This window comes from Klebsiella sp. H-Nf2, assembly GCF_002806645.1.
In the GTDB taxonomy this organism is placed as follows: Bacteria; Pseudomonadota; Gammaproteobacteria; order Enterobacterales; family Enterobacteriaceae; genus Klebsiella; species Klebsiella variicola.
Genome location: NZ_PIBL01000015.1, coordinates 57,672 through 106,539 on the forward strand (window position 1 = coordinate 57,672; position 48,868 = coordinate 106,539).

Sequence of the window (48,868 nt, forward strand, 5' to 3'; positions counted from 1 at the left end):
GTGGTCATGCGCAAAGCTCCTTGGTCTGTTGTGGCTGAAACTGCGCCACGAAACGGGCAATTTCACTATCAGGATTGGGGGTAAAAGCGGTGAGCGCCGCGTTGCCGCGCACCACCTGACGAAACTCATCGACATTGGCCAGTTCGTCGAGGGTCATTAACTGGATGCCGATATTGCCGAGGGTGGAGGCCTCCACCGGGCCGGCCACGACGGCGATCCCGCAGGCGTCAGCGCACAGCTGGTTAAGCAGCGCGTTCTGGCAGCCGCCGCCGACGATATGCAGCTGGCTGAAGGGCTGGCCGCGCAGCGCCGCCAGCTCGTTAAGCACCCGGGCGTAGAGCAGCGCCAGGCTGTCGAAAATGCAGCGCGCCAGCTCGGCATCGCTTTCAGGAATGGGCTGCCCGGCGTCGCGACAGGCGGCCTGGATCTCGGCGCTCATACTGGCCGGATTGATAAAGCGGTCATCGTTGCAGTCAATCATGAAGCGGCACGCCGGTAGCGCGGCGGTGCGGGCGATCAGCCCCTGCAGGTCGCTGACGTTTTGTTCTTTCAGCACCCGCTGGAGCAGCCACAGGCCCATGATATTTTTCAGCACCCGGTAGCGGCCTTCGGCTCCGCCTTCGTTGGTGATATTGGCCTGCAGCGCCGCGTCGCAGGTGTATGGGGTCAGGCTTTCAAACCCCATCAGCGACCAGGTGCCGGAGGAGAGATAGGCGGCATGGCGGTCGGCCAGCGGGGAGGCGATCACCGCGCTGGCGGTGTCGTGGCTGGCGACAGCGACCACCGGAATACGGTTGCCCTGCGGGCAGATCCAGTGACCAATCACATTGCCGGGGTGGGTCGGCTTTCCGAACCACGCCAACGGCGCGCCGGTCCAGTTCAGCAGCGTCTCATCCCAGCTATCGCTATTGATGTTAACCAGCTGGGTGGTCGTGGCGTTGGTATATTCCCAGTTCAGATTGCCGGTCAGGCGGAAGCTGAAATAGTCGGGGATCAGCAGGGCATGCGCGGCCTGACTGACCAGCTCCGGCTGCTGCTCCACCAGGGCGCGCAGCTGGTAAAGGGTGTTAAACGGCAGAAATTGAATGCCGCTGCGGCGATAGATCTCCGCCCGGCCCAGCTGTTCTTCAGCGTGACGTAGCAGGCCCTGGGTGCGGTCGTCACGATAGGAGATCGGCAGTCCGACGCGCTGGCCCTGCTTATCCAGCAGGACATAATCCACCCCCCAGGTATCGATGCCGATACTGTCGATCAGGATGCCCTGCTCACACACTTTCTCCAGCCCGCGACGGATCTCGCCTTCCAGGCTATCCACATCCCAGCAGTCGAAGCCATCCACCTTCTGCAGGCTGTTGGTGAAGCGGTGCATTTCGCGCAGGGTCAGGGCACGCGGCCCGGACTGATAGCTGGCGAGCATCACCCGCCCGCTGGAGGCACCTAAATCGACGGCGACACAATGACGAATACTCATGGAAAGACCCTTCTTAAAATCATTGTCCGCAGTCTAAAAAAGGCCGCTCACTGACACCTTCTCGCTACGGACAGTCAAAACTGGCCGCTGGCAAGAAAGCAAAGGTGACCGTGAGGGAAATCACAATTTGTGGTTTTAGGGGGTGGCGAGGGGGATGTGATGGCGTCCGCAGTTCCGTATCTTTCCGGCTGATTCTTGAAAAAGCGGCAGGATTTACGAATTTCATGGTCAAAAATTGAAGGCCGGATAGCCAACCCTTCATTACTATCAGCCGGTGACTGATAATTTTTCTCATTACGAGGGTGGCATCATGACCATATTGCACAGTACGGATTTCTTTAAGGCCGGGATCTCGACGGTGGCTATTGAACCCCGCCTCCCTCAGTCGGCCTTTCCGGAACATCACCATGATTTCCATGAAATTGTCATCGTGGAGCAGGGCACGGGTATTCACGTCTTCAATGGTCAGCCCTATACCATCGGCGGCGGCTCAGTCTGCTTTATCCGCGATCATGACCGGCATCTTTACGAGCATACGGACAATCTGTGTCTGACCAATGTGCTCTATCGCGCGCCGGATGCGTTTCGTTTTCTCGCCGGGGTCAACCAGCTGCTGCCCCAGGAGCAGGAGGGGAACTACCCGTCGCACTGGCGGGTGAACCAGACGGTCCTGCAGCAGGTTCGGCATATCGTGGCGCAGATGGAGGCCATGGGGAGCGAAACGGATACCCATGCCGTCGCCAGCCGTGAGATCCTGTTTATGCAGCTGCTGGTGCTGTTACGTAAAAGCAGTCTTGCGGAAGAGGCTACCAACAATGATGCGCGGCTGAATCAGCTGCTGGCCTGGCTGGAAGATCATTTTGCCCAGGAGATCTGCTGGGAGGAGGTGGCGGCGCAGTTTTCGCTGTCGCTGCGTACCCTGCACCGCCAGCTGAAGCAGCAGACTGGCCTGACGCCGCAGCGCTATCTTAATCGGGTGCGCCTGATGAAGGCCCGGCACCTGCTGCGCCACAGCGATGAAAGTGTGACTGATATCGCTTTTCGCTGCGGCTTCGGCGACAGTAACCACTTTTCGACGCTTTTTCGCCGCGAATTTGACTGGTCGCCGCGCGATATCCGCCAGGGCCGCGACGCCATTCTTCAGTAACGCGAGAAGAGTCAACGTATTGCGGGTTAAAAACGCGAATAATGCGCCGTTATCCGCGTTTGGAGTGTGAGCCGTGGCCGGTCTGATTCTACGTAAAGAGGAGTTTTTCCCTTCCGCCACACAGGCAGTGGCAGTGGCCGACCGCTACCCGCAAAACGTTTTTGCCGAACATACCCATGAGTTCTGCGAGCTGGTGCTGGTGTGGCGGGGCAACGGGCTGCACGTCCTTAACGATCGCCCCTGGCGCATTACCCGCGGCGATCTGTTCTATATTCGCGCCGAAGATAAACACTCCTATGCTTCGGTCAATGATTTAGTTCTGCAGAACATCATCTATTGCCCGGAGCGGCTGCAACTTAATTTTGACTGGGCGGGAGCGATCCCTGGCCTCTTTGGCACGCCGTGGAAGCCCCACTGGCGCATGGGTAGCACAGGTATGGCTCAGGCGCGCCAGGTGATTAGCCAGCTTGAGCATGAGTGCGCCCGGCGCGACGCGCAGGGAAATGCGATGGCCGAACTGCTGTTTGCCCAGCTGGCGCTGACGTTGCAGCGCCATCGCTACGCGACGGATGATCCCGCGGCGACGCAGCGCGAAGCGCTGCTGGACAAACTGCTGGCCGCGTTGGCGGCCAGCCTCAGCCGCCCCTTTGTTCTGGAGCGTTTCTGCGAGCAGGAGGGCGGCAGCGAGCGGGCGCTACGCCAGCAGTTTCGCCAGCAAACCGGGATGACCATCAATCACTATTTACGCCAGCTGCGGATCTGCCACGCGCAGTACCTGCTGCAGCATACCGAGCGCTTAATCGGCGATATCGCCATGCAGTGCGGCTTTGAGGACAGTAACTACTTTTCGGTGGTTTTTAGCCGGGAAATCGGCATGTCGCCGGGGCAATGGCGGCAGCGCAGTCGCGCCGCCGCCTGAAAACAGTCGTTGTCTGGCTGATGAGCCGGTGGTTAACTGGCCATCCCCAGACCGACGATATTGGCGGCGATGATGATCACCACGCAGCCGAGGCTCAGGACGCTCACCGGACGACGGCCGGCGTTGTTCCACTCCTTCAGCACCAGACCCACCAGACCGCCACACAGCACGTAGAAACTCATGTGCAGCATCCAGCTCATATAGTCATACTGCGCCGGAATGCTGGCATGGCCCCAGGCATAGAAGAAGAACTGGAGATACCACATCAGGCCGCCGAGGGCGGAGAGCAACAGGTTGCTGATGATGAGCGGTTTAGCCAGCGAAAAATCGGCTTTGACTGACAGACTCTTCACTTTCGCCAGACGAATAAAGCAGAAGCCGAGATTGACCAGCGCCCCGCCGCCCATAATGACTACGTAGCTTGGCAGCGCCGCGTACAGCGGGTCGACGCCGAGCGCCGCGGCAGCGTCATGCATCGGTTTGGCGGCGTTCATCGCGAACGACATCCCTGCCGAGAAGATGCCGCACATCACCGCCAGCAGAAGCCCTTTCTTCAGATTGAACTCTTCGGCTTTGATGCCCATTTTGCGCTCTTTCAGCTGGCCCGCGCGGGTGACGATACTGACGCCAACCACCGCCACCAGCACGCCAAGCAGCGTCATTTGACCGCCCTGGGTGTGCATCAGCACCGAAAACTGACCATTAATAATCGGCGTCATCAGCGTGCCGACAATCAGCGTGATGCCAATGGCGATGCCTATTCCCATCGACATGCCGAGATAGCGCATGGTCAAGCCATAGTTGATATTACCGATACCCCACATGGCGCCGAACAGAAAGACCGGCAGCAGCGTGGAGGCGTTAAAGGAGCGGTAGTAGGCCCAGAAATCGGGTAACAGCGTGGCGCTGATGGCCCAGGGCAGGATCAGCCAGGAGACGATCCCCCCAACCGACCACATGGTTTCCCACGACCAGTGTTTTACTTTTTTGAACGGGGCATAGAAACAGGCGGCACTGGCGGCCCCTATCAAATGCCAAAAAATACCCATCGTAATCGCGTGGTTCATTGATTTTATCCTCATCTTTTTTTATCGGAGACGGCGGCTTCCGATGTGATGAGTGTAAAAATTAGCCGCTTTGGCCGCCTTCAAGCCGTTGCCACAGGATGGCGAACCCTGGCAACCATGGGCTTAATTAGTTGTTCTACATCACAAAATGACGGGTATTTCTTCTGGTTATATCCATATGAAAAATACGGCATTGATAAGCATTTTCAATACCATTTAATTAACTATAATGGACAAACTGCTTACGCGGCGTTAACACTTGAGCCGCTCGACAATAATGGAGATGATTATGAGCTATACCCTGCCATCCCTGCCGTACGCTTACGATGCTCTGGAACCGCACTTCGACAAGCAGACGATGGAGATCCATCACACTAAACACCATCAGACATACGTGAACAATGCTAACGCCGCGCTGGAAAGCCTGCCGGAGTTCGCTAACCTGTCCGCTGAAGAGCTGATCACCAAGCTGGATCAACTGCCGGCTGACAAAAAAACCGTACTGCGTAACAACGCGGGCGGCCACGCTAACCACAGCCTGTTCTGGAAAGGCCTGAAAACCGGCACCACCCTGCAGGGCGACCTGAAAGCGGCGATCGAGCGCGATTTCGGCTCTGTAGACAATTTCAAAGCGGAATTCGAAAAAGCCGCTGCGACCCGTTTCGGCTCCGGCTGGGCGTGGCTGGTACTGAAAGGTGACAAACTGGCCGTTGTCTCCACCGCCAACCAGGATTCCCCGCTGATGGGCGAAGCCATTTCCGGCGCTTCCGGCTTCCCGATCCTGGGTCTGGACGTGTGGGAACACGCTTACTACCTGAAATTCCAGAACCGTCGCCCGGACTACATCAAAGCCTTCTGGGACGTAGTGAACTGGGACGAAGCTGCAGCGCGTTTTGCCGCTAAAAAATAAGGTTGCATTGCGCTAAGAGAGAAGCGAGTCTGATGACTCGCTTTTTTTATATCTGTAGCAAGGAGAGCAGCCATGCATTATCCGGTGAATGTCTTTGTCGGCAAAATCAGGGACTACGCGGGCAGTCGCCCCAGCGCGATCGGCAAAATCCAGGTTGATGGCGAATTGCAGCTCGGCGATATCGGCCTCGATGGGGACGAGCAGGCGGAGAAGAAAATTCACGGCGGGCCGGACCGCGCGCTGTGCCACTATCCGCGCGAACACTATGCCGACTGGATCCGTGAATTCCCCCAGCAGGCCGAGCGGTTCTGCGCTCCGGCGTTCGGCGAAAACCTCTCCACCACCGGGCTCACCGAGCAAAATGTTTATATCGGCGATATCTTTCGCTGGGGCGAGGCGCTGATCCAGGTCACCCAGCCGCGATCGCCGTGCTTCAAGCTCAATTTTCATTTTGCGATCGGCGATATGGCGCAACTGGTGCAAAACAGCGGGAAGACCGGCTGGTTGTACCGGGTGATTGCCGGGGGGCAAGTCTCCAGCGATGCGCCGCTCGAGCTGGTTTCCCGGCTGAGCGATATCAGCGTCCATGAGGCCGGGGCGATTGCCTGGCAGATGCCGTTTGATGATGATCAGTACCACCGCTTATTGTCGGCTGCAGGCCTGTCGGTGAGCTGGAGCCGAACGATGCAGAAGCGGCGTTTAAGCGGCAAGATCGAGGATAGTTCGCGGAGATTGTGGGGGAACTAATCCCCCCTATTGAGTATTTCCGGGGATGCTCCCGGCTTAGCGCAGCGCAAGCCGGGATAGCATCAGGTGCGTTTATACAGCGGTAGCCAAAGGGTTAAGCGCAAACCACCCAGCGGGCTGTCGTCGGCCTTCACCCAGCCGCGGTGCTGCTGAATAGCGGTTTCGACAATCGCCAGACCCAGGCCGGTGCCGCCGGACTCGCGGTCGCGCGCCTCGTCGGTCCGGTAGAATGGCCGGAAAATCTGTTCGCGATCTTCCGGGCTGACGCCCGGGCCGTCGTCGTCGACGTTAACCGTAATCCCGTCTTTATCCACCGAGAAGCTGACGGAAATCTTCGTGTGCGAGTAGCGCAGAGCGTTGCGGACGATATTCTCCAGCGCGCTTTCCAGCGCATTGGGGTTACCGTACAGCGGCCACGGGCCCGGCGGATACTCAACGGTGAAAGATTTACCCATCTGCTCGGCTTCAAACGCCGCGTTGTCCAGCACTTCGCCCCACAGCTGATTGGCTTTCACCGTCTCGCTGACCAGGGCATTTTTTGCCTGATTACGCGACATCACCAGCAGGTCGTTGATCATGCTGTCCAGCCGGTGCGCCTCGGTTTCGATACGCTCCAGCTCCTTGCTCTCACCGCTGCGGCGACGCAGCAGGGCGGTACCCAGCTGCAGGCGCGTGAGCGGCGTGCGCAGCTCGTGCGAGATATCAGACAGCAACCGCTGTTGGCTGGTCATCATCCGCTCCAGCGCGGTGACCATCTGGTTAAAGCTGGCGCCAGCGGCTAAGAACTCCTGCGGCCCGGCTTCCAGTTCCGGATGCTGACGCAGGTTGCCCTGGGCGACTTCGTCGGCGGCGTTTTTCAGCTTACGCGCCGGTTTCGCCAGGCTCCACGCCAGCCACAGCAGCAGCGGAGCGCTGACCAGCATCGTGACGATCAGTAGCAGCAGGGGGCGGTCAAACAGCAGGTTGATAAAGTCAGATTGTGAGGTGCTGGCGGGACGAATGAGATAGAGCTGATAGTTATCCTCCCCGTCCCTGACGGAAAACGGCCCCACCATTTCCAGGCGGCCATAGCGTTTTTTCTGCGGATGATCGGCATTATCGGCCTGGCCGATAAAGTTACGAATGATCTGCATCTCGTTGCGTTCTGCGCCGATCACGCGGCCTTCGCTGGTCACCAGCAGCAGGCGTTGTCCCGGAGGCGCCCATTTATCGATGGCGCGAAACAGACGACGCCACCACATCAGATCGTTTGGCGGGTCGGTCGCCAGCTCGGCCTCGACGTGCTGTTCGATCATAATGCCCTGACGCTGCTCGCTTTCCAGCAGCTCGGTCATCTGCCGGGAGTCCAGTTTGGGCAACATCAGCACTAGCATCAACACCAGCGCCAGCGTGAGCCAGAAGATGGCGAAGATGCGTGCAGTCAAACTTCCTATCATGAAGCGGAAACCATCAGATACCCGCGACCACGCAGCGTTTTAAACCATGGATGACCATCTTTGCGCTCCGGCAGCTTACGCCGCAGGTTGGAAATATGCATATCGATGGCGCGGTCGAACGGCGTCAGGCGCTTGCCTAACACTTCCTGGCTTAAATGTTCACGCGACACTACCTGGCCGAGATGCTGCGCTAACAGATAGAGCAGGGTGAACTCGGTACCGGTGAGCTCCAGCGTCTGACCATCGAAATTGGCTTCCTGGCGGCCCGGATTCAGGCTTAAGGCATCCACTTCCAGCGTTGGCGATCCGGCTTCGGTCGTCTGCTGCTGCTCGCTCCAGTGGGAACGGCGCAGAATCGCGCGTATACGGGCCACCAGTTCGCGATCGTTGAACGGCTTAGGCAAATAGTCATCCGCGCCCAGCTCAAGGCCGAGAACGCGATCCAGCTCGCTCCCGCGCGCTGTTAGCATGATAACCGGGGTCTGGTGTGTCTGACGCAGCTCTTTCAGCGTATCGATACCGTTTTTCTTCGGCATCATCACGTCGAGCAGCAATAAATCAACGCTGTCGTCCAGAAGGGCCAGCGCCTGTTCCCCATCATGGGCCACCAGCACGTTAAAACCTTCCATATCGAGCAGCTCTTTTAACAGGGAGGTGAGCTCCCGGTCATCATCAACTAACAGGATTTTATTCATCTTTTAAATACCTCCGAGGCAGAAATTACGTCATCAAGGCCCGCTAATCCATGACTTTACGTTGTTTTACACCCCCTGACGCATGTTTGCAGCCTGAATCGTAGACTGTCTCTCGTTGAATCGCGACACAAACGTTTTGGGAGTATGTGATGCGCAATGTTATCGCTGCCGTCATGGCCTCAACGCTGGCGCTAAGTGCATATAGCCAGGCCGCTGAAGTCGTTACCAGCGTTAACTGGCTCCCCGGAGACGAAGGGGGACAGCGCGGTAGCCAGAGCCATATGTTTGACGGCATAAGTTTAACCGAGCAGCAACGTCAGCAGTTACGGGATCTTATGCAACGGGCACGCCATGATAGGCTCCCCGTTAATGTTAGCGAAATGGAGACAATGCATCGCCTTGTCACCGCAGAAAATTTTGATGAAAACGCTGTGCGCGCTCAGGCAGAAAAGATGGCGCAGGAACAGGTTGCTCGCCAGGTTGAAATGGCTAAGGTCCGCAACCAGATGTACCACCTGCTTACGCCAGAGCAGCAAGCGGTTTTAAATGCTAAGCACCAGCAACGTATGGATCAGTTGCGTGAGGTTGCAAGGATGCAGAAAGGCTCAGCAATGATGCTTTCGAGTAGTAGCAACACCCTGCAACCCCAGTAACAAACCCTGTTTTCCTTGCCATAGACACCATCCCTGTCTTCCCCCACATGATGTGGGGGTTTTTTTTGCCCTTTTTTCGGCAAATCAACTTCTTCGCGTATCCCGTGAGCGTCACAAGTTCAGGTTATACTAAGCGCATTGCAGGAGAAGGAGCCTATATGAATCAATCTTATGGCCGGTTGGTCAGCCGCGCCGCTATCGCCGCGACGGCCATGGCCTCCGCGTTACTTTTGATCAAAATTTTTGCGTGGTGGTATACCGGTTCAGTCAGTATTCTGGCTGCGCTGGTGGATTCACTGGTGGATATTGCCGCCTCGCTGACCAACCTGCTGGTGGTTCGCTATTCGCTGCAACCTGCTGATGAAGAACATACCTTTGGCCACGGCAAAGCGGAATCGCTGGCGGCGCTGGCGCAAAGCATGTTTATCTCCGGCTCGGCGCTGTTTCTGTTTCTCACCGGCATTCAGCACCTGGTGCGTCCGGAGCCGCTGCAGGCCGCCGGCGTCGGGGTCGTCGTCACGTTGATCGCCTTGTTCAGCACGCTGGCGCTGGTGACCTTCCAGCGTTGGGTGGTGCGAAAAACCCAGAGCCAGGCGGTGCGGGCAGATATGCTTCATTATCAGTCTGATGTTATGATGAACGGCGCTATTCTGGTGGCGCTGGGCCTTTCCTGGTATGGCTGGCATCGCGCCGATGCGTTGTTTGCATTAGGAATTGGCATCTATATTTTATATAGCGCGCTGCGGATGGGCTATGAGGCGGTTCAGTCACTACTCGACCGCGCCTTGCCTGACGAGGAGCGTCAGGACATTATCACCATCGTGACCGCATGGCCCGGCATCCGCGGGGCGCACGATCTACGAACGCGGCAGTCAGGGCCGACCCGCTTTATTCAGATTCATTTGGAAATGGAAGATAACCTCCCGCTGGTGCAAGCCCACGTGATTGCAGACCAGGTGGAGCAGGCGATTCTGCGCCGTTTCCCGGGTTCCGATGTCATTATCCATCAGGATCCCAGTTCTGTAGTGCCAGCGGCGCAGCAGGGCTTTTTTGAGCGTTAGGTTATAGTCTGTAAACTCGATGTAAAAATGTGGGGCAGATCGGCATTTTTTGTATAAATTACCGCCGTTTGGTCTGACCTGAATCAATTCAGCTTGAGGCGTTTGATATACTATTGTCATTAGCGTCGTGCACTCCTGGTGAGGGAGCGCTTCAGGCAACAGAATTATTTTTTGCTTCCTAAGTTCAGAGGTAGTCATGATTAAGAAAATCGGTGTGTTGACAAGTGGCGGTGATGCGCCGGGCATGAACGCAGCAATTCGTGGCGTTGTGCGCGCGGCATTAACGGAAGGTCTGGAAGTTTTTGGAATCTATGACGGTTACCTCGGATTGTATGAAGACCGTATGGTTCAGCTCGACCGTTACAGCGTTTCCGACATGATCAACCGCGGCGGCACCTTCCTGGGCTCCGCTCGCTTCCCGGAATTCCGCGAAGAACACATTCGCGCTGTGGCTATCGAAAACATGAAGAAGCGCGGCCTGGACGCGCTGGTGGTTATCGGTGGTGACGGGTCCTATATGGGCGCAATGCGCCTGACCGAGATGGGCTTCCCGTGCATCGGCCTGCCTGGCACCATCGACAACGATATCAAAGGCACTGACTACACCATCGGCTTTTTCACCGCCCTGAGCACCGTGGTGGAAGCGATTGACCGTCTGCGCGACACCTCTTCTTCACACCAGCGTATCTCCGTGGTGGAAGTGATGGGCCGTTACTGCGGCGACCTGACCCTGGCGGCGGCGATTGCCGGCGGCTGTGAGTTCATCATGGTGCCGGAAGTGGAATACACCCGTGACGATCTGGTCGCTGAAATCAAAGCCGGTATCGCGAAAGGGAAAAAACACGCTATCGTGGCGATTACCGAGCACATGTGCGACGTTGACGAGCTGGCAAGCTACATCGAGAAAGAAACCGGCCGTGAAACTCGCGCTACCGTTCTTGGCCACATTCAGCGTGGCGGTTCCCCGGTTCCTTACGACCGTATCCTGGCTTCCCGTATGGGCGCTTATGCGATTGAACTGCTGCTGCAGGGACAAGGCGGTCGTTGCGTCGGCATCCAGAACGAGAAGCTGGTGCACCACGATATTATCGATGCCATCGAGAACATGAAGCGTCCGTTCAAGAACGACTGGCTGGATTGCGCGAAGAAACTGTACTAAGTTGCGCGTCGGATAAACAAAAGGCCTTCTCATGGAGAAGGCCTTTTTTATGGCGGAGGGTTTATTCGATATCCAGCGGGTCTTCCGACAGGATCATCCCGGTGTTATCGGCATACAGATGGTCGCCGGAGAAGAAGGTCACCCCGCCGAAATTGACGCGCACGTCGCTTTCGCCGATGCCTTCGCCAGCTGCGCCGACCGGAATTGCCGCCAGCGCCTGGATGCCGATGTCCAGTTCCTCAAGGTCGTCCACCTGGCGCACCGCGCCATAGACCACTAACCCTTCCCATTCATTCTGTACGGCGAGACGCGCCAGGTCGGCGTCAATTAACGCGCGTCGTACTGAGCCGCCGCCGTCGATCAGGAGAATATGACCACGGCCATTCTGCTCGAGCAGATCATAGAGCAACCCGTTATCCTCGAAACATTTTACCGTAATGATTTGTCCACCAAACGACGACCGTCCTCCAAAGTTAGAGAACAGCGGTTCCACGACGTTGACATCTTCCTGGTAGATGTCACAAAGCTCGGAAGTATCGTATTTCATAGGCTTAACGTTCAGTTGCTGCGAGAGTTTTTAGTATATCCCGCGAATCCCATTGTTGGCAAAATCATCAATTGTTAATTGATATTTGTCAGTTAAGCCATCAGCTTACTGGCAATAATTCCGATGACAAACAGCAGGTTGGTCAGTAAGGCCCCTTTAACCGTCTTTTCGAGCATCGGCCGCATCGCTACCGGATCAGGTTCGCGCAGGACGTAGCGCGCCTGTTTGACCAGCAGCGGCGTGGCGAGAATAAACAGCCAGCCCCACACAGAATGCAGCGCCAGCAGATTAAACAGCGCCAGGCACAGCAGGGAGCCGAACAGCAGGCAAGCATGATAGCGACGGGCATTGACCGGCCCCAGGCGCACGGCGAGGGTGTTTTTTCCGTTCTGGCGATCGCTATCAATATCCCGCAGATTATTGATGTTCAGCACGGCAGTCGCCAGCAAACCGCAGGCCGTCGCCGGCAGAAAAATGGCGGCTTCCACATTGTGCGCTTGCAGATACCAGCTGCCGAGGACGCTCAACCAGCCGAAGAAAATGAGTACCGAGATATCACCCAGGCCAATATATCCATACGGGCGGGTGCCCACCGTGTAGGTGATGGCGGCCACGATGGACAGGCCACCCAGCACAAGGAAGCCGATAAAATCGCCGACGCTCTGCCAGGCGGCGCACAGCAGCGCCAGACCAAACAGACAGATGAGTGCGACGGTGACGATGAGGGCGCGCTTCATCTGCTGGGGGGTAATCACCCCTTTCTGCATGCCGCGCAGCGGCCCGATGCGATCGGGTTTATCACTGCCCTTGACCGCGTCGCCGTAGTCATTGGCCAGATTAGAAAGAATTTGCAGCAAGCCGGCGGTGATCAGCGCCAGCAGAGCAACCCAGGGATCAAAATGGCCCTGCTGCCAGGCAAGGGTGGTGCCAACAATAATCGCGGCAAACGCCAGCGGTAACGTTTTAGGACGCAGGCTTTCCAGCCACGCCTGAGAACGGCTGATATCAGTCATAGTTATTTTAGCCAATAAAAATGGGGGCTATAGCCCCCATCAACAGTGATGAAAATGCATTGCACCGGATTATAGGATAAAACGGCTCAGATCTTCATCTGCCACCAGAACATCCAGGTGTTTACTCACATATTCGGCATCGATAATGACGGTCTGGCCGTTCATCTCGCTGGCATCATAGGAAATATCTTCCACCAGACGCTCCAGCACGGTGTGCAGGCGACGCGCACCGATGTTCTCGGTGGTTTCGTTTACCTGCCACGCGGCCTGGGCGATACGCTTGATACCGTCTTCGGTGAAATCGATGCTCACCCCTTCGGTCGCCATCAGCGCTTTGTACTGCACGGTGATGGAGGCGTTCGGCTCGGTCAGGATGCGCTCGAAGTCATGGGTGGTCAGCGCCTTCAGCTCAACGCGGATCGGCAGACGCCCCTGCAGCTCAGGGATCAGATCGGACGGACTGGCCACCTGGAACGCACCGGAGGCGATAAACAGGATGTGGTCGGTCTTAACCATCCCGTGTTTGGTGGAGACGGTGCAGCCTTCAACCAGCGGCAGCAGATCGCGCTGTACGCCTTCACGAGACACGTCCGGGCCGGAGGAGTTGCCGCCGCGCTTACAGATTTTGTCGATTTCGTCGATAAAGACGATACCGTGCTGCTCTACAGCGTCGATGGCTTCCTGCTTCAGCTCTTCCGGGTTGACCAGCTTGGCCGCTTCTTCTTCAATCAGCAGCTTCATCGCGTCTTTGATTTTCAGCTTACGCGGTTTCTGCTTCTGGCCGCCGAGGTTCTGGAACATGGACTGCAGCTGGCTGGTCATCTCTTCCATGCCCGGAGGGGACATGATTTCAACGCCCATCGGCGCCGCAGCGAGATCGATTTCAATCTCTTTATCGTCCAGCTGGCCTTCACGCAGTTTCTTGCGGAACGCCTGGCGCGCAGCAGAGGGTTCCTGCGGCTGTTCAGCCTGGCCCCAGTTGTTTTTCGCCGGTGGGATCAGCACGTCAAGTACGCGCTCTTCCGCCAGCTCTTCCGCGCGGTAACGGTTCTTATCGATGGACTGCATGCGAACCATTTTGATCGCCGCATCGGTCAGATCGCGGATGATCGAGTCCACTTCTTTACCAACATAGCCTACTTCGGTGAACTTGGTCGCTTCAACTTTAATGAACGGCGCGTTGGCCAGTTTCGCCAGACGACGGGCGATCTCGGTTTTACCGACGCCGGTTGGGCCGATCATCAGAATGTTTTTCGGCGTGACTTCATGACGCAGCTCTTCGTTAAGCTGCATCCGGCGCCAGCGGTTACGCAGGGCGATAGCAACAGAACGCTTGGCGGCGTCCTGGCCGATAATGTGTTTGTCCAGTTCGCTGACAATTTCGCGTGGGGTCATTTCAGACATGGGAGATCCTTACGCTTTAGAAGGTAATTCTTCGATGGTGTGGAAATGGTTGGTATAGATGCAGATATCACCTGCAATATCCAACGCTTTCTCGGCGATGTCGCGCGCGCCCATATCGGTGTTTTCCAACAGCGCGCGGGCCGCGGCCTGGGCGTAAGGACCGCCGGAGCCGATAGCAATCAAATCGTTTTCTGGCTGTACCACGTCGCCGTTACCGGTGATGATAAGCGACGCGTTTTCGTCCGCGACGGCCAGCAGCGCTTCCAGCTTGCGCAACATCCGATCGGTTCGCCAGTCTTTGGCCAGCTCAACGGCGGCCTTCACCAGATGGCCCTGGTGCATTTCCAGTTTACGTTCAAACAGTTCGAACAGCGTGAAGGCGTCAGCGGTGCCGCCAGCAAAACCGGCAATCACTTTGTCGTTATACAGACGACGCACTTTCTTCACGTTGCCCTTCATCACGGTGTTGCCCAGCGTGGCCTGGCCATCACCGGCAATAACAACATGGCCGTTACGGCGAACACTTACAATTGTAGTCACGAGCAGACCCCTTGGTTGCAAAAGCGGAACAGGGGCCCCGCGCTGTCCGCGGGGCCGAATGCAATTATAGATGGGGGGGATTTTGAGGGTTTCAACCCCTGGCGGCGAGACGAATGCAGTTCGCGTGTCCGGCCATCTTCAGACGGGTGATCATCTCGTTGGCGCTTTCTTTGCCTTTCAGCGGACCAATGACTACGCGGTTCCAGCCGTTATTAGTGGTGATGTGCGAAGCGAACCCTTCGAAAGCCAACTGAGCGCGGACGGTTTCGGCCTGCTCGGCACCTTTAAAGGAGCCGCACTGGATCATCCAGCTACGATCGTCTTTCTTCTCGGCGGCTGCGGCTTTCGGCGCTTCCTCCACGCGGGTCACCGGCGCAGCGGCCTGCGTACGTGGCTGCGTGGTATTGGTATGCGCCGGCGTCTGCAACAGATCCTGGTACGGCTGCTGGTTCGACGCGGTCTGCTTCGGCTGTTGCTGCTGCACTGGCTTCGGCTGCTGGACGCGCGGCTGCTGCTGCACGGTCTGCGGCTGAGTTTGCGCCCACTGCTGCTGCTGTGCCTGCTGCTGTTGCTGTTGCTGTGCTAAACGCTGACGCTGCAGCGTCTGCTGGCGCTGCGCCGGGGTTTGTTCGTTCCACGGCACTTCGGTCAGCTGGGTTGGCTGCTGGCGCATATCGGCCTGCATCTGAGCGAGCAGCTGGCGCTGCTCGTCGGTCAGCTGTTCCGGTTTCATCACCTCGCCACCGGCAGTCGGTTCGGTCGGCGCGCGAACGCCAGGCTGGCGACTTTCCAGCTCTTTGATATAGCGCCAGCGCTCTTCCGGTTTTGGCGGCAAGCCGTTACCGGCGGCCTGGCGATTTTGCATCGCTTCCGCTTCTTCTTTCTTATGGTGCGTAATGAAATAAAGTCCACCGATAAAGGCCACCAGCACAGCCGCCGCGATCGCCACCATAGCCGGTGAAATCGCCGGAAGGCTGCTTTGCTTATTCCTTGAGCTTCGGGTCGTGCTCTTTTTGCGCCGCGAAGAAGCCGGTTGGCTGCGGCGTACATAATCTCGTTGTGCCACTATCGTTTCGCTGTCTTATATTCGTTCGTCAGCCCGCCATGTTACTTAAGCGGCGGGCCTTTGACCAGAAGAGCAGGCCCGAAAGCCTGATGGTTATCGTCTGATTTTTTGCGTACTGCCGCGAACAATCAGTTCGCAGTCGAGCAGACGCGAGCCGCTGTTCACGTTATGACCCTGCATTTGCTCAAGTAATAGCAGCATTCCTTCACGGCCGATATCAAAACGCGGCTGTGAAACGGTGGTCAACGGCGGATCGCAAAATTCAGACAACGCGATGTTATCGAAGCCGACAATCGACAGGTCGTCCGGCACCTTCAGGCCGCGGCGTTTCGCCAGCGACAAGGCGCCCAGCGCCATCACATCACTATGGCAGAAGACCGCGGTGGGCGGTATCGGCTGTGACAGCAGCTGCTCCAGCGCATTGGCGCCGGCTTCGAAGGTAAAGTTGCCGCGAGCGATATAGTGCGGATCGACGGTGATACCGCTGCGGCGCAGCGCCTGCACATAACCCTGCAGGCGATAATGGCACAGCGGCATATCTTCCGGGCCGGCGATACAGCCGATACGCTGGTGTCCCAGCTCGTGGAGATAGTTCACCGCGTTAAAGGCCGCCGTCAGGTTATCGATATGGACGGTGGGCAGTTCCAGCTCCGGCGCGAATTCGTTCGACATAACCATCGGCGGCAAATTGCGCTGCTCTTCCACGCTGGCGTCGAACGGCAGGCGCGAGCTGAGCAGCACCATGCCGTCGATCTGCTTGGTGATGATAAGGTCGATAAAGGTTTTTTCTTTCTGGTTCTGGTGGGCGCAATCGCCGATTAACACCAGATAACCGTGCTCGGCGGCAGTGACTTCAATTCCGCGGATGACTTCACTAAAAAAGGGATCGCAGATATCCGGCACGATCACGAGGATCGTCCGCGATTCGTTGCGCTTCATATTTCGCCCGAGCGACTGCGGTAAATAGCCGACTTCCAGCGCCGCCTGTTCGACCCGGCTACGGGTGGCTTGCGACACCTTATCAGGGTTCATCAACGCTCGGGACACGGTTGCCGTGGAAACGTTTGCTTTGAGAGCGACGTCTTTCATGGTGGCGGCAACCACTTGTTTTTTGGGCTTCACCTGGTTTCTCCTCGCTGAATGGCGCTGACATTTCCCTTGCGCGCTAACTGCTGCATCATTTTTATCAGATAGTCGCGGCAGTGAGTTACAGAATTTTCATGAAAAACGTGATGCTTGTTGAATTTTTCGATCCGGCTCGCAAGAGAAGCCTTACCCTTCAATAGGATCGACATCCAGCACCCATTTCACTTTTCTCGCCTCCGGTAGCGTATTGATTAACGCCAGCGTACCGCTGACGATGTGCTGCAGGCGCACCCGCGAAGGATGCTGCAGTAATATTTGCCAGCGCCAGCGGCCGCCGCGCTTCGGCGCCAGCGCCGGAACCGGACCGAGCACCCACAGTTTATCGTCGGCCAGCGGGCTGGCCTGCAGTAGATTGCGCAATTGCTGTAAAAACAGCGGCGCCTGCTGGTTGTTATGGTCTTCAGCGCGAATCAACACGTGGCTGGTCCACGGCGGTAGCTGCATTGTCTGCCGCTCTGCCAGCGCCTGCTCGGCAAAAGCGTCGTAGCCTTTATACAGCAGGGTCTGCAGCAGAGGATGCTCCGGATGGTGGGTTTGCAGGATCACTTCGCCCTGTTTTCCTGCCCTGCCCGCTCGTCCGGAGACCTGGGTATAGAGCTGAGCGAAACGCTCTGCGGAGCGGAAATCAGCGGAAAACAGTGCCCCGTCGACGTCCAGCAGGGAGACGAGGGTCACGTCCGGGAAGTGGTGGCCTTTGGCCAGCATTTGGGTGCCGATCAAAATACGCGCGCCGCCGCGATGGACCGCGGCGAGATGTTCCTCAAGCGCCCCTTTACGGCTGGTGGTATCGCGGTCGATACGCGAGATAGGCACGCCAGGGAACAGCGGCGTCAGGGACTGCTCCAGTTGCTCGGTGCCGATACCCACCGGCACCAGATGTGTGGAACCGCAGGAAGGGCACTGGCGCGGGATAGGGCGCTGACTGTCGCAATGGTGGCAGCGCAGATGGTGCTGCGCCTGGTGCAACGTATAATAGCTGTCGCAGCGCGGGCACTCCGCGATCCAGCCGCAGTCGTGGCACAGCAGCGCCGGCGCAAAGCCGCGGCGGTTAAGGAACAGGATCACCTGGTTATCCGCCTGCAGATGCTGGCGCATGCGGTTGATCAGCGCGGGTGACAGACCCGCCTGCAGCACCTGTCCTTTCAGGTCGAGCACGTGCTGCTGGGCTGGACGCGCATTGCCCGCGCGTTTGCTTAAGGTTAACTGCCGATATTTGCCCTGGCGGACGTTGTGCAGGGTCTCCAGCGCCGGCGTCGCCGAGCCGAGAATAATCGGGATCTGTTCGCTGTGAGCGCGCCATACCGCCAGGTCGCGGGCGTGGTAGCGCCAGCCCTCCTGCTGTTTGTAGGAGCTGTCATGCTCTTCATCGATGACGATGACGCCGAGATCTTTAAACGGGGTAAACAGCGAGGAGCGAGTGCCTATCACAATGGCCGCTTCGCCGTTTTTCGCCTTCAGCCAGGCCGAGAGACGTTCGCTGTCATTGAGTCCGGAGTGCAGCACTTCCACCGGCGCATTAAAGCGCTGGCGAAAACGGGCGATAGTTTGCGGCGTCAGGCCGATCTCCGGCACCATCACCAGCGCCTGGCGCCCCTGCGCCAGTACATTCTCCAGCACGCTCAAGTAGACTTCCGTTTTCCCTGAGCCCGTGATGCCAGCCAGTAGCCAGGCGGAGAAGCGATCGGCAGCGCTGTGGATCGCCCCGACGGCGGTGGCCTGTTCGGTATTCAGACGCAGGCGCTCGCCGGCAACCGAATACGTGCTGCGCCAGTCGGTGAGGACGGGCGCTTCACAGGCCAGCTCCGCCAGCCCTTTGCCACGCAGCGCCTGCAGCGCCGCTTCATTAAATTCCAGTTCGCTAACCTGATGACGCCAGATCTTTCCCTGGCGCAGCGCCGCCAGCGCCTGCTGCTGCTTTGGGGAGCGTTTCAGAGCGTTGAGGTCGACAGCCTGCCCCTGCTCGGTGGCGAACCAGTACCACAGAGGCGTAGCGCTGGCGGGTTTGCCCTGGCGCAGCAGAATGGGCAGCGCATGGAACAGCACATCGCCAATCGGATGATGGTAATACTCAGCCGCCCACATCAGCAGTCGCCAGACGGTGCCGGAGAAGACCGGCTCGTCGTCCAGCGCTTCGGCGACCGGTTTGAGTTCATCCAGCGGCAGCTCGCTGCGCTCGCTCACCGCCGCGACAATGCCGATCCGCTCCTGTTTGCCGAACGGCACCCGCACCCGACAGCCCGCTTTGACCGCCATGCCATCAGGCAGCAGATAGTCAAAGGTGCGCGGTAGCGGAACGGGTAGGGCAACGTGGGCGACGGGCATGTCATCTTCCTGACTTGAAATCTGGCGGGATAGTATACACATTACGATAAGGCGGCGCGGATCAGTTTGCATATGCTGGTCAAATTCTGTATGATTCGCCGCCTTCAATGCACTTTATACCGCATTGGAGATTGACCATTACCGTACGCTTCGCGCTGTCAGCAGCGTGGAAGACGACGGGAAATTATTAATATCGCGTGGTGTCTGGCGTTAGGGCTGGAAGAGCGACGCGGCCTTAACTGAGGTTCTCCCATGAAAAAAGGTATTCACCCAAAATACGAAGAAATTACTGCTACCTGTTCTTGCGGTAATGTCATGAAAATCCGTTCCACCGTTGGTCACGACCTGAACCTCGACGTGTGCGGTAAATGCCACCCGTTCTTCACCGGCAAACAGCGTGATGTTGCTACCGGTGGCCGTGTTGACCGCTTCAACAAGCGCTTCAGCATCCCGGGCAGCAAGTAAGTTGCCAGAAGAAGCCGCCTCAGGGCGGCTTTTTTGTGCCTCTCGCCAGCCTGAGCGGGACACAAAAAAGGGCGGAAGATTGCTTCCGCCCTTTTTATCAACTCAGTATTCCCACGTATCCGGGTCGATCCCCAGTTCACGCATAATCTCTTTCGCCGCTTCCGGGATCTCATCGCTGCGCTCTTTACGCAGGTCTTCATCGTTAGGCAACGGTTGTCCGGTAAAGGCATGCAGGAACGCTTCGCACAGCAGCTCGCTGTTGGTCGCGTGACGCAGGTTGTTCACCTGACGACGCGTGCGTTCATCGGTGAGGATTTTTAACACCTTCAGAGGAATGGAAACCGTAATTTTCTTTACTTGCTCACTCTTCTTACCGTGCTCAGCGTATGGGCTGATATATTCGCCGCTCCATTCAGCCATGAGATACCTTAATCCTCTGTTTATTAGTGAAGGGCCAGAATATTCCGCCCGGGCTATAATTGCGCGTAGTTTACCGTATGAGCGCGCTTTCTAACATGAGATAAGCCGCTACCGACGTGCGCTAATGCATATAATTTTAACGGCTATTTGCACTTTGCTCAATCTATACGCAAAGAAGTTTAGATGTCCAGATGTATTGACGTCTATTGTGACAATGTTTACTCTGGAGCCTGACTTTTCACCGATTCAGCCCAGGAACTTCCCAACATGACGCGTAAACAGGCCACCATCGCAGTGCGTAGCGGTTTAAATGACGACGAGCAGTACGGTTGCGTTGTCCCGCCGATTCACCTTTCCAGTACTTATAACTTCACCGGCTTTAATGAACCTCGCGCTCACGACTACTCCCGCCGCGGCAACCCGACGCGTGATGTGGTGCAGCGCGCCTTAGCGGAGCTGGAAGGTGGCGCCGGCGCGGTGCTGACCAATACCGGTATGTCGGCGATCCTGCTGGTGACGACGGTGTTCCTTAAGCCGGGCGATCTGCTGGTGGCGCCGCACGACTGCTACGGCGGCAGCTACCGTCTGTTCGACAGCCTGGCGAAGCGCGGCTGTTATCGCGTCCAGTTCGTCGATCAAAATGATGAGCAGGCGCTGCGGGCGGCGTTGGCGGAAAAACCGAAGCTGGTGCTGGTCGAAAGCCCAAGTAATCCATTGCTGCGGGTGGTGGATATTGCGAAAATCTGTGGCCTGGCACGTGAGGCAGGCGCGGTGAGCGTGGTGGACAACACCTTCCTGAGCCCGGCGCTGCAAAACCCGCTGGCGCTGGGTGCCGATCTGGTGTTGCATTCCTGTACTAAATACCTGAATGGCCACTCCGATGTGGTTGCCGGGGTGGTGATTGCCAAAGATCCGGCGACTGTCACCGAACTGGCATGGTGGGCGAATAATATTGGCGTCACCGGCGGTGCCTTCGACAGCTATTTGTTGCTGCGCGGTCTGCGGACGCTGTCTCCGCGTATGGAAGTGGCGCAGCGCAATGCCCAGGCGATCGTTGAGTATCTGAAAACCCAGCCACTGGTGAAAAAGCTGTATCATCCGTCGCTGCCGGAAAACCAGGGGCATGAAATTGCGGCGCGTCAGCAAAAAGGTTTTGGCGCAATGTTAAGCTTCGAGCTGGACGGTGACGAGCAGACGCTGCGCCGTTTCCTGAGCGGGCTGTCGCTATTTACACTGGCGGAATCGCTGGGGGGCGTTGAAAGCCTGATTTCCCATGCGGCAACTATGACGCATGCCGGCATGGCGCCTGAAGCGCGTGCCGCCGCCGGAATTTCAGAAACGCTTCTGCGTATTTCAACCGGTATTGAAGATGGTGAAGATTTAATTGCCGACCTGGAAAATGGCTTCCGGGCAGCAAACGAGGAATAAAAATGAGTGTGATTGCGCAGGCAGGGGCGAAGGGTCGTCAGCTGCACAAATTTGGTGGGAGTAGTTTAGCGGATGCGAAATGTTACCTGCGCGTCGCGGGGATCATGAAGGAATATTCGCAGGCGGGCGACATGATGGTCGTCTCCGCCGCTGGTAGCACCACCAACCAGCTGATCAGCTGGCTTAAACTTAGCCAGAGCGATCGCCTTGCTGCGCATCAGGTTCAGCAGTCGCTTCGCCGTTATCAGACCGAGCTGATTGGCGGTCTGGTGGAGCCTGCGGCGGCGGATACGTTAATTGCCGCCTTCATCCATGACCTTGAGCGTCTGGCAGGATTGCTTGATGGCGGGGTTACCGAAGCGGTTTATGCGGAAGTGGTCGGCCATGGTGAAGTTTGGTCCGCGCGCCTGATGGCGGCGGTCCTTAACCAGCTGGGTATGGAAGCGGCCTGGCTGGACGCGCGCGCTTTCCTGCGTGCGGAACGCGCCGCGCAGCCGCAGGTGGATGAAGGTTTATCTTATCCACTGCTGCAACAGCTGATGGCGCAACATCCGAATAAACGTCTGGTGGTGACCGGCTTTATCTCCCGCAACCAGGCCGGGGAAACTGTCCTGCTGGGCCGTAACGGGTCTGACTATTCCGCCACGCAGATCGGCGCGCTGGCGGGTGCCTCCCGCGTCACCATCTGGAGTGATGTCGCCGGGGTGTACAGCGCGGATCCGCGTAAGGTCAAAGATGCCTGTCTGCTGCCGCTGCTGCGTCTGGATGAAGCCAGCGAGCTGGCGCGTCTGGCCGCTCCAGTACTCCACGCCCGAACGCTGCAGCCGGTGTCCGCCAGCGATATCGATCTGCAGTTACGTTGCAGCTATACGCCGGAACAGGGTTCTACGCGCATTGAGCGTGTGCTGGCCTCCGGTACCGGCGCGCGGATTGTCACCAGCCATGACGACGTCTGCCTGGTGGAGTTCCAGGTGCCGGCCAGCCACGATTTCAAACTGGCGCATAAAGAGCTGGACGCCTTGCTCAAACGCGCCCAGCTGCGTCCATTAGCCGTTGGCATCCATGCCGACCGCAAGCTGCTGCAGTTCTGTTATACCTCCGAGGTAGCCGACAGCGCGCTGAAGCTGCTCGATGAAGCGGGTCTGCCGGGCGAGCTGCGTCTGCGTCAGAAGCTGGCGCTGGTGGCGATGGTGGGCGCGGGTGTCACCCGTAACCCACTGCACTGCCATCGTTTCTGGCAGCAACTGAAAGGGCAACCGGTGGAGTTCACCTGGCAGTCCGAAGAGGGGATCAGCCTGGTGGCCGTGTTGCGCGCCGGGCCAACGGAAAGCCTGATCCAGGGTCTGCATCAGACCTTGTTTCGTGCAGAGAAGCGTATTGGCCTGATGCTGTTCGGCAAAGGGAACATTGGTTCCCGCTGGCTGGAGCTGTTTGCCCGCGAACAAACCACCTTGTCGGCGCGTACTGGCTTCGAGTTTGTTCTCGCCGGCGTAGTCGACAGTAAACGCAGCCTGCTGAACTACGACGGGCTGGATGCCAGCCGGGCGCTGGCCTTCTTCAACGATGAAGCGGTGGAGCAGGATGAAGAGTCGCTGTTCCTGTGGATGCGCGCGCATCCGTACGATGATTTAGTGGTGCTGGACGTCACCGCCAGCGAACAGCTGGCCGACCAGTACCTTGATTTCGCCAGCCATGGCTTCCACGTGATCAGTGCCAACAAGCTGGCAGGCGCCAGCAGCAGTGATAAATATCGCCAGATCCACGACGCGTTTGAGAAGACGGGTCGCCACTGGCTGTATAACGCTACCGTTGGCGCGGGTTTGCCGGTGAACCATACGGTGCGCGATCTGATCGACAGCGGCGACACCATCCTCGGCCTGAGCGGTATCTTCTCGGGAACGCTCTCCTGGCTGTTCCTGCAGTTTGATGGCACTGTGCCGTTCACCGACCTGGTGGATCAGGCCTGGCAGCAGGGGCTGACCGAGCCGGATCCGCGCGTCGATCTGTCCGGTAAGGATGTGATGCGTAAGCTGGTGATCCTCGCGCGGGAAGCGGGTTATGACATCGAACCGGATCAGGTCCGTGTGGAATCACTGGTCCCTGCACACTGCGAAGAAGGGTCGGTCGATCACTTCTTTGAAAATGGCGAAGAGCTGAACGAGCAAATGCTGCAGCGTCTGGAAGCGGCCCGCGAGATGGGGCTGGTGCTCCGCTACGTGGCGCGCTTTGATGCTAACGGCAAAGCACGCGTCGGCGTGGAAGCGGTACGCGAAGAGCACCCGCTGGCGGCGCTGCTGCCGTGCGATAACGTGTTCGCCATCGAAAGCCGCTGGTATCGCGATAACCCGCTGGTGATCCGCGGGCCCGGCGCCGGGCGCGATGTGACCGCCGGGGCGATCCAGTCGGATATTAACCGTCTGGCGCAGCTGCTGTAGTTCCGAGAAAAAGACCAGGCGCTGCCTGGTCTTTTTTGTTAGTGCGCCGCAAAAACCGCTTTAGCGGCAAACAGGCCGTTGAGTGCTGCCGGGAATCCGGCGTAGACCGCCATCTGCATGATCACTTCCGTAATCTCTTCTTGTGTCAGGCCGACATTTAATCCTGCGGCAATGTGTACTTTCAGCTGTGGCGCGGCGTTACCCAGCGCGGTGAGCGCGGCAATAGTGGCGATTTCCCGGCTGCGTAAATCGAGCCCCGGCCTGGCGTAAATATCGCCGAAGGGGAACTCAATCAGATAGCGGGCGAAATCGGGGGCGATATCCTGCAGGCTGTCGACGACGGCTTCCCCACCGCTGCCATCCACCCGCTGCAGCATTTCCTGACCGGTGATATAACGTTCGCTGGACATCGTTTTTTCCTCTCTGTGATGATGCGTAAGAGGAAGGGTAGGGAAGTTTGCCGGACTTGAGTAATACCCTTTTCGTGATACCTTTTCAGTATGACAACTTCGCGATTACATTCCCTGGATATTCGCCTGCTGCGCGCCTTTGCCGTGGTGGCGGAAGAAAATAACATCAGCCGGGCGGCGCAGCGGTTATTTATCTCGCAGCCGCCGCTGAGCCGTCATATGCGTCAACTGGAAGCTCAACTAGGGGTGACGCTGTTTCAGCGCCACAGCAAAGGCTTGATCCTTACCGACGCGGGAAGAGAAGTGCTGGAGATTATTCGACCGATGCTGGCGCTCCAGGCGCGCACGCTGGTGGCATTGAGTGAGCTCTCCGTTCACTCGCCGCAGCCCTTGCGTCTGGGATTGACCACCGCCTTTGAACAGGGCATTTTCGCCGCCGTTGAATCTACGCTGAGTAAACATACCCGCACGTTGCATATCACTCGCCACGCCTCGCCGGCGCTGGCTCAGCAGGTGCGCAAAGGAAAACTCGATGCGGCGCTGGTCGCGCTGCCGCTGAATACCGAAGGGCTGCACCTGCATCCTTTGCCGTATCAGGAGCCGCTCATCGCGGCATTGCCTGCCTCCTGGCCGGAAGCCGCCAGCCCAGCGTTAACGCTACGCGCGCTCAATCACCGACCGCTGTTCTGGTTTAAACGCGAGCGTAATCCCGATTTCTTTGACTACACGCGACGTATTTTCGACCGGGCTGGCTATTCCCCCGCTTACGTGGAGGAGCCTGCCGAACATGATGTACTGCTGGCGCGAATTGCGCGTGGCGAAGGCATGATCCTGCTGCCGGCGTCCTTTTCCGCGATCCAGCGTCAGGGGGTGGTGTTCTGTCCTGTCGCTGAAGGCGACAGCATGCCGTTAAGCCTTGGCGTGGTTTATGCGCCTCACCAGGCTGAATCCGTGCAGCAATGGCTTCCTCTGCTGGATGACCATCTGACGACTCGCTAGCCTCAGGCTGACTCTCGAGCCACCAGCTGTCCGGAAAGGGTAATGCGCTGGGTCGGCAGGGCAGGCTCTTTGATTTTGCGGATAATGAGCGAGGCAACCTGACGTCCTGTCTCTTCGCTGGCGGAAGAGACGTAAGTGAAGGATGGCGAGGTTAAATTCACGTGCATCATGTCTTCGAAACCCACCAGCGCCACCTGCTGAGTGAGAAAGACATCTTTTCCCACCGTGCGTCCAACCTGATGAATGCCGCTGAGGCAGCCAATCATTGCATCAGGCGAGTGGCACAGCAGGGCGGTAATGGCATTATTTTTTTCCAGCAACTGGCGGGTGGCGATACTGGCGGCCTGGGTGTTGTCGCTGCAGGCGGGGGCAAATTCTTCCCGCACCGTCATGCCGTTTTTCTCCAGTGTGCTGAATAAGCCAAGCAGCCGCTGCTGACGGATCAGGTCGTTATCCTGTCCGCCGATGTAGGCGATGTAGCGATGGCCGCGCTCAATCAGATAACGGGTGGCGATGCTGGCGGCCTGGCGGTTATCACGGACCACCTGATCATGGTGGCCGGTGAGCAGCGTTTGCGAGACCGCGACCAGCGGCAGCGGACATGCCTGTAAGGCCTCGGGCAACGCATTGCTGGTGGTGTCGGCATCAAGATATATCACGCCGGCGACGCCCTGCTGTTTAAACGACAGCAGGCAGCGGGCCAGATAGTCATGATCGTCGCGCGGCTGGCCGAGAATGACCATATAGCCCTGCTTTTCGAGCTCCTGGACGATATTCGCCATCACCTTGATGGAAAAGCTGTCGTTGAAGTCGCGCAGGATCAGGCCGATCAGGTTGGTAGTGTTGGCGCGGAGATTAGCGGCGGCAACGTTATGCACATAGCCAAGTTCCTGGATGGCCGCGTTGACTTTTTCGATGGTCGCGTCGGAGATCTTCCCTTTCTGACGTAATACCAGCGAGACCGTCGAAACGGAGACGCCGGCCAGTTTCGCCACATCTATAATGCTGACTTTCTTCAAAATCGCTCCATGACAACGCGTGTATAACCGTCAGATCGCAGACATAGGCTTACCCACGGCAAGCCTATTTCCACACCATAACACCTTCTTGTTATTTGCCAATCATCCCCGACATGGTTTGTGCGATAAACTGCGCTCTGGCGCCAAAAATAATCTGGATGCCGTTATCGCCGACGAAGACCACCCCGCGCGCGCCGATGCCGTTGAGGCCATCTTTATCAACCGCATCGCGCTCAGCCACTTCCAGGCGCAGGCGGGTGATGCAGGCCCCGACGGAATCGATATTTTGTGAACCGCCGAGAAGATTGACGATCTCGGTCGCCAGCTCCGCATCGGTTTTATCGTCGGCAGTGACCGTGATATCGGTGCGGCCCGGCGTTTTCACATCGAAACGGCGGATAACGAAGCGGAAGGTGAAATAATAAATCAGCCCCATCGGCACGCCAACAATCACCGCGTTGAGGAAGTGGGTTTGATAGCCGTTGAGCGACGGCAGAATACCGAAGGAGATATAGTCGATAAGCCCTGCGGAGAAAGATTTAGCGATATGCGCATGCAGGAGATACATCGTCATGTACGAAAGCCCCGCCATGATGGCGTTGAAGACGTACAGGATCGGCGCCACGAAGATAAAGGTAAATTCTACGGGCTCGGTAATGCCGGTCAGGAAACAGGTCAGCGCGGCGGAGAACAGGATACCGGCCGCGATTTTTTTATTCTTAGTATGCGCTTCGTGATACATCGCCAGACAGGCGGCCGGCAGCGCGAACAGCATCAGCGGGAATTCCCCCTGCATAAATTTACCGGCGTTTTGGTAGCTGTCGGAGCTAAAGGATTTCACCCCTTCTTCCAGCATCTTAAACCAGATGGTCTGGTCGCCGTGGATCACCTGGCCTGCCTGGGTGGTGTAATCGCCGAAAGAGTACCAGAAGGATGGATACCAGATGTGGTGCAGCCCCAGCGGGATCAGCGCCCGTTCAACGAGGCCGAAAATAAAGGTCGATGCGGCCTGGTTGTCGCCATTCACCACCATCGACAGTGAGTCGATACCGGCCTGGATATGTTGCCAGACATAAGGCAACAGCAGGCCGAGAATAAACGAGAGAAACGCCGTGGCGATCGCCACGAAGCGCTTACCGGAGAAGAAACCGAGGAATTCAGGCAACTGCATCGCATGGAAGCGGTTATAGCACCACGACGCGAGAATACCGCAGATAAGCCCGCCGAAAACCCCCATCTGCAGCGTCGGGATGCCAACGACCATGGCGTATTTTCCGCCCTGAGAGGCCATCTCCGGGGTAATGCCGAGCACAGTGCTGATGGTGATGTTGGTGATAAAGACGGAAACGGCTGCCGACAGCGCAGCGATGCCCGATTCTGATGCCAGCCCCACAGCGGAACCAATCGCGAACAGCATTGGCAGGTTATCAAAAATGATGCCGCCGGCGTTCATCATTAGCGGCATATGGAATTTATCCCCGAAGGCCAACAGTAAGCCGGCGGCCGGGAGAAGCGAAATCGGCAGCATCAAGGCGCGGCCGATCATCGACAGTTTTGATAATGATTTTATGAACCCTGACCACAGACTCATGGTGATATCCCCGAATAGATTTTATAAGCATTATTGCGTAAGTAGAACGTTCTAGTAGAACGTTCTACTTAATGTGAACCAAGCTATAAGCGGCTGCAATCACAATCGCTCTGGCAATCATGGGGAGATGTTGGTTTTTTGAACTGCTTCAAATTTCATCGGGTCGAATTCTTCCTGCACGGCATCAGTTCAGGTCGGAAGATGAATTTTTTTCATTTTAGAGGCCTATTCCTCACTCTTTACGCAGATTTTTCTATTGACGCCCGCGCGCTTTTCCGTCATTTTTACATCTGGACGTCTAAACGTATAGAAGTTCGCAATATAACAGCCATTACATGCGATTGATGAGGTAAGGTATGAGCTTTTTTCACGCCAATCAGCGGGAAGCCCTGAATCAGAGCCTGGCGGAAGTCCAGGGCCAGATTAATGTGTCTTTTGAATTCTTTCCGCCGCGCACCAGTGAAATGGAGCAAACCCTGTGGAAATCCATCGATCGCCTGAGCAGTCTGAAACCGAAATTTGTTTCGGTAACCTATGGCGCGAACTCTGGCGAGCGCGATCGCACCCACAGCATCATCAAAGGCATTAAAGAGCGAACCGGTCTGGAAGCAGCGCCGCACCTGACCTGTATCGATGCCTCTCGTGATGAGCTGCGTACTATCGCTCAGGATTACTGGAACAACGGTATTCGCCATATCGTCGCCCTGCGCGGCGACCTGCCGCCGGGCAGCGGTAAACCGGATATGTATGCCGCCGATCTGGTGACGCTGCTGAAAGAGGTGGGCGATTTCGATATCTCTGTCGCCGCGTATCCGGAAGTGCATCCGGAAGCGAAAAGCGCACAGGCGGATTTGCTGAACCTGAAGCGTAAAGTCGAGGCGGGCGCCAACCGCGCGATCACCCAGTTCTTCTTCGATGTGGAAAGCTACCTGCGTTTTCGCGATCGCTGCGTTTCGGCGGGCATCGACGTGGAAATCATTCCGGGTATCCTGCCGGTCTCCAACTTTAAACAGGCGAAAAAGTTTGCGGATATGACCAACGTCCGTATCCCGGTGTGGATGTCGAAAATGTTCGAAGGGCTGGATAACGACGCCGAAACCCGTCAGCTGGTGGGGGCGAATATCGCCATGGACATGGTGAAGATTTTAAGCCGGGAAGGGGTAAAAGACTTCCACTTCTATACCCTGAACCGCGCCGAGATGAGCTACGCCATCTGCCATACGCTGGGCGTGCGTCCGGCCTGAGTGCTTGCCGTTTCCGCGGTCAGTAGGCGGCGCGTTCGACAGATAGACATAAAAAAACACCCGGCTGATGCCGGGTGTTTTGCTCTGGGTTATTCCCATTCCTGCAGGAAGCGCTGACCGTATTGGTCGGCCACCAACAGCGCGGCGTAGACCTGGTCTGAGTCGACGCCGCCCGGCATATTGTGAATGGTTTCGCCTTCAGCGCAGGCGGCTTCCGCCACCAGGCGCATTTTGGTTGGGATGTCGCCTTTGATATCGAGCTGCGCCAGGGTGATCGGCAGCCCAACGCTGTGGCACAGCGCGGCGACGGTCTCTATTTCGTCCACCGGCGCATTTTCCAGCACCAGCTGCGTCAGGGTACCGAACGCCACTTTTTCCCCGTGATAATAGTGGTGGGCGTCAGGGATGGCCGTCATGCCGTTGTGAATCGCGTGCGCCGCCGCCAGGCCGCCGCTTTCAAAGCCGACGCCGCTCAGGTAGGTGTTGGCTTCCACCACTCGCTCCAGCGCCGGGGTGACCACGTGCTGTTCGGCGGCCAGCATCGCTTTTTCACCCTCTTCAAGTAAGGTGTTGTAGCACAGCTCGGCCAGCGCCAGCGCCGCCTGAGTGCATTTCCCACCCGCCATGGTGGTGGCGCCGCTACGGGAGCAGGCGCGGGCTTCGAACCAGGTGGCCAGCGCATCGCCAATCCCGGCGGCCAGCAGGCGCGCCGGTGCGCCGGCAACAATCTGCGTATCGACTATGACCATGTTGGGGTTGTGCGGCAGCATCAGGTAGCTGTCGAACTCCCCTTCGTCGGTGTAAATCACCGAGAGCGCGCTGCACGGCGCATCGGTGGAGGCGATGGTGGGGGCGATCGCCACCGGCACATTCATAAAGTGAGCCAATGCTTTTGCGGTATCCAGCGTTTTACCACCGCCGATCCCCAGCACGGCGGTGCACTTCGCACTGCCGGCGATATCGCGCAGGCGATTGATTTCATTATGCGAACACTCACCGCCAAACGGCGCGATTTCGGCCGCCAGGCCAGCGTCGGCCAGGCTTTTACGCAGCATCTCTTCCGCAAACCCCAGTACGAACTTATCGCCGACTACCAGCCAGCGTTCGGCCAGCGGCTTCAGATAGTCGCCGAGGCGCTTGATGGCGCCTGCGCCCTGAATGTATTTGCCTGGTGATTGAATAATGCGATCCATTTCGATTCCTCCTCGATGACCGTGCTGCCGCCCGCAGGCGGCTCGCGGGTCCGGTTACAGGTTTAGCGTGCCAAAGGCGTTATTCCAGTCCTGTTCAAACTTCTCTATGGCTGACTCTACCGCAGGGGTGCCGAGCATTTGTTGCGCTACATCTAGTGGAAGGGTGATGGCTTCGCAGCCGGCCAGCAGGCAATCCAGCGCCTGACGGGGCGTTTTGAAGCTCGCCGCCAGCACTTTGCTCTCGGGCGCATGCATTTCCAGCAGAGATTGCAGCTCCTGTACCATGCGGATGCCGTCTCCTCCCTGGGCGTCAACGCGGTTAACGTAAGGCGCGACGTACTTTGCGCCGGCTAGTGCGGCCAGCAGGCCTTGCGAAGCGCTGTAGACGGCGGTGCCAAGGGTCGGGATGCCTTCCTTCTTCAGCATTTTGATAGCGGCGAGGCCTTCGGCGGTCACCGGGATTTTAACCACGATGCCCGGCACGGCGTTGCTCAGGCGTTTAGCTTCTTCCACCATGCCCTGCGCATCGCGGCTCATGGTCTGCGCGAAGAGGGTGCCCTCCGGACCGATGGCTTTCTGCAGGCGTGGGAGCACGTCCCATACCGGGGTTTTACCGGCGGCGATAATGCTCGGGTTGGTGGTTACCCCGGCCAGCGGGTAGATGCGGGCCAGGCGTTCCACTTCGGCGACGTTGGCGGTATCCAGATAGAGTTCCATCGTGTTTTCCTCAATGCTTAATTCGATATTGTCGTTGAGGTAAGCATACGGCTTTCGTTCGAAGGACCGCCAGATGACAAATTTGCCAAAAACTGGATAAATGTACGCATCACGATTAAGGATGATTTAGATCACATTTATCGGCGATGGTGGGGTTGGGCAGCAATAAAAGCGCGCACAAAAGTCAGGTTTAACACACAAAAATCTAGTTTTTAGCCGGAGAAGATATTTCCGTTAACTGGCTATGATACTGACGGCGGTATTCAGACGGCGAGCGCTCGGTGGTTTTGCGAAACAGGCGGCAGAAATAATTGCTGTCGGCGAAGCCGCAGGCGTGGGCGATATCTTTCACTTTCATATCGTGGCCCTTCAGCAGCATACGGGCCTGTTCAAGACGAATATGGTTCAGATATTCATTGAAGCCCATTGGCCCGCATTTCTGGAACAGGTGAGAAAGATAGTTGGGGGAGAGATAGAACGCCTGGGCCACCGATTCCCGGCTCAGCGGCTCTGCATAATGGGCGTCCATGTACTGGCGGATTGCCTCAAACAGCGCCTGGCTGCGCGAGGAGGTTTGCGCCTGGCTGCCGAGAAGGTCATGGCAGTGGCTGAGCAGGCTGACGACAATGCTGCGGGCGGTTCGCTGCTCCTGCGGCTGCATCCGGAGCTCATTGAGCGCCTGCAGCAGAAATGAACCGACGCGCGGCCCGCGGCGCAGCGCCTGCCGCTTTTCGACAACGGTTATCGCCTTGCCATTCCAGTGCTGCAGCGAGCACTCCAGTCGCTGCTTATCGAACAGGATACTTAACAGCAGGCAGGGCGCCTGCCACTGCGGGCAGTTCCAGCTATCGCCAGGGATATAGAGCACGTCGTTCGCCTCAAGAGGGCTGGCGTTTTCGCCGAGTGCCCGGTCGGGCAACTGCCCATCGATGATGATGTTCAGACGGGGAAAATCAACCTGCACTACCGGCTCAGCAGGCGAGCGCATCTCGCCGGCAAAATAGACCCGGCCGATACCATTCTGCTTTTTTAGGAATGAATCAATAAGTTGATTGATATCGTTGTCCATCATTCTTCCGTTCAGCGCATCACCTCTTTCATCATACCGGACATTTTTCCAGCGGTAAAAGCGCTTGCCAGTCATGCTTGCTTCCCAGATAAGATATGTTATATCGTAACAATTTGTCGCCATTGATATCAAACTCAGGAGAGAGTAATGACCAGAAAGATCCCCCTGCTGGCCTTTGGATTCGGCATGGTGCTAGCCAGCGCCCAGGTGTTTGCCCACGGCAATCATAACCATGGCCCGGCGTTAACCGACGTCGAGCGTCAGGCCAGCGAAGGCATTTTTGCGGATAAAAATGTGCAGGACCGCGCGCTGAGCGACTGGGAGGGCGTCTGGCAGTCGGTAAACCCGTATCTGCTCAATGGCGACCTCGATCCGGTGCTGGAGCAGAAGGCGAAAAAGCCCGGCGGCAAGAGCGTCGAGGAGTATCGCGCCTATTATAAGAAGGGCTACGCCACCGATGTGGAGCAGATTGGCATTGAAAATGATGTGATTGAGTTCCACGTTGGCGATGTCGTCAACAGCTGCAAATACCGCTATTCAGGCTACAAAATTCTGCATTACGCCTCCGGCAAGAAGGGCGTACGTTACCTGTTTGAGTGCCAGCAGGGCGATGCCAACGCGCCGAAATTTGTGCAGTTCAGCGACCATATCATTGGCCCGCGTAAATCGCAGCATTTCCATATTTTCATGGGCAATGAATCACAGGAGGCGTTGCTGAAAGAGATGGATAACTGGCCGACCTATTATCCGTATGCGCTGCATAAAGAGCAGATTGTTGATGAGATGCTGCACCACTAGAACAGGTGAAAATCCCCCGACCGGGCGGCCGGGGGAGAGAGACTTCGATTAGCCGGTGTTACGCATACCGGCGGCAACGCCGGCGATAGTGACCATCAGCGCTTGTTCAACGCGCGGATCCGGGTCCTTGCCTGCTTCTTCGGCCTGGCGTGAACGGTGCAGCAGTTCCGCCTGCAGGACGTTCAGCGGGTCGGTATAGATATTACGCAGCTGGATAGACTCGGCGATCCACGGCAGGTCGGCCATCAGATGGGAGTCGTTGGCGATGGCCAACACGACGTTGATGTCGGCAGCCAGCAGCTTACGCAGCTCGGTACCCAGCGCCCACAGCTCCGGCTTCACCAGGCGCTGATCGTAGTACTCTGCCAGCCACAGGTCAGCCTTCGAGTAAACCATCTCCAGCATGCCGAGGCGGGTAGAGAAGAACGGCCAGTCGCGACACATCGCTTCCAGTTCACTCTGTTTTCCACCTTCGACCACCTTCTGCAGCGCGGCGCCAGCACCCAGCCAGGCTGGTAGCATCAGACGGTTCTGCGTCCAGGCGAAGATCCACGGAATAGCGCGCAGTGACTCGACGCCGCCGGTTGGGCGACGTTTTGCCGGACGCGAACCCAGCGGCAGTTTGCCCAGCTCCTGCTCCGGGGTCGCGGAGCGGAAATAAGGGACGAAATCTTTGTTTTCACGCACGTAGCCGCGGTACATCTTGCAGGAGACGTCGGAAAGCTCAGCCATGATCTCGCGCCATTCGGCTTTCGGTTCCGGCGGCGGCAGCAGGTTGGCTTCCAGAATGGCGCTGGTATACAGCGACAGACTGCTGATGGTCACTTCCGGCAGGCCGTACTTAAAGCGGATCATTTCGCCCTGCTCGGTGACGCGCAGACCGCCTTTCAGGCTTCCCGGCGGCTGTGAGAGGAGCGCAGCGTGGGCTGGCGCACCGCCGCGGCCGATGGAACCGCCGCGTCCGTGGAACAGCGTCAGTTCGATACCGGCTTTCTCACAGGTTTTGATCAGCGCGTCCTGCGCCTGGTACTGCGCCCAGGAGGCGGCCATCACGCCAGCATCTTTGGCGGAGTCAGAATAGCCAATCATGACCATCTGCTTGCCCTGGATAAAGCCGCGGTACCAGTCGATATTCAGCAGCTGAGTCATGACATCGTTGGCGTTGTTCAGGTCGTCCAGCGTTTCGAACAGCGGGGCCACCGGCAGAGCAAAACCAATCCCGGCCTCTTTCAGCAGCAGATGAACCGCCAGTACGTCGGACGGCGTTTTCGCCATCGAGATCACGTAGGCGGCGATCGATCCGCGCGGCGCCTCGGCGATCACTTTGCAGGTGTCGAGGACTTCACGGGTCTCTTCGCTTGGCTCCCACTGGCGCGGCAGCAGCGGACGTTTGGAATTCAGTTCGCGGATCAGGAAAGCCTGTTTGTCAGCTTCTGACCAGCTTTCGTAATCGCCGATCCCGAGGTAACGGGTCATTTCCCCCAGCGCTTCGGTATGGCGAGTGCTTTCCTGACGGATATCAATACGCACCAGCGGTACGCCGAAAGACTTCACGCGGCGCAGGGTATCGAGCAGCTCGCCGTTGGCGATAATGCCCATGCCGCAGGCCTGCAGCGACTTATAGCAGGCGTACAGCGGCTCCCACAGCTGCTCGTTCTGAGTGATCAGTCCCGCCGGTTTCGGCAGCTTCTGACCTTTCAGGCGCGCTTCCAGCCAGGCCTGGGTCTCCATCAGCTGAGTGCGCAGTTTCTTCATCAGATAACGGTACGGTTCCTGAGCGCCCTCGGCACCAGCCAGGGCGCGCAGCTCGTCGGTACACTCCACCATCGACAGCTCGGAGATCAGCACCTGCACGTCTTTGAGGAACAGGTCGGTCGCTTTCCAGCGGCTGAGCAGCAGCACGTGGCGGGTGATGTCGGCGGTCACGTTCGGGTTGCCGTCGCGGTCGCCGCCCATCCACGAGGTGAAGCGCACCGGGACGAAGTCCACCGGCAACTGATAGCCAAGGTTGGCTTCCAGCTGTTCGTTCAGCTCGCGCAGATAGTTAGGCACCCCTTCCCACAGGCTGTTTTCCACCACGGCAAAGCCCCATTTGGCTTCGTCGACCGGAGACGGGCGGTATTTACGGATCTCGTCGGTATGCCAGGACTGGGCGATCAGCTGGCGCAGACGGCGCATCAGCTGATGGTGTTCGTAGTCGGCGATGTCTTTATTGTCCAGTTGCTTGAGGCAGCTGTTCACTTCCACCATTTTGTGGATCAGCGTCCGGCGGGTGATCTCGGTCGGGTGGGCGGTTAATACCAGCTCCAGAGACAGAGATTCCACCGCTTTTTTGATGGTGTCTTCGTTGAGATTGGGTTGGTCTTTGAGCTTTCTCAGGGTACGCGCAATGACTTCCGGATTGCTGGCCGCTTCGCCATTCGGCGAAATGCTGTGGTACTGCTCAGCGGTGTTCGCCAGATTCAGAAACTGGCTGAAGGCACGGGCAACCGGCAGCAGTTCGTCGTTAGACAAATTCTGCAGCGTGGTCAGCAGCTCCTGGCGGTTGGCTTCGTTGCCGGCACGTGAAGACTTGGACAACTTACGGATAGTTTCGACACGATCAAGAATATTTTCTCCCAATGCATCCTTGATGGTATCGCCCAGCACCTTGCCGAGCATACTGACATTACTACGCAATGCGGAATATTGTTCGTTCATGTTACCCCAGACACCCCATCTCATTTTATTTTGTTATATCCGCTGCGCTGGAACGTGAGCAACGGATAAGCAACCCGTCTTTTATAAAGCCACGTAAATACCCCCACGTCAATTACTGCGAAATCGCTTCAGCAAACGAGTAAATCGCCGTAATTTGCGAAATTTAATTCAGGGGTCGCTGGATAAGCATCGCTTATGGAAATGTGACGATCGTCACCGTTCCGCCCCGGGAGAACGGGGCGGAAAAAGAGGGCGATTTTAGTGCCAGCAGAAGTGATGAACCACCTGGCTAATCAGCTCCCGGGTCGGTTTGATAAAGCGCGTCTCCAGATACTCGTCAGGCTGATGGGCCTGATTGATGGAACCCGGGCCGAGAACCAGCGTCGGACACAGCGTCTGGATAAACGGCGCTTCGGTGCAGTAGTTCACCACGTCGGTCTGCGCGCCGAGCAGTTTCTCAACCACCTGTACCAGCTTATGGTCCGGCGGGCATTCGTAGCCGGGGATCGGCGGGTGCAGCTCTGAGACCGTCAGGCGGCCCGGCCAGCGCTCACTGACGGGCGCCAGCGCTTCGTCCAACAGACCATTAAGATCGTTGAGGGTCATCCCCGGCAGCGGGCGGATATCCATATGCAGTTCGCAGCAGGCGCAGATACGGTTTGAGGCATCGCCGCCATGGATAGCGCCCAGGTTAAGGGTCGGGTAAGGGACTGTGAACGCCTCGAAGTGGTAGCGCTCTTTTAGCAGATCGCGCAGCTGCATAATGCGGCCGATGGCGTCGTGCATCAGCTCAATCGCGTTGACTCCGCGCGCCGGATCGCTGGAGTGGCCGGACTGGCCCTGAATACGGATCGCGTTGGACATATGTCCTTTGTGGGCGCGGATCGGCTGCAGGGAGGTGGGCTCGCCGATAATGGCGCAGTCCGGGCGCAGCTGGGTGGTTTCGGCAAAATAGCGCGCGCCAGCCATGCTGGTCTCTTCGTCGGCGGTGGCCAGAATATACAGCGGTTTTTTCAGCGTGGTGACGTCGACATCGCGCAGGGCGTCGAGAATAAAGGCGAAGAAGCCTTTCATGTCAGCCGTGCCGAGGCCGTAGAGCTTGTTATCGTGTTCGGTGAGGGTGAACGGATCCCGCGTCCAGCGGCCATCATCGAATGGCACGGTATCGGTATGCCCGGCGAGCAGCAGGCCGCCGGCGCCGTGTCCGGTGCTGGCCAGCAGGTTGAATTTATGGCGCGTATCCGGCACCGGCTGTACCTCAACATTGAAGCCGAGATCGCGGAACCAGCCTGCCAGCAAATTGATTAAAGACTCATTGCTTTGATCGAGAGCCTCTTCGGTCGCGCTGATGGACGGTGTGGCGATCAACGCGCGGTAAATCTCGATAAAGGGCGGTAAATTGTTTTTCATTGTTGACACACCTTGGGTCGTGATAGTATCAATATTCATGCATTTATTGTGAATAAAAATACAATATCGTTGAGCGTAAGAAAACCCATCGAATGTAAGGAGATGCGCTTCCAATGTTAAATACGCTGATTGTGGGTGCCAGTGGTTATGCCGGCGCAGAGCTGGTGACCTATATCAATCGTCATCCGCATATGAACATAACCGCTTTGACGGTCTCCGCGCAAAGCAATGATGCGGGAAAATTAATTTCCGACCTGCATCCGCAGCTCAAAGGCATTGTCGATATGCCGCTGCAGCCGATGTCCGATATCAGCGAATTCAGCGCTGGCGTGGACGTGGTGTTTCTCGCCACCGCGCACGAAGTGAGTCACGACCTGGCGCCGCAGTTTCTTGCCGCCGGCTGCGTGGTGTTCGATCTTTCCGGTGCCTTCCGCGTTAACGATGGGGCGTTCTACGAAAAATATTACGGTTTCACTCATCAACATCCTGACCTGCTCAAACAGGCGGTGTATGGTCTGGCGGAGTGGAGCGCGGATGCGCTTAAAGAAGCGCAGTTAATCGCGGTGCCTGGCTGCTATCCGACGGCGGCGCAGCTGTCGCTGAAGCCGCTGATTGAGGCCAATCTGCTGGATCTGAACCAGTGGCCGGTGATCAACGCCACCAGCGGGGTGAGCGGCGCGGGTCGTAAAGCCGCGATCGGCAATAGCTTCTGTGAAGTGAGCCTGCAGCCATACGGCATATTTAACCATCGCCATCAGCCGGAGATTGCCAGCCACCTCGGGGCAAAGGTGATTTTTACCCCGCACCTGGGTAATTTTAAGCGCGGCATCCTTGAAACCATTACCTGCCGCCTGAAGCCGGGCGTCGGCCACGCGCAGATCGCAGCGGTTTACCAGCAGGCTTACGCCGATAAACCGCTGGTACGTTTATATGATAAAGGCGTACCCGCATTGAAAAGCGTCGAGGGTCTGCCATTCTGTGATATCGGTTTTGCCGTGCAGGACGACCATCTCATCGTCGTCGCAGCAGAAGATAACCTGCTGAAAGGCGCCGCAGCGCAGGCAGTGCAGTGCGCGAATATTCGTTTCGGCTTCGCTGAGACGCAGTCTCTTATTTAAGGTGTGATGATGAACCCATTAATTATCAAACTCGGCGGCGTATTACTCGATAGCGAAGAAGCGCTGGAGCGCCTGTTTACCGCGCTGGTTAACTACCGTGAAGCGCACCAGCGTCCGCTGATTATTGTCCACGGCGGCGGCTGCGTGGTGGATGAGCTGATGAAACAGCTTAATCTGCCGGTGAAAAAGAAAAATGGCCTGCGGGTTACGCCTGCCGATCAGATTGACATTATTACTGGCGCGCTGGCGGGAACGGCCAACAAGACGCTGCTGGCATGGGCGAAAAAGCACGGTCTGGCCTCTGTCGGCCTGTTCCTCGGCGATGGCGATAGCGTGAAGGTCACGCAGCTGGATGCCGAGCTGGGCCATGTCGGGCTGGCGCAGCCGGGCTCCCCGGCGCTGATCAACACCCTGTTGGCGGGCGGTTACCTGCCAGTGGTGAGCTCTATCGGGGTGACCGATGAAGGCCAGCTGATGAACGTCAATGCTGACCAGGCGGCGACGGCGCTGGCGGCCACCCTGGGGGCGGATCTGATCCTGCTGTCTGATGTCAGCGGTATCCTCGACGGTAAAGGACAGCGCATTGCCGAGATGACCGCCGAGAAAGCGGAGCAGCTGATCGAGCAGGGCATTATCACTGACGGCATGATTGTCAAAGTGAATGCAGCCCTTGACGCCGCACGTGCCCTGGGCCGTCCGGTGGATATCGCCTCCTGGCGTCACGCCGAGCAGCTGCCAGCGTTATTTAACGGCACGCCGATCGGCACACGTATTCTGGCTTAAGATTTCATGCCCGGCGGCGCGTCGTCTGCCGGGCTTACAGACTGTAGGCCGGGCGGCACAATGCCGCCGGCAGAACTAACGAATAAAGGAAGCATGTTATGGCACTTTGGGGCGGGCGTTTTACACAGGCAGCAGATCAACGGTTCAAACAGTTCAACGACTCGTTGCGCTTCGACTATCGTCTGGCGGAGCAGGATATCGTTGGCTCTGTCGCCTGGTCGAAAGCGCTGGTAACGGTCGGCGTTCTGAGTGCCGCTGAACAGCAGCAGCTGGAAGAGGCGCTGAATGTGCTGCTGGAAGAGGTGCGCGCCAATCCGCAGCAAATCCTCGCCAGCGATGCCGAAGATATTCACAGCTGGGTGGAAGGCAAGCTGATCGATAAAGTGGGCCAGCTGGGCAAGAAACTGCACACCGGGCGCAGCCGTAACGACCAGGTCGCCACCGATCTTAAACTGTGGTGCAAAGATACCGTTGTCGAACTGCTGTCGGCGAATCGCCAGCTGCAGAGCGCGCTGGTGGAGACCGCCCAGCATAACCAGGACGCGGTGATGCCGGGGTACACTCACCTGCAGCGCGCGCAGCCAGTGACGTTCGCACACTGGTGTCTGGCCTACGTTGAAATGCTGGCGCGTGACGAAAGCCGCCTGCAGGACGCGCTGAAGCGCCTTGACGTCAGCCCGTTGGGCTGCGGCGCGCTGGCGGGGACGGCGTATGAAATCGACCGTGAGCAGCTGGCCGGCTGGCTGGGCTTTGCCTCTGCCACCCGCAACAGCCTCGACAGCGTTTCCGATCGCGACCATGTTCTGGAGCTGCTTTCCGATGCGTCTATCGGCATGGTGCATCTGTCGCGCTTTGCTGAAGATCTGATTTTCTTTAACTCCGGCGAGGCGAACTTCGTCGAGCTTTCTGATCGCGTGACCTCCGGCTCCTCCCTGATGCCGCAGAAGAAAAACCCGGACGCGCTGGAATTAATTCGTGGTAAATGCGGCCGCGTGCAGGGCGCGTTGACCGGCATGATGATGACGCTGAAAGGTCTGCCTCTGGCCTACAACAAAGACATGCAGGAAGATAAAGAGGGGCTTTTCGACGCCCTGGATACCTGGCTCGACTGCCTGCATATGGCGACCCTGGTGCTGGATGGCATCCAGGTGAAACGCCCGCGCTGTGCGGAAGCGGCGCAGCAGGGCTATGCCAACGCTACAGAGCTGGCAGATTATCTGGTGGCGAAAGGCGTTCCGTTCCGTGAAGCGCACCATATTGTTGGTGAGGCGGTAGTGGAAGCCATTGCGCAAGGGAAACCGCTGGAAGCGCTGCCCCTGGCCGATCTGCAGAAATTCAGTCCGGTCATCGCAGACGATGTTTATCCGATTCTGTCTCTGCAGTCCTGCCTCGATAAACGCGCAGCGAAAGGCGGCGTTTCGCCGCAGCAGGTGGCGCAGGCTATCAGCGACGCGAAAGCGCGCCTGAGCTAATTCACTGGCATCCACCTTTCTGAACCCGGCCGAGCCTGACGACGCCGGGTTTTTTATGCAAAAAAAAGCGGACACAAGGTCCGCAAAAGTTCACGTTGGCTTTAGTTGTTCGGGTAGAGAAACAGTGTGACGGGCCAATGATTTTCACAGGTTTACCGTCTCTATGGGCGTATTATTGAACAGAAAGCTTGATAGGGATAATCGTTCGTTGCTATGCTATCTATCGCCATGGACTATCGTGGCGATGGAGGATGAATAATGAATATTCGCGATCTTGAATACCTGGTAGCGCTCGCCGAACACCGCCACTTCCGGCGGGCGGCTGACTCATGCCACGTGAGCCAACCGACGCTCAGCGGACAGATCCGCAAGCTCGAGGATGAACTTGGCGTCATGCTGCTGGAGCGCACCAGCCGTAAGGTTCTGTTTACCCAGGCGGGGCTGTTGCTGGTGGATCAGGCGCGTACCGTGTTACGCGAAGTAAAAGTGCTCAAGGAGATGGCAAGCCAACAAGGGGAAACCATGTCCGGGCCGCTGCACATCGGCTTGATCCCGACAATTGGCCCGTATCTGCTGCCGCAAATCATTCCGATGCTGCACCAAACCTTTCCGAAACTGGAAATGTACCTGCACGAAGCGCAGACCCATCAGCTGCTGGCCCAGCTCGACAGCGGCAAGCTCGACTGCGCCATTCTGGCGCTGGTCAAAGAGAGCGAGGCCTTTATCGAGGTGCCGCTGTTTGATGAGCCGATGATGCTGGCTATCTATGAGGATCACCCGTGGGCGAACCGCGACCGCGTGCCGATGTCGGATCTGGCTGGTGAAAAGCTGCTGATGCTGGAGGATGGCCACTGTCTGCGCGATCAGGCGATGGGCTTTTGCTTTGAAGCGGGAGCGGATGAAGATACCCACTTCCGGGCGACCAGTCTGGAAACGCTACGCAATATGGTGGCGGCAGGCAGCGGCATTACCTTGCTGCCTGCGCTGGCGGTACCGCAGGAAAGAAAACGCGATGGCGTGGTCTATCTGCCATGCATTAAGCCAGAGCCAAGACGAACCATCGGCCTGGTTTACCGTCCGGGCTCACCGCTGCGCAGCCGCTATGAACATCTGGCGGAGGCCATCCGCGGTACGATGGATGGCCATTTCGACAAGGCGTTAAAACAGGCGGTTTAAGCCGTTCAGCGCGGCGACCCGATACGCTTCCGCCATGGTCGGGTAGTTAAAGGTGGTGTTGACGAAGTACTCAATGGTGTTACCACCACCTTTCTGCTCCATGATCGCCTGGCCGATGTGAATGATTTCGGCTGCGCGTTCGCCAAAGCAGTGAATGCCGAGGATCTCCTTGGTCTCCCGATGGAACAGGATCTTCAGGGTTCCCACGCTCATGCCAACGATTTGCGCCCGTGCCAGGTGTTTAAACTGGGCGCGACCCACCTCATACGGCACTTTCATTGCCGTCAGCTGCTGCTCGGTTTTCCCGACGGAGCTGATTTCCGGAATGGTGTAGATCCCGGTGGGGATATCTTCAATCAGATGCGCTGAAGCTTCGCCTTTCACCAGCGCCTGGGCGGCAATGCGCCCTTGATCGTAAGCGGCAGAAGCCAGGCTTGGATAGCCGATGACATCGCCAACCGCATAGACGTGCGGGAGGGCGGTCTGGTACATGCTGTTGACCTTCAGCTGGCCGCGGCTGTCAGTCTGCAGACCGATGTTTTCCAGCGCCAGGGTGTCGGTATTGCCGGTGCGCCCGTTGGCGTACAGCAGGCAATCGGCCTTCAGCTTTTTGCCGGACTTCAGGTGCATGATCACGCCGTCATCCACACCCTCAATTTTCTCATACTCCTCGTTGTGGCGAATGACCACGCCGCTGTTCCAGAAGTGATAAGAGAGCGAGTCTGACATCTCCTGATCGAGGAAGGCCAGCAGACGATCGCGGGTGTTGATCAGATCGACCTTCACCTCCATGCCGCGGAAGATCGACGCATATTCGCAACCGATCACCCCGGCGCCGTAAATGATCACGTGGCGCGGCTCATGCTGCAGGCTGAGAATTGAATCGCTGTCATAGATGCGCGGGTGGTGGAAATCGACATCGGCCGGATGGTAGGGACGTGACCCGCAGGCGATAACGAATTTCTCCGCGGTCACCGTCTCGACCGTGCCGTCATGGCATTCCAGCGCCAGAGTATGTTCATCAACGAAGTGCGCGTTGCCCTGCAGAATTTCACAGTGGTTGCGCTCATAGAATCCCTGGCGCATATGAGTCTGCTGGTTGATGACGCTGTCGGCATGGTTGAGGATGTCGGCGAAAGAAGAGCGAAGAAGGCGGGAGTGGTCGCTGTAGAGGGGGTTTTGGTTAAACTCGATAATACGGCTGACGGCATGGCGGAGGGCTTTCGACGGGATGGTGCCCCAGTGGGTGCAACCGCCGCCGACATTATGGTAGCGCTCAATGACGGCAACGCGTACTCCCTGTTTCACCAGCCCCATGGCGGCGCCTTCGCCGCCAGGACCGGAACCAATCACTATTGCATCATAATCCCAAGAGTGTGACATGGCATTACTCACCTGTTTTATACATAAAATAAACACGATGATAACATTCGCTGCGCTTTAACCCAATTATCGTTGTGCTTTTTTGCGGCATAAAAGCAGAAACGGCTCGTAAACAATCATTCACAATCCAGTGCAAACCGATTAGTTTTAATCTCTGGTATAGTGCGAGCAGGGCTATTGGAAGGATTCATACATCGTGATGGGCGTAAGAGCACAACAAAAAGAAAAAACCCGCCGTTCGCTGGTGGAAGCAGCATTCAGCCAACTTAGCGCTGAGCGGAGTTTCGCCAGCCTGAGCTTGCGCGAAGTGGCGCGGGAGGCTGGGATCGCGCCGACGTCCTTTTATCGTCATTTTCGCGATGTCGATGAGTTAGGCCTGACGATGGTCGATGAGAGCGGACTGATGCTGCGCCAACTGATGCGCCAGGCGCGCCAGAGAATTGCTAAAGGCGGCAGCGTGATCCGTACCTCGGTCTCCACCTTTATGGAGTTTATCGGTAACAACCCGAACGCCTTCCGCTTGCTGTTGCGAGAGCGCTCGGGAACCTCTGCGGCGTTTCGCGCCGCCGTCGCGCGCGAGATCCAGCACTTTATCGCGGAACTCGCCGACTATTTAGAACTCGAAAACCATATGCCGCGCGCCTTCACCGAAGCGCAGGCTGAAGCTATGGTCACCATCGTCTTTAGCGCTGGCGCGGAAGCGCTGGATGTCGGCCCTGAACAGCGCCGGCAGCTGGAAGAACGGTTGGTGCTGCAGCTCAGAATGATCTCGAAAGGCGCGTATTACTGGTATCGCCGTGAACAAGAAAAAATGTCACATCATTCCGAATAACGTGAAGGACGAGCAATGAAACACTCAGTTCAAGATAAAGGTACGCTGCTGCTGGCACTGATTGCCGGGTTATCCATTAATGGCGCCTTTGCGGCGCTGTTCAGTTCGATAGTTCCGTTTTCCGTCTTCCCGGTTTTATCCCTGCTGCTGACGGTCTACTGTCTGCATCAGCGCTATCAGAATCGCAGTATGCCCGTTGGGCTTCCGGGCCTGGCCGCCGCCTTTTTTATTCTCGGGGTGCTGTTGTACAGCACCGTCGTGCGTGCGGAGTATCCGGATATCGGCTCTAACTTCTTCCCGGCCGTCCTGTCCGTCGCGATGGTCTTCTGGATCGGTTACAAGATGCGTAACCGCAAAGATACGGCAGCCGAGTAAGCCGCCAACGGTAAAAAACCGGCAATATGACGTTGCCGGTTTTTTTGGCCTATTTCCGGGTCAGCAGGACGCCGCACTCCATGTGATGGGTGTACGGGAACTGATCGAACAGCGCCAGTCGGGTGACGTTGTGCGTCTGGCTTAACGTCTCCAGATTGCGGCACAGCGTTTCCGGGTTGCACGAAATGTACAGAATGCGCGGATAGGCCTGCACCATTTTTTCCGTTTCGCTGTCCAGTCCGCTGCGCGGCGGATCGACGAAAATGGTCTCGCACTGATAGCTCTGCAGATCGATACCCTGCAGCCGGTTGAACTCCCGCACGCCATTCATCGCCTGAGTAAACTCTTCCGCCGCCATGCGGATAATCTGCACGTTGTCGATATGGTTAGCGGCGATGTTGTACTGCGCCGCAGCCACCGACGGTTTGGCGATTTCGGTGGCCAGCACGCGATCAAAATTACGCGCCAGCGCCAGCGAGAAGTTACCGTTGCCGCAGTACAATTCCAGCAGGTCACCGGTCGCCTCTTTGGTGACATCCAGCGCCCACTCCAGCATCTGAATGTTCATGGCCGCGTTCGGCTGGGTAAAGCTGTTTTCCACCTGACGGTAGATCATCTCTCGCCCGCCAACCGGCAGGCGTTCATCTATATAGTCCTGATCGAGCTCGATTTTGGTTTTGGTCGCCCGTCCAATCAGATGCACATTGAGTCCCTGGGCTCGCAGGGCGTCACGCAGCGCCTCCGCTTGCTCACGCCAGGCGTCATCCAGCTTTTTATGATACAGCAGCGAGACGACCGCCTGGTTGCTGAGGGTGGTCAGATAGTCAATCTGGAATAGCTTATGGCGCAGCACGGGATTGTTGCGCACGCCCTCCAGCATGGCGGTCATCAGCTGATTGATAAGCGCGCTGGCTGCCGGAAAGCTGTCAACGCGAATCCGCGACCGGGTCTGCTGATCGAAAATAATATGGTACAGATCGTCGCCATCGTGCCACAGACGGAACTCGGCACGCATACGGTAGTGGCTGACCGGCGAACGAAACACTTCCGGAACCGGCGCGGCAAAAGGCGCCATCATGGTTTGCAAACGGACGACTTTTTCTGCCAGCTGCGCTTCGTATTGTTCGGTAGGAAGGTGTTCGGGGGTCATGATGCATCCTGAATAAAATAAGTACGCGGGGATTGTAGGGAAAGCGCCGGGGATGTCCAGCCTCGAATGTGGCGGGAAATATAATTAGCAGTCTGGACATCTATATGATTCTAATTGTAGCATTCGCCTACCGGTCCTGTGAGTTAAAAGGGAACCCAGTGGAAATCTGGGGCTGACGCGCAGCGGTAAGGAAGGTGAGAAATGAGCGCACTCGGTGCAGACACTGCGGTTAGCCGTGGGAAGTCATTATTTCTTGAAACAGCCTCCAAGCCCGAAGACCTGCCGGAATACGTCGCACTGGGTTTTATCGTCGCGAGCAACTGATAAAACCTGCGGCATCCTTTTTCTGTTTCGGATGCTTTTACAATGATTAAAAAAGCTTCGCTGATGACGGCTTTATCCGTCACGGCATTTTCCGGCTGGGCGCAGGATAGCAATTCAGATACGTTGGTGGTGACAGCAAACCGTTTTCAACAGCCGGTCAATACCGTGCTGGCGCCGACTGATATAGTGACGCGCGATGATATCGACCGCTGGCAGTCCAAAGATTTAAACGATGTCATGCGTCGTCTTCCCGGGGTCGATATTGCCCGCAACGGCGGCATGGGGCAGAGCGCTTCGCTGTATGTTCGGGGGACGGAGGCTCGCCACGTGCTGGTGCTGATCGACGGTGTACCGATGGCGCGTCCGGGGATCTCCAATGGCGTGGATATCAGTCAGATCCCTATCTCACTGGTCCAGCGGGTGGAATACATCCGTGGGCCGCGCTCCGCAGTCTACGGCTCCGGAGCGATCGGCGGGGTGGTGAACATTATCACCATGACCGACGCTGAGCGTTCGCAAATTAACGCCGGCGCGGGGACGAACGGCTATCAGTCCTACGATGGCGCCTTTAACAAGCGGTTTGGCGATACGCTGGTTACCGCTGCCGGCGCCTATCAGACCACCAAAGGGTTTAACGTTCAGCCAAACTCCTCTTATAGTGGCGACAGCGATCGCGACGGCTACCGCAATAAAATGCTGTGGGGCGGGGTACAGCATCAGTTCGATGACAACTTCTCAGGTTTTTTCCGCGGCTATGGTTATTCCGCCAACGCTGATTATGACCAGGGCAACTGGGGCTATGCAGGCGGAAACGATGAAGACCAGTCTTATACCCAGTCCTGGGATACCGGTCTGCACTACCACTCCGGGATTTACTCCTCTCAGCTGATTGCTAACTATCAGCGCATCAAAGATTACAACTACAGCAGCGACGCTGGCCGCTATGCCGCGGGCACCACCCTGGATGATATGGAACAGCGCTATATCCAGTGGGGAAATAATGTTGTGGTGGGCCATGGGGCAGTGAGCGGCGGCGTGGACTGGAAACAAGAGAAGCTGAAATCCAGCGGAACGACCAGTACCGACGTATATAAGCGTGATACCACCGGTCTCTATCTGACGGGCCAGCAGCAGATTGATAGCGTGACGCTGGAAGCTTCCGGCCGTGAGGATCATGACGAGCAGTTTGGCTGGCACGGAACCTGGCAGACGGCGGCAGGCTGGGAGTTTATCGACGGTTATCGGACAACGCTTTCGTACGGCACAGGATTCCTCGCCCCCTCCCTCGGGCAGCAGTATGGCGCAGAACGCTTTGGCATCGCCTCTAACCCGAACCTGAAACCCGAGGAGTCGAAGCAATGGGAAGTGGGCCTCGAAGGGTTAACGGGGCCGCTCGACTGGCGCCTCTCCGCGTATCGCTATGAGATTCAGAACCTCATCGATTACGACAACAACGCCTATTACAACGTCAAGTCTGCGACGATCAAGGGGCTGGAGTGGACGGGGAATGTCACCACCGGGCCGGTGGAGCACCATCTGACGCTGCAGTATGTTGACCCTCGCGATGATGAAACCAACAAGATCCTCTATCGCCGGGCGAAGCAGCAGGTGAAATACGAGCTGAACGGTCAGGTCTACGATCTGGGATGGGATGTGACGTATCACTACATCGGCAAGCGTTACGATTATGACTACGACAACTCGCGTACCGTCAATATGGGTGGGTTGAGTCTCTGGGATGTCGGTTTATCGTATCCCGTCACCTCACACCTGACAGTTCGTGGTAAAATAGCCAATCTGTTCGATAAAGATTACGAGACAGTTTATGGCTACCAATCTGCAGGACGGGAATACACCTTGTCTGGCAGCTACACCTTCTGATCCACGTCCCACCGTGCTGGTGTTTGATTCCGGCGTCGGTGGGTTGTCGGTTTATAATGAGATTCGGCAGCTTCTGCCGAATCTGCATTACATCTATGCTTTCGATAACGTCGCTTTCCCGTACGGTGAGAAGAGCGAGGAGTTTATCGTTGAGCGCGTTGTTGAAATCGTGACTGCCGTTCAGCAACGCTATCCACTGGCGCTGGCGGTGATCGCCTGCAACACCGCCAGTACCGTCTCGCTACCCGCCCTGCGTGAAAAGTTCGCCTTCCCTGTCGTTGGCGTGGTGCCGGCGATTAAGCCCGCCGCCCGCTTAACGGCGAACGGTATTGTTGGCCTGCTGGCGACCCGCGGTACCGTTAAGCGTCCTTATACCCGTGAGCTGATCGACCGCTTTGCCAATGAATGTCGGATTGAAATGCTGGGGTCGGCGGAGCTGGTGGAACTGGCGGAAGCGAAACTGCACGGCGAGCCTGTGCCGTTAGAAGAGCTGCGCCGTATCCTGCGCCCGTGGCTGCGGATGCAGGAGCCGCCGGATACGGTGGTGCTGGGCTGTACCCACTTTCCTCTTTTACAGGAGGAGCTGCAGCGCGTTCTGCCGGAAGGTACGCGACTGATCGATTCTGGCGCGGCGATTGCCCGCCGCACCGCCTGGCTGTTGGAGCATGAAGCACCGGATGCGAAGTCCAGTGACGAGAATAAGGCATTCTGCATGGCGCTGACGGCAGAAACGGAACAACTTTTACCCGTTCTGCATCGCTATGGTTTCCCAACGCTGGAAAAATTACCGCTTTAAGGGTGTTTTGCACAAAAAAGAGACGGTTGAATAATTTTTTGAAAACAGGGCTTGTCAACGTCTCAGAACTCCCTATAATGCGCCTCCACTGACACGGAACAACGGCAAGCAAGCCGCCGGGTCAGCAGGGTTTCGGCGGTGAAGTTCAACGCTGAAAACCGACAGAGAAAAGCAAAATAAGCGCTTGACTCTGCATGAGGAAAACGTATTATACGGGACCTCGCAACGGTGAGCTGAAAGCCGCGTTGCAACTGCTCTTTAACAATTTATCAGACAATCTGTGTGGGCACTCAAAGTGACATGGATTCTTAATGTCTTCGGACAATAAATGAATACCAAGTCTCTGAGTGAACATACGTAATTCATTACGAAGTTTA

General features: G+C 57.3%; 44 protein-coding genes and 1 riboswitch (1 of these 45 running past the window's edge). Of the genes, 21 read left to right on the forward strand and 23 right to left on the reverse strand.

Annotated features, from left to right (window positions below; all coding sequences use genetic code 11):
• Both rhaA and rhaB read right to left on the reverse strand, forming a co-directional pair.
• Positions 1–8 carry the 5' end (the start) of an L-rhamnose isomerase gene (gene rhaA, locus CWM58_RS24690; RefSeq protein ID WP_032741520.1) on the reverse strand. 1,252 nt of this gene lie to the left of the window's left edge, so only the first 8 of its 1,260 coding nucleotides appear in the window; the start codon lies at positions 6–8; its stop codon lies beyond the left edge, outside the window.
• Complete coding sequence (rhaB, locus tag CWM58_RS24695) at positions 5–1,471, reverse strand: rhamnulokinase (protein WP_100682023.1); 1,467 nt, start codon at positions 1,469–1,471, stop codon at positions 5–7. Before rhaB ends, rhaA begins: the two co-directional genes overlap by 4 nt.
• Before the next feature lie 310 nt (positions 1,472–1,781).
• Between rhaB and rhaS the strand changes: the two genes are divergently transcribed.
• Together rhaS and rhaR are read left to right on the forward strand one after the other, a co-directional pair.
• Complete coding sequence (gene rhaS / locus CWM58_RS24705; protein WP_061156241.1) at positions 1,782–2,618, forward strand: HTH-type transcriptional activator RhaS; 837 nt, start codon at positions 1,782–1,784, stop codon at positions 2,616–2,618.
• 73 nt (positions 2,619–2,691) lie between these two features.
• Positions 2,692–3,537 (forward strand): HTH-type transcriptional activator RhaR, encoded by an 846-nt coding sequence (gene rhaR / locus CWM58_RS24710; protein WP_002882891.1) that lies wholly within the window; start codon positions 2,692–2,694, stop codon positions 3,535–3,537.
• Positions 3,538–3,569: 32 nt separating this feature from the next.
• Here rhaR and rhaT read toward each other — a convergent pair whose 3' ends face one another.
• A complete protein-coding gene (gene rhaT / locus CWM58_RS24715; protein WP_100682024.1) occupies positions 3,570–4,604 on the reverse strand; it encodes an L-rhamnose/proton symporter RhaT in 1,035 nt (344 codons plus the stop codon).
• 289 nt (positions 4,605–4,893) lie between these two features.
• Between rhaT and sodA the strand changes: the two genes are divergently transcribed.
• Together sodA and yiiM are read left to right on the forward strand one after the other, a co-directional pair.
• Positions 4,894–5,514, forward strand: a complete 621-nt coding sequence (sodA, locus tag CWM58_RS24720; RefSeq protein ID WP_004203668.1) for a superoxide dismutase [Mn] — start codon at positions 4,894–4,896, stop codon at positions 5,512–5,514.
• A gap of 72 nt (positions 5,515–5,586) precedes the next feature.
• On the forward strand, positions 5,587–6,261 hold the full coding sequence (yiiM, locus tag CWM58_RS24725; protein WP_061156239.1) for a 6-hydroxyaminopurine reductase: 675 nt from the start codon (positions 5,587–5,589) through the stop codon (positions 6,259–6,261).
• A 62-nt stretch (positions 6,262–6,323) separates the two neighbouring features.
• Here the strand turns inward: yiiM and cpxA are convergent, their stop codons facing one another.
• Both cpxA and cpxR read right to left on the reverse strand, forming a co-directional pair.
• Positions 6,324–7,697, reverse strand: a complete 1,374-nt coding sequence (gene cpxA / locus CWM58_RS24730) for an envelope stress sensor histidine kinase CpxA (RefSeq protein WP_061156238.1) — start codon at positions 7,695–7,697, stop codon at positions 6,324–6,326.
• On the reverse strand, positions 7,694–8,392 hold the full coding sequence (gene cpxR / locus CWM58_RS24735; protein WP_002882901.1) for an envelope stress response regulator transcription factor CpxR: 699 nt from the start codon (positions 8,390–8,392) through the stop codon (positions 7,694–7,696). The genes cpxA and cpxR overlap by 4 nt, the downstream gene beginning before the upstream one ends.
• Before the next feature lie 149 nt (positions 8,393–8,541).
• On the opposite strand from cpxR, the gene cpxP reads away from it, so the two are divergent.
• The 3 genes from cpxP to pfkA all read left to right on the forward strand — a co-directional run bounded on the left by cpxP (position 8,542) and on the right by pfkA (position 11,265).
• Entirely contained in the window at positions 8,542–9,045 is a 504-nt protein-coding gene (cpxP, locus tag CWM58_RS24740) for a cell-envelope stress modulator CpxP (protein ID WP_004178004.1), read from the forward strand.
• Positions 9,046–9,203: 158 nt separating this feature from the next.
• Positions 9,204–10,106, forward strand: coding sequence for a CDF family cation-efflux transporter FieF (gene fieF / locus CWM58_RS24745; protein ID WP_008807873.1), 903 nt, complete (start codon positions 9,204–9,206; stop codon positions 10,104–10,106).
• A gap of 196 nt (positions 10,107–10,302) precedes the next feature.
• Positions 10,303–11,265, forward strand: coding sequence for a 6-phosphofructokinase (gene pfkA, locus CWM58_RS24750; protein WP_061156237.1), 963 nt, complete (start codon positions 10,303–10,305; stop codon positions 11,263–11,265).
• Between the two features lie 61 nt (positions 11,266–11,326).
• Here pfkA and rraA read toward each other — a convergent pair whose 3' ends face one another.
• The 7 genes from rraA to priA form a co-directional block, all read right to left on the reverse strand.
• A complete protein-coding gene (rraA, locus tag CWM58_RS24755) occupies positions 11,327–11,812 on the reverse strand; it encodes a ribonuclease E activity regulator RraA (protein ID WP_002882913.1) in 486 nt (161 codons plus the stop codon).
• A 92-nt stretch (positions 11,813–11,904) separates the two neighbouring features.
• On the reverse strand, positions 11,905–12,825 hold the full coding sequence (gene menA / locus CWM58_RS24760; protein ID WP_061156236.1) for a 1,4-dihydroxy-2-naphthoate polyprenyltransferase: 921 nt from the start codon (positions 12,823–12,825) through the stop codon (positions 11,905–11,907).
• Between the two features lie 69 nt (positions 12,826–12,894).
• Complete coding sequence (hslU, locus tag CWM58_RS24765) at positions 12,895–14,229, reverse strand: HslU--HslV peptidase ATPase subunit (RefSeq protein ID WP_061156235.1); 1,335 nt, start codon at positions 14,227–14,229, stop codon at positions 12,895–12,897.
• A 9-nt stretch (positions 14,230–14,238) separates the two neighbouring features.
• Complete coding sequence (gene hslV, locus CWM58_RS24770; protein WP_002882918.1) at positions 14,239–14,769, reverse strand: ATP-dependent protease subunit HslV; 531 nt, start codon at positions 14,767–14,769, stop codon at positions 14,239–14,241.
• Positions 14,770–14,860: 91 nt separating this feature from the next.
• The gene (ftsN, locus tag CWM58_RS24775; protein ID WP_100682025.1) at positions 14,861–15,835 is read right to left on the reverse strand and encodes a cell division protein FtsN; all 975 of its coding nucleotides are present in this window, start codon (positions 15,833–15,835) and stop codon (positions 14,861–14,863) included.
• A 93-nt stretch (positions 15,836–15,928) separates the two neighbouring features.
• A complete protein-coding gene (gene cytR, locus CWM58_RS24780) occupies positions 15,929–16,957 on the reverse strand; it encodes a DNA-binding transcriptional regulator CytR (RefSeq protein WP_061156233.1) in 1,029 nt (342 codons plus the stop codon).
• A 150-nt stretch (positions 16,958–17,107) separates the two neighbouring features.
• The gene (priA, locus tag CWM58_RS24785; RefSeq protein ID WP_061156232.1) at positions 17,108–19,303 is read right to left on the reverse strand and encodes a primosomal protein N'; all 2,196 of its coding nucleotides are present in this window, start codon (positions 19,301–19,303) and stop codon (positions 17,108–17,110) included.
• A 252-nt stretch (positions 19,304–19,555) separates the two neighbouring features.
• Here priA and rpmE point away from each other — a divergent pair, with 252 nt between their 5' ends.
• Positions 19,556–19,768, forward strand: a complete 213-nt coding sequence (gene rpmE, locus CWM58_RS24790; RefSeq protein WP_008807868.1) for a 50S ribosomal protein L31 — start codon at positions 19,556–19,558, stop codon at positions 19,766–19,768.
• Positions 19,769–19,870: 102 nt separating this feature from the next.
• Here rpmE and metJ read toward each other — a convergent pair whose 3' ends face one another.
• Positions 19,871–20,188: a met regulon transcriptional regulator MetJ gene (metJ, locus tag CWM58_RS24795; RefSeq protein ID WP_004107547.1), complete on the reverse strand. Its 318-nt coding sequence runs from the start codon at positions 20,186–20,188 to the stop codon at positions 19,871–19,873.
• 267 nt (positions 20,189–20,455) lie between these two features.
• Here metJ and metB point away from each other — a divergent pair, with 267 nt between their 5' ends.
• Both metB and CWM58_RS24805 read left to right on the forward strand, forming a co-directional pair.
• Positions 20,456–21,616 (forward strand): cystathionine gamma-synthase, encoded by a 1,161-nt coding sequence (gene metB, locus CWM58_RS24800; RefSeq protein WP_061156231.1) that lies wholly within the window; start codon positions 20,456–20,458, stop codon positions 21,614–21,616.
• Positions 21,617–21,618: 2 nt separating this feature from the next.
• Positions 21,619–24,051: a bifunctional aspartate kinase/homoserine dehydrogenase II gene (locus tag CWM58_RS24805; protein WP_049008645.1), complete on the forward strand. Its 2,433-nt coding sequence runs from the start codon at positions 21,619–21,621 to the stop codon at positions 24,049–24,051.
• A gap of 38 nt (positions 24,052–24,089) precedes the next feature.
• Here the strand turns inward: CWM58_RS24805 and CWM58_RS24810 are convergent, their stop codons facing one another.
• Positions 24,090–24,461, reverse strand: coding sequence for a carboxymuconolactone decarboxylase family protein (locus CWM58_RS24810; RefSeq protein WP_016162053.1), 372 nt, complete (start codon positions 24,459–24,461; stop codon positions 24,090–24,092).
• 90 nt (positions 24,462–24,551) lie between these two features.
• Between CWM58_RS24810 and CWM58_RS24815 the strand changes: the two genes are divergently transcribed.
• Entirely contained in the window at positions 24,552–25,460 is a 909-nt protein-coding gene (locus CWM58_RS24815) for a LysR family transcriptional regulator (protein ID WP_100682026.1), read from the forward strand.
• Between the two features lie 2 nt (positions 25,461–25,462).
• Here CWM58_RS24815 and CWM58_RS24820 read toward each other — a convergent pair whose 3' ends face one another.
• Both CWM58_RS24820 and CWM58_RS24825 read right to left on the reverse strand, forming a co-directional pair.
• On the reverse strand, positions 25,463–26,479 hold the full coding sequence (locus CWM58_RS24820; RefSeq protein ID WP_032731553.1) for a substrate-binding domain-containing protein: 1,017 nt from the start codon (positions 26,477–26,479) through the stop codon (positions 25,463–25,465).
• Positions 26,480–26,570: 91 nt separating this feature from the next.
• Positions 26,571–28,070 (reverse strand): PTS transporter subunit EIIC, encoded by a 1,500-nt coding sequence (locus CWM58_RS24825; RefSeq protein WP_032736927.1) that lies wholly within the window; start codon positions 28,068–28,070, stop codon positions 26,571–26,573.
• 356 nt (positions 28,071–28,426) lie between these two features.
• On the opposite strand from CWM58_RS24825, the gene metF reads away from it, so the two are divergent.
• The gene (gene metF, locus CWM58_RS24830; RefSeq protein WP_002882952.1) at positions 28,427–29,314 is read left to right on the forward strand and encodes a methylenetetrahydrofolate reductase; all 888 of its coding nucleotides are present in this window, start codon (positions 28,427–28,429) and stop codon (positions 29,312–29,314) included.
• A gap of 89 nt (positions 29,315–29,403) precedes the next feature.
• Here the strand turns inward: metF and gldA are convergent, their stop codons facing one another.
• The 3 genes from gldA to CWM58_RS24845 all read right to left on the reverse strand — a co-directional run bounded on the left by gldA (position 29,404) and on the right by CWM58_RS24845 (position 32,416).
• Positions 29,404–30,507, reverse strand: a complete 1,104-nt coding sequence (gene gldA / locus CWM58_RS24835; RefSeq protein WP_016162055.1) for a bifunctional L-1,2-propanediol dehydrogenase/glycerol dehydrogenase — start codon at positions 30,505–30,507, stop codon at positions 29,404–29,406.
• 54 nt (positions 30,508–30,561) lie between these two features.
• On the reverse strand, positions 30,562–31,224 hold the full coding sequence (gene fsa / locus CWM58_RS24840) for a fructose-6-phosphate aldolase (protein WP_008807861.1): 663 nt from the start codon (positions 31,222–31,224) through the stop codon (positions 30,562–30,564).
• A 205-nt stretch (positions 31,225–31,429) separates the two neighbouring features.
• On the reverse strand, positions 31,430–32,416 hold the full coding sequence (locus tag CWM58_RS24845; RefSeq protein ID WP_165785848.1) for an AraC family transcriptional regulator: 987 nt from the start codon (positions 32,414–32,416) through the stop codon (positions 31,430–31,432).
• Positions 32,417–32,440: 24 nt separating this feature from the next.
• Between CWM58_RS24845 and zinT the strand changes: the two genes are divergently transcribed.
• Entirely contained in the window at positions 32,441–33,091 is a 651-nt protein-coding gene (gene zinT / locus CWM58_RS24850; RefSeq protein ID WP_100682027.1) for a metal-binding protein ZinT, read from the forward strand.
• Positions 33,092–33,139: 48 nt separating this feature from the next.
• Here the strand turns inward: zinT and ppc are convergent, their stop codons facing one another.
• Both ppc and argE read right to left on the reverse strand, forming a co-directional pair.
• A complete protein-coding gene (ppc, locus tag CWM58_RS24855) occupies positions 33,140–35,791 on the reverse strand; it encodes a phosphoenolpyruvate carboxylase (RefSeq protein ID WP_061156227.1) in 2,652 nt (883 codons plus the stop codon).
• Positions 35,792–36,049: 258 nt separating this feature from the next.
• Positions 36,050–37,201, reverse strand: a complete 1,152-nt coding sequence (argE, locus tag CWM58_RS24860) for an acetylornithine deacetylase (RefSeq protein WP_100632132.1) — start codon at positions 37,199–37,201, stop codon at positions 36,050–36,052.
• A 113-nt stretch (positions 37,202–37,314) separates the two neighbouring features.
• Between argE and argC the strand changes: the two genes are divergently transcribed.
• From argC to oxyR, 4 genes are all read left to right on the forward strand, one after another.
• Entirely contained in the window at positions 37,315–38,319 is a 1,005-nt protein-coding gene (gene argC / locus CWM58_RS24865; protein ID WP_022064625.1) for an N-acetyl-gamma-glutamyl-phosphate reductase, read from the forward strand.
• 6 nt (positions 38,320–38,325) lie between these two features.
• A complete protein-coding gene (gene argB / locus CWM58_RS24870) occupies positions 38,326–39,102 on the forward strand; it encodes an acetylglutamate kinase (RefSeq protein WP_100682028.1) in 777 nt (258 codons plus the stop codon).
• Between the two features lie 98 nt (positions 39,103–39,200).
• Positions 39,201–40,574 carry an argininosuccinate lyase gene (gene argH / locus CWM58_RS24880; RefSeq protein ID WP_023340882.1) on the forward strand — a complete coding sequence of 458 codons (1,374 nt, stop codon included), beginning with the start codon at positions 39,201–39,203 and terminating at the stop codon, positions 40,572–40,574.
• Positions 40,575–40,832: 258 nt separating this feature from the next.
• Complete coding sequence (gene oxyR / locus CWM58_RS24890; RefSeq protein WP_008807853.1) at positions 40,833–41,750, forward strand: DNA-binding transcriptional regulator OxyR; 918 nt, start codon at positions 40,833–40,835, stop codon at positions 41,748–41,750.
• Here oxyR and sthA read toward each other — a convergent pair.
• Positions 41,733–43,133, reverse strand: a complete 1,401-nt coding sequence (gene sthA, locus CWM58_RS24895; RefSeq protein WP_032731557.1) for a Si-specific NAD(P)(+) transhydrogenase — start codon at positions 43,131–43,133, stop codon at positions 41,733–41,735. The two genes, oxyR and sthA, sit on opposite strands and share 18 nt — an antisense overlap.
• A gap of 196 nt (positions 43,134–43,329) precedes the next feature.
• Here sthA and fabR point away from each other — a divergent pair, with 196 nt between their 5' ends.
• Together fabR and CWM58_RS24905 are read left to right on the forward strand one after the other, a co-directional pair.
• Positions 43,330–43,965, forward strand: coding sequence for an HTH-type transcriptional repressor FabR (gene fabR / locus CWM58_RS24900; protein ID WP_004151856.1), 636 nt, complete (start codon positions 43,330–43,332; stop codon positions 43,963–43,965).
• A 15-nt stretch (positions 43,966–43,980) separates the two neighbouring features.
• Entirely contained in the window at positions 43,981–44,340 is a 360-nt protein-coding gene (locus CWM58_RS24905) for a YijD family membrane protein (RefSeq protein ID WP_061156223.1), read from the forward strand.
• 49 nt (positions 44,341–44,389) lie between these two features.
• Here CWM58_RS24905 and trmA read toward each other — a convergent pair whose 3' ends face one another.
• Positions 44,390–45,490 carry a tRNA (uridine(54)-C5)-methyltransferase TrmA gene (trmA, locus tag CWM58_RS24910; RefSeq protein ID WP_016162059.1) on the reverse strand — a complete coding sequence of 367 codons (1,101 nt, stop codon included), beginning with the start codon at positions 45,488–45,490 and terminating at the stop codon, positions 44,390–44,392.
• A gap of 114 nt (positions 45,491–45,604) precedes the next feature.
• Positions 45,605–45,792: riboswitch (cobalamin riboswitch) on the forward strand.
• Positions 45,793–45,856: 64 nt separating this feature from the next.
• Between trmA and btuB the strand changes: the two genes are divergently transcribed.
• Together btuB and murI are read left to right on the forward strand one after the other, a co-directional pair.
• Entirely contained in the window at positions 45,857–47,695 is a 1,839-nt protein-coding gene (gene btuB, locus CWM58_RS24915; protein ID WP_100682029.1) for a TonB-dependent vitamin B12 receptor BtuB, read from the forward strand.
• Positions 47,640–48,491, forward strand: a complete 852-nt coding sequence (gene murI / locus CWM58_RS24920; RefSeq protein WP_008807849.1) for a glutamate racemase — start codon at positions 47,640–47,642, stop codon at positions 48,489–48,491. The genes btuB and murI overlap by 56 nt, the downstream gene beginning before the upstream one ends.
• The last annotated feature ends 377 nt before the right edge of the window (positions 48,492–48,868 follow it).

Coding starts and splice junctions, on each gene's coding strand:
- fieF (WP_008807873.1), top strand. CDS start 9,204: ATGAATCAATCTTATGGCCGGTTGGTCAGCCGCGCCGCTATCGCCGCG.
- metB (WP_061156231.1), top strand. CDS start 20,456: ATGACGCGTAAACAGGCCACCATCGCAGTGCGTAGCGGTTTAAATGAC.
- argE (WP_100632132.1), bottom strand. CDS start 37,201: ATGAAAAACAATTTACCGCCCTTTATCGAGATTTACCGCGCGTTGATC.
- cpxA (WP_061156238.1), bottom strand. CDS start 7,697: ATGATAGGAAGTTTGACTGCACGCATCTTCGCCATCTTCTGGCTCACG.
- menA (WP_061156236.1), bottom strand. CDS start 12,825: ATGACTGATATCAGCCGTTCTCAGGCGTGGCTGGAAAGCCTGCGTCCT.
- CWM58_RS24815 (WP_100682026.1), top strand. CDS start 24,552: ATGACAACTTCGCGATTACATTCCCTGGATATTCGCCTGCTGCGCGCC.
- ppc (WP_061156227.1), bottom strand. CDS start 35,791: ATGAACGAACAATATTCCGCATTGCGTAGTAATGTCAGTATGCTCGGC.
- sodA (WP_004203668.1), top strand. CDS start 4,894: ATGAGCTATACCCTGCCATCCCTGCCGTACGCTTACGATGCTCTGGAA.
- btuB (WP_100682029.1), top strand. CDS start 45,857: ATGATTAAAAAAGCTTCGCTGATGACGGCTTTATCCGTCACGGCATTT.
- rhaB (WP_100682023.1), bottom strand. CDS start 1,471: ATGAGTATTCGTCATTGTGTCGCCGTCGATTTAGGTGCCTCCAGCGGG.
- murI (WP_008807849.1), top strand. CDS start 47,640: ATGGCTACCAATCTGCAGGACGGGAATACACCTTGTCTGGCAGCTACA.
- rhaS (WP_061156241.1), top strand. CDS start 1,782: ATGACCATATTGCACAGTACGGATTTCTTTAAGGCCGGGATCTCGACG.
- zinT (WP_100682027.1), top strand. CDS start 32,441: ATGACCAGAAAGATCCCCCTGCTGGCCTTTGGATTCGGCATGGTGCTA.
- rpmE (WP_008807868.1), top strand. CDS start 19,556: ATGAAAAAAGGTATTCACCCAAAATACGAAGAAATTACTGCTACCTGT.
- priA (WP_061156232.1), bottom strand. CDS start 19,303: ATGCCCGTCGCCCACGTTGCCCTACCCGTTCCGCTACCGCGCACCTTT.
- trmA (WP_016162059.1), bottom strand. CDS start 45,490: ATGACCCCCGAACACCTTCCTACCGAACAATACGAAGCGCAGCTGGCA.
- hslU (WP_061156235.1), bottom strand. CDS start 14,229: ATGTCTGAAATGACCCCACGCGAAATTGTCAGCGAACTGGACAAACAC.
- CWM58_RS24810 (WP_016162053.1), bottom strand. CDS start 24,461: ATGTCCAGCGAACGTTATATCACCGGTCAGGAAATGCTGCAGCGGGTG.
- CWM58_RS24825 (WP_032736927.1), bottom strand. CDS start 28,070: ATGAGTCTGTGGTCAGGGTTCATAAAATCATTATCAAAACTGTCGATG.
- argB (WP_100682028.1), top strand. CDS start 38,326: ATGATGAACCCATTAATTATCAAACTCGGCGGCGTATTACTCGATAGC.
- oxyR (WP_008807853.1), top strand. CDS start 40,833: ATGAATATTCGCGATCTTGAATACCTGGTAGCGCTCGCCGAACACCGC.
- CWM58_RS24845 (WP_165785848.1), bottom strand. CDS start 32,416: ATGGCGACAAATTGTTACGATATAACATATCTTATCTGGGAAGCAAGC.
- argH (WP_023340882.1), top strand. CDS start 39,201: ATGGCACTTTGGGGCGGGCGTTTTACACAGGCAGCAGATCAACGGTTC.
- metJ (WP_004107547.1), bottom strand. CDS start 20,188: ATGGCTGAATGGAGCGGCGAATATATCAGCCCATACGCTGAGCACGGT.
- CWM58_RS24905 (WP_061156223.1), top strand. CDS start 43,981: ATGAAACACTCAGTTCAAGATAAAGGTACGCTGCTGCTGGCACTGATT.
- CWM58_RS24805 (WP_049008645.1), top strand. CDS start 21,619: ATGAGTGTGATTGCGCAGGCAGGGGCGAAGGGTCGTCAGCTGCACAAA.
- cpxP (WP_004178004.1), top strand. CDS start 8,542: ATGCGCAATGTTATCGCTGCCGTCATGGCCTCAACGCTGGCGCTAAGT.
- rraA (WP_002882913.1), bottom strand. CDS start 11,812: ATGAAATACGATACTTCCGAGCTTTGTGACATCTACCAGGAAGATGTC.
- rhaT (WP_100682024.1), bottom strand. CDS start 4,604: ATGAACCACGCGATTACGATGGGTATTTTTTGGCATTTGATAGGGGCC.
- fsa (WP_008807861.1), bottom strand. CDS start 31,224: ATGGAACTCTATCTGGATACCGCCAACGTCGCCGAAGTGGAACGCCTG.
- pfkA (WP_061156237.1), top strand. CDS start 10,303: ATGATTAAGAAAATCGGTGTGTTGACAAGTGGCGGTGATGCGCCGGGC.
- argC (WP_022064625.1), top strand. CDS start 37,315: ATGTTAAATACGCTGATTGTGGGTGCCAGTGGTTATGCCGGCGCAGAG.
- gldA (WP_016162055.1), bottom strand. CDS start 30,507: ATGGATCGCATTATTCAATCACCAGGCAAATACATTCAGGGCGCAGGC.
- cpxR (WP_002882901.1), bottom strand. CDS start 8,392: ATGAATAAAATCCTGTTAGTTGATGATGACCGGGAGCTCACCTCCCTG.
- yiiM (WP_061156239.1), top strand. CDS start 5,587: ATGCATTATCCGGTGAATGTCTTTGTCGGCAAAATCAGGGACTACGCG.
- metF (WP_002882952.1), top strand. CDS start 28,427: ATGAGCTTTTTTCACGCCAATCAGCGGGAAGCCCTGAATCAGAGCCTG.
- sthA (WP_032731557.1), bottom strand. CDS start 43,133: ATGTCACACTCTTGGGATTATGATGCAATAGTGATTGGTTCCGGTCCT.